This is a genomic window from Paenibacillus taichungensis (genome assembly GCF_013359905.1).
GTDB lineage: Bacteria > Bacillota > Bacilli > Paenibacillales > Paenibacillaceae > Paenibacillus > Paenibacillus taichungensis.
This window is the reverse complement of sequence record NZ_JABMCC010000111.1, coordinates 230,687-288,357: the sequence shown is the minus strand read 5'-3', so window position 1 is coordinate 288,357 and position 57,671 is coordinate 230,687. Positions and strand designations below refer to the sequence as shown.

The following is a 57,671-nucleotide window of genomic DNA, read 5'->3' as shown; positions in this document are numbered from 1 at the left end:
ACAGGCATATGTAATGACCCAAGGGGGTCCAAACTACTCGACCTGGTTCTATGTTTACAACCTGTACACCAGCGCCTTCAAGGAATACAGGGCAGGCTACTCCTCGGCACTCGCTTGGGTGCTGCTGATCGTCGTCATGGCGTTTACGGCGCTCATTATTAAACTCTCGAACCGTTATGTTCACTATGAAGGAGGCGGACGCAAATGAGTACGATTCCGACTGCCGGACCAGGGGCTTCACCTTCTGTGAATAAACGCCGGCGCAAACTCGATGCGGTTAGCATTGCCAGCTTCATTGCCCTGGTGGTCACCACCTTTCTCATGCTCCTCCCTTTGTTTTTCATGGTCTCGACCTCACTGAAATCGAAGAAGGAACTGCTGACGTTTCCTCCGACCTTTCTGCCGGAGTCCTGGCAGTGGAGTAACTACAGAGAAATTTTCGACACGCTTAACTTCGGTCAAATGTATATGAACAGTCTCATTATCGGCATTTTGACCGTTGTGGGCACCCTGTTTTCGTCGGCGCTTGCAGGCTATGGTTTCGCCAGATATCGGGGCAAAGGCAGCAACCTCTGGTTCATGCTCATGCTCAGCACCATGATGCTTCCATATCCGGCGATTATGATCCCACAGTTCATTCTCTTTTCCAAGCTGAACTGGATCGATACTTTCCTGCCGCTGATTGTCCCTGCGTTTTTCGGTTCGGCATACAACATCTTTTTGCTGCGACAGTTCTTCTCCACGCTGCCGGATGAGCTGTTTGACGCCGGACGCATCGATGGCTGCAGCGAGTTCCGGATGTGGCGACAGATCGCTTTGCCTCTATCCGGTCCGGCACTTGCAACCGTTGCGATCTTTGCCTTCATCTACAGCTGGAACGATCTTTTGACACCTGTACTCTATTTAAGCTCATCGGATAAGTTTACGCTTCCGGTCGGTATGTCTTCCTTCACATCTTCGCGTTTCCGAATTCCGCCGTGGCATCTGCTCATGGTTGCCTCCGTGCTCGCCATGCTGCCGATCGTGACTCTGTTTGCGATAGCCCAGAAGCGGTTTGTAGAAGGAATTGTACTTACAGGCATCAAGTAAAGACTCCGTCGCAGGGGCGGCAAAAAAACTTGAATATATGGGGGACTGTAGTTCATGAAAACGATAAGGATCAAAAAGTCTTTTACACTTTTGCTTGCGACCAGCATGCTCGTCGTATTGGCATTGTCCGGCTGTAGCGGCGGCAAATCAGCAGGAGATGTCGTACCTGGTAACGATGGCGATAGCGCTAACTCAGGAGGGCAAGTAACCATAACGCACTACACCATCGATTCCGAGGATCGCACCTTTATCGAAAAGCTCGTTCCGGATTTTGAAGCCCAACATCCAAATATTAAGGTAAAAGTCGAGAAAGCTCCTTACGAGCAATTCGACAGTAAACTCCAAACACTGATTGCCGGGGGCAAATCGCCTGACGTCACAAGCCATTATGGATACGGCGGTTTTGCAGAGTATTACAACAAAGACATGCTGCTCGACATGAACGACATTATTAAGGAAGACGGATTTAAAGCGTCCGACTACAACATCCCGGATGATCTTATGAAAATCTACACCGTCAAAGACCAAGTCTACGGTATTCCGGTCAACATGTACGTCTCTCTGATGCTCTACAACAAAGACATGTTCGATGCTGCCAATGTTCCTTACCCTCCAAGCGATTACGAGGACAAGAGCTGGACGTTTGACAAAATGGTCGAAGACGCGAAGAAAATGACGCATGTATCCAATGATATTGCCAAAACTCAATATGGCGTTGACTTCACATGGTCCGAGCGCGATATGCGCCCGCTCTATTTCGGAGCCGAACCCTACTCCCAGGATACCTGGACCAACGGCGGCGTACCATCTGAGACTCATTTCGATTCGCCTGAAGTCATCGCAGCCTATAACAAGCTGTTCAACCTGATCTTAAAAGATAAAGTGTCTCCGACAACGGAATGGAGTAAAAGCGTAGCGGGCCAAAACGGCGATGCATTCGTAACCGGCAAGGTGGGTATGACCGTCAGCGGCTCATGGAGCCTTGCGGGCTCCAATGACTTCCCTTTCAAGGTTGGCGTAGCCGCAGTGCCTGCCGGCGGCAATGACAAGGTCCGCAGCGTGCTTTTCGTCGATCCACTCTTGATTCTGAAGGGCTCCAAACATCCGAAGGAAGCTTTTGAATGGATCAAGTATCTCGTCAGCGACGAAATTCAGGAAAAATCCATCGACCTGAGCGGTGGTAACCCTCCTGTAAATACGAAGGCAGCCGAAACCTATTACAAGCATTTTGATGGCATTGATGCGGCAGATGTGAAGAAGGTTTACGAGGGCGCTGTGGAATACGGATTTGAATCCTACAACCACCTGATCACCCACTATTCTCAGATCAACGACATGTTCATCAACGAGATGCAGCCGATCGATACCGGACACAGTACCGTTGAAGAAGTAATGCCGACGATTCAGAAAAAGGTCATGGAAATTATCAAACGTTAACGCTAAACATTGTGCCGTCCCGCAAGGGGCGGTGCATCTATCAAATTAGCTTCGCGGCTAAGCCTCCGTACATGTATACTAATGTTAAGTCAATATAAAGTACGGAAAATCTGCCGCAAGGAGAATAAACAATGAAGGTTAGTATATTTGATGTTGCAAAGAAATCAGGGCTCTCCGTCGTAACGGTCTCTCGCGTCTTAAACGGTGCCGAATCCGTACGAGAGAAAAATAGGCAAAAGGTTCTGGAGGCTATCAAGGAGCTCGATTACCATCCCAACGCTGCTGCGCGGAGTTTAGCCCGCGGTAAGACAGGAATCGTCGGCTTGATCATGACCACTCTTCAGGATTCCTTCTTTGATACCGTCGTTAAAGAGCTGAACGAAGTGCTTGCACTTCACGGCTATTTTCTTGCCGTTTCGGTCTCTACCGGCATCGGCTCCGATGAAACCCATTACCTGATCCAGGAGGACCGGGTAGACGGACTTATTCTGCTCTCGCCGATGGAAGAGGATAACTACATCGTGGAACTGAAGCGGCGCAATATTCCTTATGTCCTCATCGACAATCAAAAGCCGGAGAATGATACTTTTTCGGTAACGATCGACAACTACAAAGGTGGCTATGCCGCTACGAAGCATCTGCTTGATCTCGGCCATACCTCCATCGCGCACTTAAGCGGACAAAACATGTTCCGCAGTACGAGAGAGCGTCGCAGCGGTTTCCTGCAGGCACTAAAGGAAAAAAATCTGGCTCCGTTTGAAATGACTACGGGCGATTTCGAAATCGATTTTGGTTATGACATATGCCGCAAATGGCTGCGCGAGGGACGCCTTCCTTCCGCGGTGTTCGCGGGCGATGACCATATCGCGCTTGGGGTCGTGAACGCCCTCATGGAAGAAGGCATCAAGGTGCCTGAACAGGTAGCTATCGTCGGCTATGACGATCAGTATATTTCATCCAAATTGCACCCCCATCTGACAACGGTCCGGCAGCCTGCCGACCGCATTGGGGTTGCCGCTGCGGATATGCTGCTGAAACGCATGGACGGTACGATGAAACGCGGGGCTAATGTAAGGATCGATCCTGAACTCATCGTGCGAGAATCTACTGGATCACCAACAAAAGGTACGACCGGATAAAAAATATAACCTTATATATAGGAGTGACGACCATTGGCTTACTACTTGGGAATCGATGGGGGAGGAACAAAAACATACGCCCTGCTGACCGATGACTTCGGCAATGTGCTTGGCAAAGGCGTGGGCGGCAACGGCAATCACCAGATTGACCACGCCTTGGCCGCACAAAGCATACGGGAAGCTGCAGAAGGAGCTCTGAACGAGGCAGGACTGCGGATTCATGAAATCTCGCACACCTATTTCGGACTTGCAGGAGCAGATCGGGAAGTAGACTACCGAATCCTGCACCCTCTAGTTCAGGGAATCGGATTCACCCAGAATTACTCGATTAACTGTGACACCATGATCAGCCTGCGCGCAGGCACGAACCGACCTTACGGGGTCGCACTGATCTGCGGCACAGGCACCAACTCTGCAGGCCGTAATCCGGCAGGAGAACATGTGCAGGTCGGTGGTTTTGATTATATGTATGGCGATTTCGGCGGTGGCGGTTCCCTCAATATTGAGGTGTTCCGCTCTGTCATCCGTTCTTGGGACGGCCGTGAGCGGCCAACGCTCCTGACTCCCCTGCTGTTGAACTTTCTTGGGTATAACAGTGTCAGCGACATGTTCGATGACTTTCAGGATCATGGCAAGCATGTGCCTGTCCATGCAGCGAAGCTGCTGTTTGAAGCCGCCGCAGAGGACGATGCTGTAGCTCTGGAAATCCTGAACCGTCAAGGTGTAGAGCTTGGCAAATCAGCGGCTGCGGTGATTCACAAACTTGGAATGGAAAAGGACGCCTTTGACGTTATACTAGCAGGAAGTCTGCTAACAAGGGGAGATCGCGGATGGATTCACAGCAAAATTGAACAGACTGTTGCAACCGTCGCTCCGAATGCGACCATTGTAACTTTGGCAACCGAGCCTGTTGTCGGTGCCTTATGGTCTGCTATGGATGCGGCCGGACATGCGGTAAGCCAGGATGTATATGACAAAATGAGGGCCTTCCGTGACTTCGAACATATTAAGCAAACAACAAGATAAACGTCTATAAACACTGTCATCATAATAAATTCTTAAAAGACTGGAGTGTGCAAAATGGCATATGAACAAGGGCTAAAAATAGCGGTAATCGGTGGTGGATCTTCCTATACTCCGGAGCTTGTTGAGGGGTTCATCCTCCATCATGCCGAGCTTCCTGTACGAGAGCTGTGGTTGGTAGATATTGAGCCGGGAGAACGCAAACTGAATATTGTCGGCAACTTGGCCAAACGTATGGTGGAGAAATCGGGTCTGCCGATTGAAGTACATTTGACGTTCGACCGCCGCGAAGCCATCAAGGGTGCGGACTTCGTCAGCACTCAAATGCGTGTCGGCATGCTTGACGCCCGTGGCCGCGATGAATCCATCCCCCTGAAATACGGTGTGATCGGACAGGAAACCACCGGACCCGGAGGCATGATGAAGGCGCTGCGGACGATTCCGGTCCTGCTTGATATCTGTCGTGATATTGAAGAACTCGCTCCTAATGCCTGGCTTCTGAACTTTACGAATCCGGCGGGTATGGTCACGGAAGCCATTCTGAAGTACTCCAACGTTAAAAGCATTGGTCTCTGTAATGCACCAATCGGCCTAATCAAGCAAACCTCAGCCAAATACGGCGTAGAAGCGGACCGCATCTATGCCGAGTTTGTTGGCCTGAACCATCTCCACTGGATTACGCGTATTGATGTGAACGGAGAAGACAAACTGGATGACATGCTGGCTGATACAGCCGGTTACAGCGCGAAGAACGTACCTGCACGGGAGTGGAATCCGGAATTCTTGCAATCCCTGCATGCCCTACCTTCCTACTATTTAAAATACTTCTATATGACCGATGCCATGCTCGAAGAGCAGTTGGAATCTTTACAAACAGGCGGCAACCGTGCGGAAGTGGTTAAACGCGTCGAAGAAGAACTGTTCGAGCTTTACAATGACCCGGACCTGAAAGATAAACCGAAACAGTTGGAACAGCGGGGTGGCGCCTTCTATTCCGAAGCAGCCGTAAACCTGATGCGCTCACTGTACAGCGGAACGAATGACATTCAGACGTTGAACGTAGCCAACCAAGGTATCATTGATTTCCTGCCAGACGATGCCAGTATTGAAGTCAACTGCGTGGTCACCAAAACCGGCCCCCTGCCCCTGCCGCTAACCAAGGTTCCTCCAATGGCAGTTGGACTGATCCATGCGGTTAAAACCTATGAGCGCCTCGCCATCGATGCTGCAGTGACCGGCGATCGTGGATTGGCCATACAGGCATTGGCCCATCATCCTTTGGTCCCTTCGGTCGAAGTGGCGATTCAGATGCTGGATGAAATGCTCGAAGCCAACAAGGAATATTTACCGCAGTTCTTTACTGAATCTGCAGCTAATGCATAATTCGGCTATCATCCATTCGTCCTGATACCATTAGAAAAACGCCTATCGACGTAATTTCACATTAAACGAAACCGCCATATCCCAGGATTTCCTGAGGTATGGCGGTTTGTCGTTTCTAGGCATTTGCCCATCTACAACGCTTGCTCAAATCAATCATTAAATCATTCTCCTAGCTAGCTCCATCCATATTAAAAAGCAGGCAGGGAGCTAATTTCCCTGCCTACTTGCATATGAGCAACCAACGGATGATGAGTTGCTTAGTATGTCCACCAGTTGCCGGACATCACGATCATGGAGAACAGCTTGATGCTGTCTTCATAATAGCCTTCATTCGAGCTGCTGACCGTTTTGGTCCAGACGGAATTCAGCCAGTTTTGATTCACGGACGAGGTCATAGCGCTGACACCAAACGGTGCATAGAACGCCCCGCTGCCGCCAGAACCTGTAACCGTGCCGTTGAGTTTATAACCATCCTTTACGTTGCTAGGGTTACCGCTTACTTTGGCTGAGATCCAGCTATTCATTTGATTGAGCTGATTGAGTGCCCGGCTGTCACCAGTCATCAGGTAATCCGTTGCAATCCGCCAAGGCGTACGACATGAGTTGTAATCGTAGCTGCCATCGTTCGCCCCTTCTAGAAAATTGGCTGAAGCAGGCTTGTATGTCGAGCCAGACAGAACGACGAAGTCTGGAAGCAATCCGGTTGATGAGCTGTACCCGTTGTATAAGGAGTTGATAATGGTATAGGTTTTGTCGATCACGTTCGCCCATTTGGCATCACCCGTTGCTGCCTGGAACGCCTTCAAGTGATTCAGCATAAAGTCCGATGGACGGGTAGCATTTTTGAAGGTGTTGTCCGTTGCCCAATCGCCAAGACGCAGCGTCCATTGGGACTGATTCACGTCACTTTGCATGATGGCATTGATGATGTCCTTGCCGGCCTGAAGATAGTTGATACTGCCGCTGCTACCCCACTGCTTGTCCGCAAGCAGGAGCGAATAAGCAATGTCCATGTCTCCATCCGTGGCCGAGTCAGCACCTTCAATGTTCTGGAAGCTGCTGTTTTGTTTCCAAGCCATCAGTTTCGAATTGTTGGCGCTCGGATGAGCTTTATAATATTGATAAAGTCCGTCGAAATAGGCCTGTGCATTGCCGTCATAACCGGCCATTAGAACCGTTGCCAGCATTCCGTACCCATGTGCCTCAGATACAGTATCCCCGTTGGACTGATATTTCACATAATATTTGCCCGTGCCCGCCGTTTTCAGATAAGCTGATTTCCAGCTGTCCCATTTCGCTTTCACGGAGCTGTCCATCGCACTTTGCGTAACATGATTAGGCTTGATCGAGCCGCTGGTATATGCCGTGTGCTGCGGGAACGGCTTGTTTGGAGCTGCGAAAGCAAAGCCCGCTGGAATCAGAAGAAAAGCGAGACAACACATCATAACAGCCTTGCTGCTAACCGAAAATCCCCTGTTTTTTCTCATAAATTTACGCTCCTTTTAGATCCAAATGGGTCTTGATCCATGACATAACCTTTAAGCCGAAAATTCAGTTTAGCATCTTGATGGAGAAACCATGATTCATTATTGGACTTGTGAGACACAATCACCTCCACCTAAAAGTTAAAGCGCTTTAACTTTTAAAACGCTTACATTTATTTTAATTGTTCTTCTAATATTTGTAAATAGATATCTCTGAGATTGAATCTAAAGTCCTGATTCGACATTTGCCAGTAAAAAAAAACGGAAATCAATGCACGGGGATTTCTTACCCTAATTAATATCAAGCCTTCATTCACTCACGTATGGATGACTACTTGCTTCTTCGCAGGCATACAAAAATCCCCTCAAGCTTCCAGTGCTTGAGGGGATTTTTATACGATCTCTTTTTTCACTATTGTCTACCATGTGGGAAGAATACCAGGCTCCCATAAAAGGGCTTTGATTCTTTTATTTTCGTATCACCGTATATCCTTTATCTTTCAGCAACTTCACGATCCCATGATCGCCCAAGTAGTGCGCTGCACCAACCACGATGAAGTACTCTTCACCCTTGCCGTTTTTCAGGTAACCATCGATCTTATCAGCCATTCCAACATTACGGTCGATCAGCATTGCTTTGTTGTATTCTTCATCATCAGAGAAGCTGTTCGTCAGCTCCAGCAGTTGTTCGTCATTCCCTGTCTTCCACATTTCGGCCATTTGATTCACGCTGTCATCCAACACATCGAAATTGTCCAAAGTCGCTTTCAATGTTTTCTCTTGCAGCTCCTTAGAGAAGTCATTGAACATTCCCAATTGAGATTCATAGGACTCCAACTCGATCACCGGAAGTTTGCGCTCGATTGCCTTCTGTATGAAGTACAGATCAACCCCCGCAGAAGCTTCATAGCCCGCTTTCATAGACTTCAGACTGGCTAACGTGCTCTCTACTACCCAAGGCTTAAAGGTATCCAGTGCATTCGGCTCCAATCCACTTTGCTTCAAAATATTGCCCAGTTGAGTATACGTCTCGCTGGAAATGTGATCTTTCAGTGTTGTGCCATCCTGATACGAGCCCAGATCCAGAACAATCTTCTGCTGCGCTTCTTCAGCCGCTTTGCTGATATCGATCTCTACGCCTAGGTAATCCGCCTCGGCAAAGGCTTCTTCAAACTCCTTACGCAATGGATAAAAGCTTTCATCTGCAATATGCATAGAACCTACCAGGTACACAGTGTTACCGTTGCTTTCGACTTCCCACATGAAGCCACGTCCACCGGTTTGAACAGTTTCTGTTTCGCCACCTTTGGAAACCAGCAGCACTGTGCGTGTAGCAGCATCCCAGCGAACTTCATAACCAGCGGCATCCCCGACAATGCGAATCGGCGCATAGGTTATGCCATGAATTCGAGTAAGCTTACTTTTCAAAGTAATCGTTTTGCCGTTAACGACGGCTGTAATTGTATCATCTGTTGCTGTCGTCAGCTTCACGTCCATCGCGTCCAGCGTGGAGCGCAGCGGCACAAGTGTTGTTCCTTTATTGTTAATCGGTGCACCCACCGTGTATTCAACCGTTTCGTCATTCACCTTTACCGATGTCTCTTGCGGAGAGGCCATAGCCGGTACTGCGGATGCGAGCAAACCAACCGAAATAGTTAGAGACAAGAGCATGCGTTTCCAGTTTTTCATATTATGTATTCTCCTTTAAGAATGAAATAATGAAAAGATATGTTCACTAGAAGAGAAGTTAGAGATGGGTGCCACACCGACTTTCTTGAGTGCAGCACCTGCCTATTCAATTGGATCAGATCTTATAAGCCTTCATCGCTTTGAACAATTCCTTAAACGTTGGGCGTTTACCATACATCAGCACACCTGTACGATAGATTTTCGCTGCCAGCCAGCCGAAGATCATAATCGATACAACGAGAATGGCCAGGGACGTCCAGATCTGCCAGGTTGGTGCAACGCCTGCCCCAATCCGTACCAGAATTGCCGTTGGCGATGTGAACGGAATGAAGCTTGCTACTTTCAACAACAAGATGTTCGGTGTAGCAATACTGAAGATCGCAATATAGAAGGAAACCAGGGACAACATCGTAATCGGCAGCACGGCCTGACCCAGTTCTTCTGTCCGACTCACCATGGAACCAATGGCCGCGAACATCACCGCATACAGGAAGTAACCCAGAATGTAGAAGATGAGTCCATATACAATGACTGCGACGTTCACATCACTCAGATTCATATTGAAATCGCTCAATACATCGCGGTTATGCGGTAACAGCATATTACCAGCAACTACTGCACCAAAGATACCGATTTGCAATAGACCTACCATGAAAATACCGATAATTTTACCAAACATCTGACTGAGCGGAGATACACTCGTAATCAAAATCTCCATGATACGAGAGCTCTTCTCGGCCGTAATCTCGGAAGCAATCATATTACCTGTCATCATCGTTGATGTGAACAACAGGATAATCAGCAGGTATACCACAATGTAGTTGATGCCACTCATGGTACCTTCCGACTCCGCAGCAGCTCCGCTTTGGCCAGAATCCAGGCTTTGCTCTGTCAGTTTTACTGGCGTACTGATGAGCTGTTTTTGTTCCGTCGTGAGTGTATCCTTCACCACCACATCCAGCTTCACAATTTGCAGCGCAGCTTCAATTGGTGCTATAACCTGCGGGGAGATATCATCGCTTGAATATAAGACCGGCTGTGGGAAATCTTGCCCAGCAACAGGTTCAAACTTCAAGTACCCATCCAAAACCTCCGACTCCACATCGGCTTTGAGGGCCGCTTCATCTTTACTCGCGTCGTTAACAAAACGATACGTCTGGCTGCCTTGTGCGGAGGAGTATGTCTCCAGCTTCTCGGCTACCTCCGTTTGTCCCGTACTCAGCAGACCGATATTCACCGGATTCGTGCTCGAGCCTCCACCGATGGGACCACCATTAAATAAGGTAATGAAATATGGAATATTGAGTCCAATCGTAATTAAAAGTGCAAGTACAATAGTCGTTACCATGAAAGACTTCGTTTTTACTTTGTTTTTGAACGTAAATCCGATAATTGTCCCCATTTTATTCATTCGACTCACCTACCTCACGAATAAAGATTTGGTTAAGCGTTGGTTCCTTGATTTCAAAATGTTCAACGGTCGTCTGAGCCATGGCTGCTCTCAGAATTTCCTGAGCTGCTTCCATCTGACCAATATGGATCAGGTATCCACGCTCATTTTGCTCTACCTTTTTCACACCCGGCAACTGTTCCAGACCGCCCACATTACCTGTGGTGCTCAGGAATACATGCTCACGTGGATAACGGCTCTTGATCTCTTTAATCTCTCCTTGCACAACGGTATTGGAGCGATGCAGAATTGTTATCTGACGACATAATTCTTCAACGTGCTCCATACGGTGTGTCGAGAACAAAATGGCTGTGCCTTCGTCACGCAACTCCTTCACCGTGGATTTCAGCAATTCCACGTTGACCGGATCGAGTCCGCTAAAGGCTTCATCCAAAATGAGAATTTGCGGTCTGTGCACCACTGCGGCAATAAAGCCCATCTTTTGCTGATTCCCTTTGGATAGTTCCTCAATCTTTTTGTCGTAATACTCCGGCACTTCGAATCGGTCCAACCAATACTTCAGGCTCTGATCCGCATCCTTTCCATTCATGCCGCGCAGACGGGCCAGATAGTTGATCTGTTCACTAACCTTTACCTTTGGGTACAAACCGCGCTCTTCCGGAAGATATCCCATAATCTGCTGCAATTCTGTGCTATAAGGTTTGCCGTTGTACTGGATATTTCCGCCATCCGGGTGGATCAGCCCAAGCACCATACGCATCGTTGTTGTTTTACCAGCACCGTTGGCTCCGAGCAGACCGTAAATCTCCCCTTCTTTCACATTAAGCGTCACACCATTAACTGCCGTTTTGTCTGCGTATTGCTTAACTACCTGCTTCAATTCCAATCGGTTCATCATTTATCGTCTCCCTTCGGTTATTTCCACTGTACGGGTGCGTACCCAGCAATCCAGAATGCCAAGACTTCATCCAATTCCAAGTTACGGATCTTCAATACCCGGTTATTTGCCAGCTCCAGCCTTTCCTGCGCTTCGCTGACCCGGGTTGTTATGATGCGAACCAGTCCTCTCTCTTCAGAAGAAGATTCCACAACCCCAGGGATACTCTCTGGTCGTAAATCTCCTTCGTACCAGATTTCTTTCCACTGATCGAGCACCATATCTTTCTCGGCCATCCCCAGGGACTGACCACGGTGCATCAATACGATGTAATCTGCGAGCCTTTTGACTTCATCCGCAATATGTGTGGCAATCAGAATCGTGGTGTCGCCCTCAGTCATGAAAGTACGGAACTGCTCGACCATCACTTTCCAGGCAAAGGGGTCCAGTCCTGATGAAGGCTCATCCAAAAGCAATAGTCTTGGGCGAGCTGCGATTGCAGCAGCGATTTCGAATTTCCGTCGTTCTCCCTTGGACATCTTGTTCAGCTTCACATCAACAGGTACTTCCATATCGTGAATCAGTTGGTTGAACAACTTCATATCCCAACGCGGGTACCAGTAGGCCCGAAAATCAGCTGCTTCCTGTGCAGTAATCCGGTTCTCTTCGAGCCCAGCGTTGTCAGCGACAAAACCGATCTGTTGTCTCAGTTCAATGGGAAGAGGCCCCTCATGTTCCTTCCCAAACCATATAATCTGCCCTGCATCAGGCAGTACCACTTGTTGTAACATGTTAAGAAGTGTGCTTTTACCTGAACCGTTATGACCGAGAATAGCAACTACATACCCTTCCGGGATGGTCAGATCGATCGGGCCAATAACTCTGCGTTTTCGCATTTTGGATACGCCGCTCAACTGAACTGCGATGGGTTCCATGTATGAATCACTCCCTCAATTCGAGTAAACAGCCCTCAGGACTTCCCGGAACAGACTCTCCAGTTCTTCTTCCGTACATCCTACCGATTTTCCGGACTGCACCGCTGCCTGCATTGCTTCCTGCGCGGCCTTCAATCGATAATTTTCTCTGTCGCCAGCTTCTACCTGGGCCACAAATGTACCTGTCCCCTGCTTCGTACGAAGCAGACCTTCATTCTCCAGATCCTGATAGACCCGTCTAACCGTTATAACACTGCAATTCAGTGATCCGGCGAATTCGCGAATGGACGGCAAATGTGTTCCCTCCCCCAACTGACCCGTAACAATTAACGATCTTAACTGATTTTCAATTTGGTGGTATAAAGGTTCAGCGCTATTTTCATTAATTTGAATGGGTATTTTCACAACTTGCACCTCGCCCTCCGGTACACTCCAGTCTGTTACCTGTTCGTGCCGGTTTCATCCTATATTCATTTTTGCGTTCATCCCTCATACCGTTAACTCAAATCCCGAGTGGAAAGTTTCTTCAGCGTCAACCGACTGAAAAGCCATAATCCTGCTATGCCAGCCACCAAAGCCACCCACATAATCGGGGAGAGCAGCCCCCATGATTTACTCATATCAATTACAATCGAAAAACCGTAACGGCCCGACGTTCGAATCAGCAAGGATATGATGATTGTAAGCGGCAAGAACAGCGAACTGAGAAGCAAATATTTTTTACCACTGTGCAAAAACTCTCCGTAAATATATAAACCTGTCATGAGAAGTCCGTAACCTGTACAAGTTATACCAAAGGCCAGGTACTGATCCCACCGGAACCCTTCCTCTTGCAGCCCGACAACGTACAGTGATCCATAGAAAAAGATACCATTATACGTAAACGCCATCAGAGACTGCTGAAGTCTCGACCACATCACTGTCTCGTTTGGAATAGGAAGTCTGCGATAGTAGGCCAACATCTGTGTATAGGAATCCTCCTGTATGTAACGGAAAGATCGTCTGCTGAACACGAATCCCTGAAATGGCACCATGATCAAAAAGAAAGTATCTACAACAGGATTAATGAAATCGGTCTTCTGTTGTCCTAATAACATCACACCACTCATGCCACCCGTGTATATCATAAAAATTGCAGTCCACAGCCATTGGAGCTTATCCTTTTTCATCTCACTGCGGGTCAACCACCACGCCTGCTTCCATGCGCTCATATCATTGCCTGCCTTTCCATCTGTCATTGGAACTCCTTGCTCACTGTATCCACTGTATATATCATTATACACAGTATATAGACCACTTCCTATTCCCGTCAACCCCTTATTTTCCTGAATCAGGAAGAATGGATGGGATTCAGGTCAGTGTTACGATAAAATAAAACTTGATTCTGAACATACAATGATTCATTGTAAAATCATTCGTTCCACTTATAGAGATACTGCAGAGATAGATAGAAAGGATTGATTCACCTATGGATTGGCTAGTTGAGATCGGGTTTGTGCTCCTCTTCCTTATCGTGGTCATCTGGCTCATTGTTCGCGACGAACCCAAACGACATTCTGCCAAAAAAGGCAGACATCGTGTGCGGCGTAACAACGGTTACACCGACTCATCTCCGGCGTACCCGGTCATTACCACCAATGATGACTCCAATACTCAACATTCCAAACACACACACGATCATAAGCATCATGATGGTGATTCTTTTTCGGAATCTAATCATCATCACAGCAATGATAGCGGAAGCAGCAACGACAGTGGTGGAGATAGTGGTGGTGGCGACAGCGGCGGCGGTGGAGATTAAGATGACTCCTCAAATCAAAAAAAGAGCTGTATCCGATATTGTGCGAACACAATTCGAAACAGCTCTTTCTTTTTTCCGGCACCTGAATACTGAAGAGGTTTAATCCTTAAACGAGGTTGTAGCCACTTGGCAGGCTGCGATTACTGCGAATCGCACGAATTTCGGCCAAAGTAAGCCGTTGATTGGTGGAAATCAAAGATTCCACATCATTGCCACGAATCAGATCATCCAAATCTCTCAAGTTGGTGTTCCCGCGAAAGACGCGGAATCCGCCTTGAAAGTTAGGTCTCGTAAACACAACCAGCGTTGCATTCGAACTTGTCGAGAAGAAACGCAGGCTCTCTACCCCACCCAGAATGTTATCCAGATTACGGAGACCCGTGTTACCACGATATACTCTGCTTCTTTCGCGATAATCCTCTTCTGAATACACCGTGAGACGTGGATACGTTTGACTGACATGGACTGTTTTTTTCATTTGTTTTCCCCCTCTCGATCTCATTCTATGAATGAATGCGAGAGGAAGCTTGGACGAATCCACGGGTGGATACATCCATTTTCATATTTTCAAAGAATTCAATTCATCACATTAAACACCCAGGATGACCTCCCATACCGGGCGTGTGTGCCCACCAGGATACAGCAGGTACAACAGAACGTATACAATAACGCCTGTGATAGCACTACTAAACCAGATCATGGACGTAAATCTTCCCCAGCGGCGATGTGTCTTGAATTTCTTTTTGAACCCAAGCACCAAAGTGGAAATGCCGAAGACCGCTGCCACCGTGGCAAGGATAATATGAAAGATCAGAAATATTCGATAGAAAATCTCCATCTCCGGGTCCCCACCCCAAGCCGTATTCCCGACAAAGATGGTACGAGACATATAAATGACAAAGAACAGAAGGGCAGCAATGGCCCCTGCAATCATCGCGGTTTGGTGCGCCTCCCGTTTGCCACGGATAATTAGCACCCAGCCAATTCCAACCAGCACCGCGCTAATCACAATGAAAGAAGTACTGATCGTGGGTAGCAGAAAATACATATCCATCGTGTGTTTCCCCCTCTTGTCCATACAAAACTTGTGTTATTTCGCTGCAGGATTAAGCGGTCCTCCCGTTTTCTCTACAGGGTAAGGATCATCATCATCTTCCCGTTTTTCCTTGCGGTACCATTGGAAAAAGACATACGCGAGCATGGAAACAAAGATGCCTTCCTGTATGAATTTCATCAAAATACCGCCCACCTGCTGATCCTCCTTGGCAGAAGATAGGAAGTTGAAGAACGCCGGTCCACCGAACGAACGCAGCAATGCCGTAGAATCGCCAGATACACAATACCGCATTGCCTCAGCCCATACGGCAGGATTGCTGTAGGTCGCATACAACGGTTCGGAGGCAAAAATAATCAGTCCACAAGCTGGTGTCAGAAGCACCATGTTCAGAAAAATAAATCCAATCTTGGACAATCCCGAAGCTTGTCTACCTTCCGGCAACGGATTGAGCAGCGTCCACCACATCAGCATGGAAGTAATAAAAAGTACAATGTAATACAAACGATGAACCGTAAAATTTAACATCACGTAATCATGTACCACGGGTAGATGATATAACGAGAACAATCCGTTAAACAGCACAGCCGCCACGATTGGATGCGCCAAAAAAGATAACTGCCGTGTCGGCAGCCACCGGATGATCCCACGCCATACCCAAAGGGGCAATCCCTTCATCAGTAACGGTGGCGCTACCAGATAGGACAGAGCCATACTCACCATATGGAAGCTGAACATCACATGCCCCAGCAGATTGAATGGCCCCGCTTGTGCAAGATACAACACCGTAAGCCCTGTGATAAACATCATTTTCTGTGCAGCCGTGGCCTGATCTGCCCCCTTGATCCGCTCACTGAAAGGACCAACGAGCACCAGGTAAGCTGCGGCAATGAGCAGGAACAACGCCAGAATAAGTGGACTCCATAAATCGTTGAAACTAAAATATTGCAACCCGAGCATACGGGAGACCTCCCCGTGACCTGATTTGGTTGTTGCCTGAATCCATTGACGGATTGGTTCGCCTAAAAGGGGAAAAGACGGCGACACTGCGCCGCCGCCATCTCTTTTACCACCAAACCCAATAGAGTGCCATAATGATGCACGTAAAAGCTACGAAAAATCCGAAGCACATGAACAGAATCGGCATCAAATGCCCTTTATCCTTCAAGTGCATCCAGTAACCGAGCTGTACAAACACCTGCAGGATCGCCATAACCACCAATATAATAATGGTAAAGGTCGTATTAACTCCTCCCGCGGCAGCAGCCGCGAACGCAATTAGCGTCAGGACGATCGAGAAGATAAAAACAACGACGTGTTTCTGTGGACCTTCCGCCCGGTGACGATGCTTCACAGGCTGCTGATCACTCTTATCCTGTACCGACATGTGTTACCCCACCTTTCCGAGCAGGTACACGACCGTAAAGATAAACACCCAGACCACGTCAATAAAGTGCCAGTACATTGCGGAGACGTATACTTTAGGTGCAGTTACGACCGTTAATCCTTTTCTGAACAGTTGCCCAATAATGAGCCCGATCCACATAATACCAAATGCAACGTGCGCTCCGTGGAACCCAACCAGTGTATAGAACGCTGAGCTGAATGCACTTGTGGTCATCCCGAATTCTTTATGCACCACATATTCATAGAACTCATAAATTTCAATACAGAGAAATCCGAGACCCAGCAGAACGGTTATTCCCAACCATAATGCAAGAGCGTTACGTTTCCCACGGTGCATAGCCTGAATAGCGAATACACTTGTCAAACTGCTGACCAAGAGAATAAAGGTTGCGGCAGCCACGAGTGGCAGATGAAACAATTCATTCGCCGTCGGTCCGTCATTCGTTTGGCCGCGGAGGGCCAAAAAGGTTGCGAAGAGGGTTCCGAACAATACGGTCTCGCCGCCAAGGAACAACCAGAAGCCAATAAGCTTGTTGCGTCCTTCCAACGTTGCTTTCTCCGGCTCATGCGGCAATTTGCCGTTTGCCGGTTCGGCATGTGAAGTTGTCATGTTCTAACCCCCTTCTCATCCTGATCCTCCGGTTCAATATGCCAGCCATGGTCATCGTAGAGTGACCGCAGTGCCATCGCACCAAATGTAATCAGAAGGCCAATAATGACCACAATATAATTGTTGAACAATCCGTTCATAAACGCATTGCCAAAATCATCTTTGCTGAACATGAGACCAAGTCCGGCAATGAATATACCGACAGACATAACAAACGGTAGCGGCGTCGCTGACGGCATATGGATCGAACCTACAGGTTCAGCCGGTGTCATCTCCGTATGTCCTGCCATCTTTTCCTTCCAATATGCATCGATTCCACGTACCAGAGGCGTCTGCTTAAAGTTGTATTCCGGCGGCGGAGAAGGAATCGACCATTCCAACGTACGGCCATCTTCCCACGGATCATTCGGTGCGTCTGCTGGTTTTCTCGTTGTGATCACGATGTTCACGAGGAACATGATAACCCCAACACCCATCAGGAATGCACCAACGGAGCTGACCAGGTTGAGCAGGTCGAAATCCTGATTCGGCAAATATGTAACGATCCGGCGCTGCATCCCCATCAAACCAAGGAAATGCTGTACGAAGAACGTTAGTTGGAAACCGATCATGAACGTCCAGAACGTCCACTTCCCGAGCGTTTCGCTCAGGACACGACCGAACATCTTCGGCCACCAGTAATGTAGCCCCGAGAACAAACCTAGCACCAATCCACCAACGATAACGTAATGGAAGTGAGCCACAACAAAGTACGTATCATGGAACTGGAAATCCGCAGGCGCAGAGGCCAGCATGACACCCGTTACCCCGCCCATAACGAAGGTTGGAACGAATCCAACAGCAAACAGGTTTGCCGCTGTAAAACGGATCTGTCCGCCCCACATCGTGAAGAGCCAGTTAAATATTTTGATCCCTGTTGGTACAGCAATCAGCATGGTTGAGATCGAGAACAATGCATTGGCGACTGTCCCCAGACCTGTCGTAAACATGTGATGCGCCCATACCATGAATCCCAGAAAGGCAATCAGGATAGTTGCAAATACCATGGAGCTGTATCCGAACAATCTTTTACGTGCAAAGGTTGGAATAACCTCTGAGATAATACCAAATGCCGGCAAAATGAGAATGTATACTTCAGGGTGCCCGAAGATCCAGAAGATATGCTGCCAGAGTACCGGGTTACCGCCACCTGCAACATCGAAGAAATTCGCCCCCAGTATACGGTCAAACGTTAACAGTACAAGTCCTACCGTAATGGCAGGGAATGCAAAAAGAATGATGGCTGATGTAATAAATGTGGTCCAGGTAAACATCGGCATCCGCATATAGGACATTCCCGGCGCACGCATCGTAATGATGGTGGCGAGAAAGTTAATGCCCCCGATGAGTGTCCCTAGACCGGCGATCTGGAGACCTATCGTGTAGAAGTCCACACCGTGCGTGCCACTGTACTCGCTGCCAGATAGTGGCGTATACGAAGTCCAGCCGGCATCCGGTGCCCCTCCCATCAACCAGCTCAGGTTCAAGAGCAGTCCGCCAAACAGGAACGTCCAGAAACCAAGCGCGTTAACAAAAGGGAAAGCAACGTCCCGTGCCCCAATCTGCAAAGGCACAACGGCATTCATAACGGCAAAAATAATAGGCATGACACCAAGGAATATCATTGTTGTTCCGTGCATCGTAATCAATTCGTTGAAGACCTGCGCCGACACAAAATCATTCATCGGTTTCATGAGCTGAATCCGAATCAAAATGGCTTCAATGCCGCCGATTCCAAAGAAAAATCCACCTGCAATTAAGTAGAGCACGGCGATTTTTTTGTGATCGACGGTGGTAATCCAATCCATCAAGCCCCTATACCGCTTGACGCTATGAGCATGAGCCAAGGTTGTGTACCCCCTTCTTCGTCCTTGCTGTTCTATTCATAGTCCAATTTGTAGTTGGCCAAATATTCGGCAATTCCGTCGATTTCTTCATCTGTGAGTCCAAGGTCTTTCGGATTAGGCATCGTATTGCCTGGCTTCACGGATTGTGGATCATGGAGCCATTCTTTCATGTTGTCCAGCACCGGATTACCGTCTTCCTGGCCTTCGCCCTGGTTCAGCAGAATACCTGCTACGGATTGCTTGCCACCGATACCTGTAAGGTTAGGCGCAACTGGTCCGCCCTGATCCCCAACTGCATGGCAAGAAAGGCAGTTCGTTTTGAACTTCTCAGCCAATTGGGTATCTTCCGGAAGTACCGCCGGAGCTTTCATTTCATTGACCCATTTGTCAAAGGATTCCTGGCTGACCGCTTTTACCTTGAATTCCATGAAGGCATGTGACCTGCCGCATAATTCAGCACATTTCCCTCGGTAAACGCCTTCATTTGGCGCCGAGAAGCTGAACTTGTTAAGCGTTCCATCCGGGTTTGTGTCCATTTTACCCGCAAGTGACGGCACCCAGAAGGAGTGAAGCACGTCAGCGGTTTTCAATTCGAATGCGATTTTCTTTCCGGTCGGGATGATGAGATCTTGAGCGGTGGTTACGTCATATTGAGGATAAGTGAATTCCCACCAGTACTGATGCGAGGTGACTTTGACCTGAATTGCATTTTTGTCGTTGGACAGATCTTCGCCTTGGGCAAAAATCGTTTTTACCGTCGGTACTGCCAGAACGATAACAAGCAACAACGGAATGGCTGTCCATATTACTTCCAGCTTGAAATTACCTTCAACCTGTTCGGGCACTTCATTCTGCCCGGCTCGTCTGCGAAACCGGATCAACACATACGCAGCAATAGCAAATACAATGATGAGCACCACGATCATAATCGTAATGGACAGCTTCATCAGATCATATTGGCCTTGCGCCACAGGACCCTGAGGTTTCATTACCGACAAGTCTTCCCGCCCGCATGCGGATAGCAGCAAAGAGAACACCGCCAGCAAGGGGAGAATTCGCTTTGCAACCTGCCACTGTTTCATCATTGATCTACCCCACTTTTTTAACATTTTCGTAGATTGCCGTTGTCGCCCGAATAAAACTCAAATCAGTTCATTTCAGCACGATACACGTAATCCTGTCCGACATACAGAATGCTTACAAAAATAACGCTTCCACCACTCCCGTCATTTCCTGCTAAGGGCATGTCTGCGCATTCTTCCAATTCATTCTATATGGTTCAATCACTTATTAAATATAAGTTGAGGGTATGATTTTGTCAATCTTTGGACACATGTTCACAAATTGTTCACTATATGTAAAAAACCGCACCACAACTTGATTTGTAACCGATTTCAGTTAAAAATATTACTCTCTACTTTTGAAAATTTTTGCCAAATTTCGGTGATGAAATTGATTTTTTTGCCGATATTTCTCACATTGAAAACATGCAGTATTATGCAAAAAAGAAAAGCATGCAGCAGGTTGTCTCTTTTACAACTACTGGAAGCCGTAGTAAAGCCCCATACCGCTCCCTTTTAGAACCAAACGGCATGGAGCCTGACCTATTGAACATCCCGGCCACCATTAACCAACTTTCTTACCAGCTTTCCATAGATACAGCGTCTAAGTACCGTCAGTTAGTATAAGAGGACCATCACTTGTGATGGCAATCGTATGCTCATACTGGACGCCCCAGCTTCCATCCACTGTTCTCACCGTCCAGCCATCCTCATCCCATACAACCGCCCCTGAACTGCCTTTTGTAAATATGGGTTCAATGGTGATGACCATCCCTTCTGTCAGCATCATGCCCGTCCTGCGTTTCCCGTAAGGGAGGACGTTCGGGGGTTCATGGATGTATTGACCGATCCCATGGCCAATCAGAGGCTTCACAATCCCGTAGCGATACAGCCTTGCTGTCCGTTCAATCGCGTTACCGATATCCCCCAGCGTATTTCCTGGCACAGCCTGTGCTATCGCCTTATGAAGCGCCCTTTCGGTTCGATTCATTAGTTTGCGTATGGACCTGCGTTGTTCACCGATCCCATACGTCCATGCAGAATCGGCAAGCCAGCCGTCTTTGTTTACCACCATATCAATAGTCACCACATCCCCTTCGGCCAGTTTCCGGTCATTAGGGAAGCCGTGGCAAACCACCTCATTAACTGAAGCGCATGTAGCGTAAGGATAACCTTTGTACCCTTTTTGCTCAGGTGTAGCTCCTCTTTCAGCTAGAAGAGCCTCCACCCGTTCATCAATATCTCCTGTTGTTACACCGGGGGCCAGCCACTTTTCAATATGCTCGTGACAGCTTCGCAGGATTCGCCCCGCTTCCCGCATGTAGCCAATCTCTTCTTTTGTTTTTAAAATAGGGTCCACTTGCATTCATCCTTCCTGCCATATCTGTACTTCCATGTATATGCAGTAGGATCGAAACAAAGCCCCCAAAAGTAGAGGGAAAGCTTAACAGCTTATTGAGTTTATTTTTTGGACGAGCTGGTTCATCTTTGTAAAAATATATATACATACGATTTTCTACACAAAAAAAACCGTCTGCCGGAGCGTGATGCCCGGGAGACGGTTCTATTCATATCGGAACAGTATAATCAGAGTTGTGTGTGTTTCAGGACACGGAAGAATCCATCTTGACAAGCTCATGCTCAACCACAGAAGTCAATTCTTCCTCGTATCCACCCGTAATCCGGTATTTTCTCACGTACTCCTTCACGAATTTTTTTGGATCTTTAGGACGGAAAATCCGAGTCATTTCCCTCAAACTTTCTTTGACCTCATTGTGACCTTTCGTTGCCATTGTAATTCCCTCCCAAAACGTTGAAAGTGAATGCTCCGTTTAGAGAATGCCGAATAAGTCTTAAATGCCATCCATGAAGTTGTGTGCGCGGCTCAAAGCAAGCTTTAGGTCGGGAACCCTTGCTTAAGCAAGTACCTGACACTATAAATACCCGATATGATTCGGAATGAATCATAATCTTATTGTAGCATATTCGGAAGTATCTTACGACTTGACGATTTTACCTAATATTTATAACGGTTTTTATGCCCAAAAAGTTTAATTCCGAATCATATGTTATAAATACGTTGCTTCTATACGGAATTAATATATCCAGCATAACACTGTACTATTCGGGGGATATTATCACGGACAACCCATACAGTTAAATTACTGGGATCTAAGGAGGCGTTGTTTCATGGCTGAGAAAGATAAAGAAATGCTGCCCCTTTCACATGAAAAGGTGGAAGTGGACGGAATATACACCAATGAGGCTGGACAAGAAGAACATCTGCACCGGGGACAACACTTCCCGGCCGATCCCGTTCTGGGCAAGACAGAATGGGAACTGACAGAATTCGCTTTTGACAACCATCACGAAGGTCGTACTGACGAGCGCTTGGTTCCTAAAGAGAATGACACCGATAAAATCGGCAAGATCACCCACCCACGAAAACACTTTCAGCGTGGCGATCGTTAAGTTCTATAATGAGGCAAGGAAAGGGGCATGTTCCAAGGCAGTATTAGGAACATGTCCCTTTTAAGCTAGCAAAGATACATTTCGTCCCATCCGGTTCAGTTCTGTCCACCTCTCTCATAACCTAGTTAAAAAGGACAAAGGAGGCTGGACCGAATGTCCCCCATGAAATCATCAAGCGGTCTGGATGAAAATATTGCCGGCATGCTCTGTTATCTGTTCACTTTTGTAGGTGGAATCGTCTTTCTGGCTGTAGAAAAACGAAGCCGATTCGTTCTGTTTCATGCCCTTCAATCCGTTACGGTATTTGGCCTCATTATGGTCGGTCATGTGTTGTGTGCATTTCTCCCACTGTTTGGGCCATTGCTGGCATCACTGTTGTCCCTGCTTGGTGTGGTGGTCTGGCTTCTCATGGTGGTGACCAGTCTGCAAGGCAAATGGCTTAAGCTGCCGTGGGTCGGAAACTTTGCAGAGAAACAGATGCGGCATCTGTAAGATGTAACGTGACTATCGGCTTCATCTCAAAGTAATTCATCTCGTGAGTCTACATAATAATCCATCTTGTTTTAGGCAAAAAAAACACCGGATCTTCTGCTCTCTAACGAGCAAGGTCTCCGGTGTTTCGTTTATTATGCCTTCAATACCGATTCACAGGATAGATGATTTATCCCCTGAATAGTTCAGGCCGTTTAACTTTTTTATTCACAACATTTATTATTCAATCGATGAGGAATTTAAAGTTAACATAATATACATGTTGAAGGCGTCGGGTAATAACAACGACGATTTCATTTCTTTACTTTTTACGCCGACTTGCCGTTATCTCCAAGGATCACATCCGCTTGACGTTCAGCCATTTTGGCAGCCGTTGCTTCAGTACCCAGACCATTAAAGAGTAAATTCATGAAAATGGCCGTAAAGCTACCTGCAATAATTCCGTTACCGAGCATAATCTGTGCCCAGTCCGGCGCACCTGCAAACAATTGAGGCACAACCGTTACTCCCAGCCCCATGCCTACAGAGCAGGCGATGATGAACAGGTTCTCATGACGGTTCAGATCAACCTGGCTGCCCAGAATACGAATACCAGACGATACTACCATACCGAACAAAGCAACCATGGCCCCGCCAAGAACAGAACCTGGAACAAGCTGTGCCAATGCAGCAATCTTCGGTACAAAGCCGATGACCACAAGTAGTCCACCCGCTACAACGATAACATCACGCGTTTTGACACGAGTCATCTGTACAAGCCCTACGTTTTGTGAATAGGTCGTGTAAGGGAATGAGTTGAAGATACCACCCAGCACAATCGCCAAACCTTCTGCACGATAGCCACGGGCCAGATCTTTGGAAGACAGGTCTTTATCCAAAATTTTGCCAAGAGCCATAAATACACCAGTGGATTCAGCTACGCTGACAATCGCCACCAGAATCATGGTCAGAATCGGTACAATCTCAAATGTCGGCGTACCAAAGTAGAACGGCTGCACGACATGGAACCAGCTTGCTTCACGAATTGGCGCAAAGTTCACTTCACCCATAAGCCCTGCTGCCACTGTGCCCACGAGAAGGCCGATCAGCACCGAGATGGAACGAACGAATCCTGTCGTGAACCGTGTCATCAGAATGATGAACACCAATACGCCGAATCCGAGCAGAAGATGAACCCCACTGCCAAAGTCCTCTGCACCCTGACCGCCGCCGAGATCGTTGAACGCAACCGGAATCAGGGTCAGACCAATAATGGTTACTACTGATCCAGTGACGACTGGCGGAAAGAGTCGTATCAATTTGCCAAAAATGCCCGAGAACAATACAACGAATATCCCTGAAGCAATGATCGCACCATAAATGGCAGAAACACCGCTCTTCATCCCAATTAAAATCATCGGTGATACAGCCTGGAATGCACAGCCAAGCATGACGGGCAGCCCCACTCCGAAGAAACGATTGCCCCATACCTGAAGCAGTGTTGCCACACCACAGGCGAGCAAGTCAATCGCAATCAGATAGGTCAACTGCTCCGTTGTAAAACCAAGGGCCTTGCTGACAATAATTGGTACAACGACAGCTCCTGCATACATCGCCAGCACGTGCTGGAGACCTAGCGAGAACGTTTTGATCGGATGCCGATGCCGCTGAAAAATACGTTCGCGTGCCATATTAGATCGTGACCTCCTCGTCCGCAAACGTAACTTTCCCGTCTGACAACGCCCCAATGCGAACCAGTGATTCCACACGGTATCCTGCTTCTTTCAGCAAGCGGCCTCCTGGTTGGAACGCCTTTTCAATCACGATGCCAATACCAACCACTTCAGCACCTACTTGCTCCACAATGCGGGCCAGACCAAATGCTGCCTCGCCATTGGCCAGAAAATCATCAATGATCAGTACACGGTCACCAGGCTGCATGAACTTCTTCGCAACTGTAATTTCATTGGTCTCCTGCTTCGTAAAGGAGTACACTTTCTCAACCAGAATGTCTTCCGTGAGTGTAAGTGACTTCTGCTTCCGTGCAAAAATAAGTGGAACGTTGAGTTCCAGCGCAGTCATGATGCCTGGTGCGATCCCTGAGGATTCAATCGTCAGTACACGTGTAATGTTCTCCCCTTCAAAACGGCGGATGAACTCCTTACCGACTTCCTTCATCAGAACCGGGTCCATCTGGTGGTTCAGGAATGAATCCACTTTGAGTACCTGCTCGGACAGGACAATGCCTTCCTGTATTACCTTGTCTTTTAACAATTGCATCGTAATTCTTCCCCCTGTGCGCCCTCCCGTACAGAAGCCTGCATGACCTCGATCCCCGCTGTAAAAAACAAAAAGCCCGCCTTTTTACACGCTGCGGAAGAACCGGAGACGGGAAAAGACGGACTTGTACATATGTGGACAAGCCGCATGGATACTGCAAGTATAATGTAATGGAAGAGCATGATAACAGGATAACTAGAGCAAACCTCAAACTCCCTATTCAAGAAGGGATATGAAGCTACCTGAACATCCTTTTTCAGACACACTGCCCGAGAATCATCTCTCTCCATACCTTAACAACGTTGCAGGATCTTTCCCGTAGTCCGATCATTCCGGTGATCGGGTAGAAACATGCAGGCCTATTCCTGCACATATACGAGTCGGCATATTAAATTTTTAGAGCTCCATGATTCGTTACAATGTATGATCGCGAACCTGAATGTAAAAGTATGAGCGAACTGATAATGTTAGAAGTATACCGAATCGGCGGCGTGAAATAAAGAAGTATTTTCATGGAAGTTGCGGAAACTTGTCTTAATTTGCATTAAAGGGATGATTGCTGCGGTTTTTTTATGTACAATATGAGAACGGAAGCGCGTGTCCGAACGGAGAATCGATGGAAACGCCGCCTGTATTATGAATTTATTGGGTAAAGGAGATTTGCAGACATGAAAGGCGTATTAAAGGAATTTAAAGAATTTGCTGTACGTGGCAACGTCATCGATCTGGCGGTCGGTGTCATTATCGGGGCTGCTTTTGGTAAAATTGTCACTTCCCTCGTCAATGACATTATCATGCCACCGGTAGGTAAGTTGCTTGGAGGGGTTGATTTCAGTCAGAAAATTTTCAATCTGGATTGGGATATGCGAACTGCCAGTGGACAGGAAATCACAACACTCGCTCAAGCCAATGAGGCTGGTGCTACGGTGATTGCATATGGGCAGTTCATCAACGTGATGATTGATTTTCTCATCGTCGCTTTCTGTATTTTCATGCTGGTGAAGGGTATCAATTACATCAAAAGCAAAGAACACAAAAAGCCCGAGCCGCAAAAAACGACCAAGGCTTGCAAATACTGTCTGTCCGAAATCCCGGCTGCGGCTACTCGCTGTTCACACTGTACTTCAGAGCTGGAAGCAGAAGGTAACGGCGCAACAGCTTAATCGATTCCATGCTTCAGTTCATCAGAATTTAAAGTGTACCCAAACTCTATATAGAGGTCAGTAGAGGAACATTTTTATTAAAGCTTTATGTAAAAAAAACTCCTGCTTGATCTGTCAGCAATACTTCTTCATCCGTGTTGTTGCAATCCCGCACGGGGCGGGTGGAATCAAATCGGCTCCCACATGAAAGGTCTCACCGTAAAGGTGGGGCCTTTCTTTATCTCACAAGCAGGTATGTTGCTCTACTGTCATTATTATCTTACGCTCACTATGCTTACAAACTAGAATCGACGCGGCAACAAGTGCTCCAAAATCGACTTCAAATCCCGATCTTCCTTATAAACCTCTTCCCCGGTATCGAGCTCTGTTACCCGGATATAATCAAAATTCATCGAAGCATCCACAGGTTTAAACAACAATTGGCTCTCGTCTTCCAGACGTACGTTGAATCCCATATCCTTAAACATCGTTGTTAGCTGGCTATTCGCCGGTTCCTGACCCTGTCCAACAAATATAAGACCTCTAAGACTTTTACGTTCCTGAGGTTGCGGATAAATGACCTGAAAGTGTACAATGCATTCCATAAGATGGTTCCCCTTTCGTTTAAAACACACTTTGTGAAATTTTGAACTTTAAAACTTGCTATATAAGGAGATACGTATCATGACCCCAGAACGTTTCGACATTTACGACGATCAGCAAAATTGGATAGGTACAGAGCTGCGCAGCGTGGTCCATGCCGAGGGATTCTGGCACCGTTCATTCCACTGCTGGATCGTGCGGGACGAAGGTTCACAGCGGTTGGTTCTATTTCAGCGAAGACGGGATATCAAGGATACCTTCCCCGGATGTTACGACATTACCGCAGCAGGGCATCTCACAGCCGGAGAACAGCTGCATGAAGCCAGTCGTGAGCTTGAGGAAGAACTGGGCGTTCTAGCGCCTTTTGAAACGCTGACCTACCTGTTGACGGCAAGACAGCAACTTGAAGGGCAGGTTCACGGTGTACCTTTTATCGATCGGGAATTCAGCTCTGTCTTTGGACTGTGCTTGAACCAGTCTCTCGAAGCCTATACCTTGCAGGCAAGCGAAGTCGACAGCCTATACGAAGTACCCTTGGATGACCTGATTGCCTTGTTCCGTGGCGAAACCCATGTGATTCAAGCCGCAGGAGTTCAAGCCGTGCAGTCAGCGTCCGATCAGGTGGATCAGGCAAATAGTAACTCTGTTCCTCTTCCCGTTCAAACACGTCATTTGCGTGAGATTAGAGCAGCCGAGTTCGTGCCACACGGTACGGAATATTATATCGATGTACTTGAAGCGTTAGTTCACTTGCCCAAAAACTAACCAATTTTGCCTATGATAAAGTTACGTTCATAGCTTCATTTTCTCAAAAATAGCATGAATTCATACCCTATTACATTAGCTCAACAGGGAACATTTGCTGTGATGAACATCACTGCTTCTGTTAACTAGCATGAAGAGGCGTCTGCCTCATGGCAACGCCTGCTTCCTTTAAGCATGTATTTTGGAGTTCATACTCACTCTGAAGGTACTGACCAATAACGTGCCGAGAGGTTTTGGTATCGAGGTCCGTATCGTGACTCCAGTTCCTCTCCCATGTCCTGCTCCAGTTCATACAACACCAATTCCTGAGCAAAATGATTCAGCAGCAGTCCGGTCATGACCGGATGTTCTGTTACCATCGCTTGAGTGGCGCAAGACTCCCCGCGCATCCCTAACATACACCAACGACGATCGACCACTAAAGAGAACTTCCGGCCATTACCTGCTCCGTATGGAGGCAAACCAGGCCAAGGAGCGGGCTGATCCATAATACCCTCTCCACCATCACATGACCATAACAGGCGCACGCCTCGGTCTTCGGCACGCTGCAAGTCGGCACGCAACAACTCCGCTTCCTCACGCCATACGTCCACCACAATCTCATGTTTGGCCTCAGCCAGTTCACGGCTTAGATTCTCAAATACATTTTTGTCGCCTTCAATGTTGTAAAAGACCGGCTTCTCTGGCTCATGCTGCGGCATGCTGCTCTGCACATATTCAAGAGATGCACGCATCTGACCGGAGATCATGCTTGTCATTTCCTCAGGCTTCAAGACACTGTATTTCGCAGGCTCGCCTGCGCTGCAACGCAGGAATCCCCGCTGTTCCAGCCGTTGCAGGGTGGCATATACATTGGAACGGGACACACCCAGCCTTTTCGCAACCTCATATCCCGAGGCCGAGCCTTGACGAGCGAGTTCCACCATTATTTTAGATTCCATCTCGGTAAACCCCAGATGACGCAAATGATGCAGCAGTTGGTCCATATTCCCGTCCCCCCATGCTGTAAGCAACCAGCGCTGCCACACAATGATTCGGCAGCGCGTCTACTGCATCAGATCTGTTCTGCTCCGCAGCGTGGGCACCATTTCGAACCTTTAGGCAGCTCTGCTGCACAAATCTGACAATTCACCATTTCGCGTGGCACTTCGGTCTGTACGTCCACCGTGTTTACGATCGGATTATTTTCTTTCCAGTATCGAATGCGCTCATCCAGCTCCTGCTGGCGCTCACGCTCCCGTTGCATTTCTTCATCCCGACGGCGTTCCCACTCGGCATCGAAGGCTTCCTTTTCCTCTTGGGTAAATTCCGTACTGTTATACTCGGATTCGGTCTCCAGATCCGCAATGGACGGAATTACCGTGTGATACGGCTCAGCTTCCTCCAGTTCCTCTTCAACTGGTGCATCATAGATTGGTCGCTCCGGGCTTTGGGCCACGGCTGCTTCCTGTCTCGCAGGGTTTGTCGCCCCTACAGATGCTGCTGCGGGTTTGAATTCACCCAACTTGCGTCCGCATTTCGGACAGAAGTTGGCATCCAGTGAAGCGACGTGTCCACACTCGCATAAGCGCTCATTTTTGAGTTGTGCAATCTTGTTGCGCAGTCCATCGATCTCATCCTGCAATTCATCGCACAGCCCTGATAGATCCACCATCTCTTTTTCGGCACGCGTCATGTCCTCTGCGCGATAACCTTCATAGAAGATACGACCCATATCTGTAAAATGGACTTCCTGTTCCTGCTGCAAGCCCACAATCTGATTATTTATTTTTCCGATTTCAACGGCGTGCTGGGCACGCTCTGTTGCTTTGTTTGCTCCGTTCTTAATCCGCTGAAGCAGTTTCATGACATCTCCTCCTCTGTCCCGTCAGAAGTTGAACCTTTTGATTCAACATCCATTTGTTCCAAAACTCATTTTCATTTGATTTTTTTATAGTATATAACTTATACGATATCATGCCAAAAAGTTGCGAAATCTCGCGTGAATGCCCGTTTTCTGCCGATGCTGGATGAATTCGGGGGCTTTCGTCAGGACCATACGTTCGGGTATAATGAAGCTTTGGCCCTGCTGATCCGCCTACTTGGGCGGTTATCCCTATCATACCAATTTACAATGCGATTGTGAAAAGGGCAAATGAATTACTTTTAAGCCGGGATAGTCCTATCCCTGAATGCATATAGAGGTGGATGAATGATGTTAAGTCCGAACTCAACGTTTTACCCCCGTCCGCTTGGGGTTACCCCGGCAGCATCCCTGCCCCAGTCCCCTTCAGCTCCGCTGGAGACCAGTAGGCAGCTCGTGGCCAGCGATGAACGGGATGCGCCTTATTTTCGTTCTCTGGAAGAGGTGGGCATCCGTCTGAACGGACCCCAAATCTCAGCGGTTCGCCACGGCAAAGGACCCCTGCTGACTCTCGCAGGAGCTGGCTGCGGCAAAACAACCGTACTGGCTGCACGAGCCGGCTACCTGATGGAGGTTAGTGGTGCTCACGCGGGAAGCATCCTGCTGGTGACGTTCACGAACAAAGCTGCCACTGAGATGAAAGACCGCATCGCATCGCTGCCTGGCATTCGTCCCGCAGCCGCACGAGCGGTGCAGGCCCGTACATTCCACTCGTTCGCGTTGACGCTGCTGCGTCATTACGGCGTGCAGGAGGAGATTTTTGGTGAGTCCCGTGCGCAGCATACCGTGCTCAAGATGCTCCTGCGTCAGAATGGCATGAGTGAGGCTTTTCAGCCTGAGAGTCTGTTGGCTATGTTGTCCGCTTGGAAAATGCAAGGCTCAGAGACGAGCGATCTTCCCGAAAAATCACAGGAGGAACGAGATGCCAAACGTGTTCTCCTTGGTTATGAAGCCTGGAAGCGGGATCGCAACAAAATGGATTTTGATGATATTTTGCTGCGAGCTGCCGCTCTGCTTCGTGATCCTGCTGTACTGGGTCCGCTTCAGCAGCGTTTTCAGTACATCATGGTCGATGAGTTCCAGGATACGAACAGTCTGCAATATGAAATTGTACAAAAACTGGCTGCCGCCCACCGCAACCTGATGGTTGTGGGAGACGATGACCAGACGATCTATACGTTTAATGGGGCACGGCAGGAATCCATTTTGGAATTCGATAAAGTTTACCCCGGTGCACGCATCGTGACGCTGGATATCAACTACCGTAGCGATGCGCGTATCCTGGGACTGGGCAGTGAATTGGTCGCCCGGAACAAACGAAGACGTGACAAGCGGCTGCGCGCAGCCGGACATCGTGGAGATGCGCCCCGGTTCGCAACCCCCTCCAATGCCGAGGAAGAAGCAGCTTGGGTTGTTAATCAGTTGTGTCAGCAAGTCGAGGAAGGTCTTCATACGTATCGGGATATTGCGATCCTGCATCGGACAGCCAGTAGCAGTCGGGCTATATTTGAGCAGCTTGTGTTGAAAGATGTGCCGTTTGTACAACATGGTGCTTCCCCGGTCTTCTACGACCAGTCATTGATTCGACCTTTAATGGATCATATGCGGTTGTCCCTAAATCCACGTGCTGTAGATGCTCTGCCGAGTGCGCTTGGGCCTCTCTATGTTTCCCGCGATGCCGGACTGGAGTGGATTCAATGCTGTGAAGAGCAGCAAGCGAAGAAATATCCGCTCATTCATCTGGCCAAATGGGACAAGCTAAAGCCTTTTCAACAGGAGCAGGTCAAGGAACGCATCAAGCTGATCAAATCACTGACGAAGCTGAAACCGGTGATCGCGATCCAGGAGATGCGCCGCCAGTTTTACGACAAATATATGGAAAGCGGTGATCCAAGCATCTTTACCCATTATAAGGAAACGATGCTGGAGACACTGGACGAATTCGAAGCTGCCGCCAAAAAATTCGAAACCGTTGAAGAGTTCATCCAATTCGCCGATGAACTCTCCCGCAGACACCGCGAGATGGAATCACTGCGCCGTTCACAGGACAGCGATGCAGTCCAACTGATGACGATACACCGGGCCAAGGGACTTGAATTCCCATGTGTATACTGGATCGGCGCCAGCGAAGGAATTGTACCTCACAGCACGGCACTGCGGCAGGATATCCCTGAAGACCAGAAGGCTGCTCTTACCGTGCAGCAGACGGATGCCGAACTGGACATGGCTCTGGAAGAAGAGCGACGACTTGCCTATGTCGCAATCACACGAGCCAAACAGTACTTATACGTCACTTCTCCCGCCAGTCATCACGGTAAGCCAGCAGACGTCTCCCGTTTTCTACTGGAGGCCTTCGGCATGGAGGTACCAGATAAACGCAAAAAACGCGAGGATGGACCGACTGGTAATCATGCGTCATATGGCAGCGGTAGCAGCAACTGGAAGGGTAACGGGAACACGAATGGTAAAGCTAACGGCAATGAGAGTAGAAATGGAAATGCAGCATACGCCCGTTCAGGTTCACGGCCGCAGGGACGGGATGCAGTGAGTCCAGTTCAGCGTGGTGCAGATCAGCGCAGCGCAATCCGTCAAAGTGATCGGCGTGATTTTGAAGTACTCGATGAACGAGACGAGGATCGTCTCAGTGAACGGCGCGGCAGCGGGGTAATTCGCAATCACACGGCGTTCAGCACCACGGGTATAAGTCAGACCGCTTCGTCCTCCAGCAGTTCGGGGTCGCACTCTTCAGGTGCAGAACGTACAGAGACCGTAGCGATCTGGAAGTGCAGTTCTTCCACCTGCAAAGCATGGCTGCGCCAGAAACCGGATGGTGCTTCTGCCAAGTCATCCAAAAAGGCGACCTCTGGTCCTCCGCCCTGTCCGCTTTGTTCAGGCACCATGGAGGCCAGCACCCGGAAGGTTCCAGTAACTGGGCGGTTCGGAAGGTAACAAGCAAGTATACCAATGCACATTATATGACGTTCAGAGGAAGAGCTGTCCCGTAAGTCATGAGTGTAGGCAGGTTGGCAGCTCTTGTTTTTTGCCTAACAAAACTAGCACACGCTACTTGCTTCCATTTGCTTAGAGCTGAGGTGTAACGAATCACTGAGACCTTATTTCATCTATTTTGGCCAGTTCTAGTTCCTAAAGCCTTTTGATGCATAAATAAGGTCACTGGAGTTCGTTAAAATATTTAATCTTTGAGAATTAGCCTTTTAGTATGCGGTAGGTTCGTTAACGCTTGGAGCGAGAGGAGAATCCCTTTCGAGATAACTCCTTTGCTCAAATTAGAAGAGGTGAGTTATGGAACTGGAAGCTGTAATTAAAGAGCGGATACAAGAAAGATTCGACATATTACAAGAACTGTATACGATATGGTTTACTGAAAATCCAGCTTGTATCGTCCCCAAAAAAAGATTCTATCCGGATGCACATATAGAGTTTGATTTTTTTGAGCAAGGTCGTTTAGATGGAAGAGGCAATGGATGGTCGGTTGTAACCGAGCACCTTGATGAGTAAGACGAAGATGAACGATTGCCATTCGTTTCAGGACGCTTCCTGCTGTTTATTAACAGTAGAAGCGTCTTTTTTCCATTTTAGAATGGAGGTTGAATTATGCAGGACGGCAAAAAGCATTACTATGTATCGGTAACCCATAATCTCATTGAACAGACCAAGAACGAATCAACGCCCTTTGAAGTCATGGTGGACGAAGAACAGCTAAATCGGCTAAAAGACCTGATGAAAGTGCTGGAGGATGAAGATGCCTATACATTGCAACGAGCTCCGGTACCCTACAAATCGGCGGATCATGACGAGGCCACAGAACAATTCTCCGATGGCATGACATTGCTGTACACGTTTCTTTACGACCATGGCACTTCGGATACCCGGCAGGCGATTGAGAGCATGAATGTACTTTCACGCCTGCAAGATACGGATTATGATGATCCGGGGTATGAGAACTCACCGCTGAATAAATGAACCCTTATCATAAAGACTTCCTCTCCGATGAATTCAGGCCAATGACCTGCTTCAGGAGTAACGGAAGTCTTTATTTTTTTACAATTTGGCCCTATTAGTATCATTATTGATACTATAAACCAAAAATAATACTACTGTTTATTTTTTATACTATACTATATATTTTATATATAACTTATTTCTGCGAGGAGGATAACTATAGCGATGGGAAATCCAATCATGATGAAAGCGTTCGGATATTACGAACCTGGGCTAGAGACCGACATACCACCATTTCAGGAGGTAGAAGTTGAGAAACCCCAACCTACAGGAAAGGATTTACTCGTTGCGGTGAAGGCGGTATCTGTTAATCCGACGGATTGGAGATCTCATCTTTCCAAACATCCGGACGATTTATCCCTGACCGTGCCTGGTCGTGATGTAGCGGGAATAGTAGTGGACATCGGCTCCGATTGCAATTTGTTCAACGTTGGTGACGAAGTGTATTATGCGGGGAGCAATATGCGCCCAGGCGGACACAGTGAGTTTCATTTAGTAGATGAACGAATGGTCGGCAGGAAGCCGAAAAATCTGGATTTCGCCCAGGCGGCGGCTTTACCTCTGACAAGCCTTACGGCAGGAGAAGCTTTTTATGAACGCTTGGGCATTTCCAGGAATGCATCGGATAACGAGGGTAAAAACATGCTTATTATCGGGGCAGCGGGAGGCGTCGGATCGATTGCTACTCAATTAGCCAAGCTCGCTGGACTTAAAGTTATAGCAACTGCCTCTCGTCCCGAATCAGTCTCTTGGGTAAAATCAAACGGAGCAGACCATGTGATCAACCATCGTCAACCATTTGGACCACAACTTAAAGGTCTCGGACTCGCTGGTGTACATTATATTTTCGTGCTAAATCATATAGATGAGCATATGGATGAGATGGCAGAAGTTATTTTGCCTCAGGGGAAAATTTGCTCCATTTTGCCCTTCGAAAAACCACCCGAACTTCAAAAGTTATTCTCAAAAAGCGTAACGCTCGTTTGGGAAATGATGTTCACCCGTCCAATGTTCCAGACAGATGATATGATTGAACAACATCTTCTACTTAATGAAATCGCAGATCTAGTGGATGCGGGCAAGATTCATACAACGATGGCAGAGCGGATTGAACCAATTAATGCGGCTAATCTGCTGGAAGCCTACCGAAAGAGCAAATCAGGCACTGCAATTGGCAAAATCGTGTTAGAAGGGTTTGAAAAGTAAATGTACATCCGTTTCGTCTGATCATGATCAATAAATTACCAAAGGGTGTTGTCTCTCCATTGATAAGACGGAGAGACAACACCCTTTAATACCACGTTAGATTCAATCTCTATATCAGTCCAGACGAATCTCCTGACCCTTTTCGGCTGACTCGTAAATTCCGCTCAGCATCCGAGTCGAAGCCACACCATCCGCAATGGGACTGATGGGCTCTGTACCATTTATACAACAATCTACAAAGTGATCAATCTGATTTTGGAAGGCACCGTGAATATCGAGGCCTTTATAGTCTGTCTGAGGTTCAATGTTCAAGATCGTATTGTGTTTCTCAGTGACGATTAGTGTTTGCGGCTCCAGCTCAATTCCACCACGCTCACCGTACAATCTGACTGAAGATTCTTCCCCACGTGCATGCAGGGTAAAGCTCACATCTACCGCCAAAGAAGCCCCATTCTCGAAGCGGATCAGCGCATTCGCCATATCCTCCACATTGTTGACAGCAGAACTGTAATCTGCGGCTTTGTAAAAAGAAAGATGCTCGATATGGGCACGATTGCCCAGTTTACGATACGTATTTCCACTCACCGAAACAGGTTTCGGTTTGCCCATCAGATACCAGCATTGGTCGATAATATGTACGCCAAGATCAATGAGCGGGCCACCGCCAGAACGGTTTTTGTCCGCAAACCAGCCTCCCGGATTTCCCAAGCGACGCAGGATAGAAGCTTTGGCATAATACAATTCACCAAACTCACCCGCATCAATGAAACTGCGCATCATCTGCATATTGTTGTCATACCGACGCACAAAGCCCACGACAAAAGTACATCCGCTTTTCTTCACAGCCTCTTCAATCCGCAGCGCATCTTCCACATTGGTTGCTACCGGTTTTTCCAGCAGCACATGTTTACCTGCCTCAAGGGCAGCGATAGCAAACTCGGCATGCGTATTATTCCACGTACAGATACTAACGGCATCCACATGCGGATCCTTCAGCATCTCGCGATAATCGGTGTACACGGATTGTGCATCATACTTCTCTGCAGCCGCGGCTGCACGCTGTTCGTTCAAGTCACAGATGGCGTAAATAACGGCATTCTCGTTCTTGGCATAACACCTCATATGAAGATCCGAAATGGAGCCTGTGCCAATCATGCCGATATGCAGCATTTTGCTTGTGGTCACCTTCTTCCTCCCTTCCTTTTCCAGAACATGAATATCGTCTAGTCTGCCCGGAGCATGCCTTTGTAAATCCCTGGTGTTGAATTTTCGATCTTCACGGCCCCCAGGGTCTGAGCATAGAAATCCACAGGTCCCGCCGATCCAATAATCGCGTAAGCGTAACCATCTGTCTTCATGGCATGCATACAGGCCAACAACAGCGCTGTGCCGACACCTTTGCCCCGTGCCTCCTGACCAACACCCGTTGGACCAAAGAAATTACGACACGTTGCTTCATAACAAGCGAAACCAATCATTTTCCCATGCTCAAGCGCAATATAACAAGTCACAGGTTGACGTGCAAAAGCTACATCACACTCATCCACCCAGGGCTGGCTAAAATGGGATCTCACCCAATCCAGCACAACCTGCTTCTCTGGTGCGATGGCTCTTCGGATAACAATGGAGGACTCCTCTAACTTTTTCAGTCCACTCTCTTGCTCTGGCAAATGGTAAAGCGCAACCAACATATCACTCATATGATTGCCCCCCTCCTCATATTTGGACGTACCACACCCCCATGTAATCCAGGGTTAATTCAAAGTCTGAATCACACGTTCTCCACTCATTGATCCTTAACCGCATCCTGCTTCTTATAACCGGCAATGTGGTCTGTTTTTCAAATAATAGACTAACATGCTTCTCACATTATTTACCTCAAAGTGCAACACTGGACGAAGTTGTCCCGTCTATAAGTTTGGAACGTGGCCTTAATAGGAGTTTACCGCGTCATAACCAAGATGAGAAGGGATGAAATCAACGATGAACAACAACATGAAAAAAGTTAGCGCCCTAATGGTCCTGTCCTTGGCCCTGGGCGGGGGAGCCGCATACGCAGCAAACCTGGACAGCATTCAGCCCGTCAATTCAACTTCCGTATCAGCCGATAGCAAAGGAACTGAAGCCGTAAAAGTATCTGTGAACGGTGCACCGATGACTGACGGTTATTGGAACAAGGATGGTCAAGAACCCATGATCGCACTGCGTGATCTCACAGAAGCTCTTGGCATTGAACTGAAATGGAACAAGGAAAACAAATCTGCTGAGCTGACAAAGGGTACCCTCTGGACAATTGTTACCACAGGCAAAGACCAGTATTCAGTTAATAAAATGCTGCTTAAGCTGGGAACAGCGCCTGAAATCACAAATGGCACACTGTTTGTACCCGCTTCTTTTGCAGATAAAGTACTGCACGCACAAGTGAATACAACAGGTAACCAAGTAACCATCTCCAGTGAAGAGGAAGTGAAAACCGTTACTGAGCGTGGGGTCATTACGGGAATTAACAGTGAAGGCAAGTATCAATCCATCCATATCGGCGGTGCAGGTACAGATGGTATCGTTCTTAATGTTGGTGAAGATACCGTGTTCAAATCCGCGGATGGCAAAGATATCAAGCTTACTGATCTGACCATTGGCATGAACGTGGAAGCTGAGCACTCAGAGATTGCAACCCTCAGTTTACCGCCTCAAACACCGACTTATAAAGTCACTGTACTGGATACTGCTGCTTCGGAATCCGAAGCACAACCTAAAGAAGTTTTGGGTACAGCAGGCACGATTGAAAATGTAAAAACAACAGAAAATAATGGTACTCAGATCGAGATCTCCGGCTCCCGCCTGACAGAGACAGCACCTGACCATGTTATCCTTAACATTAGCAAAGATACAGAACTGGTGAATCATCAAGGGGAAACGATCAAACCAGAGGAACTGACCAAAGGGGCCAAAGTGATTGGTTTCTATAGCCCTGTCCTGACCCGCAGCTTGCCGCCAATCGGAACGGCTTGGAAAGTAGTAATCGAAACACCAGCCGATCAACCTGAAGCGAAATAAGCTGCCATCTGCCAGAAAAGAAGGCTAGCCTAATGTATGCGTAGAGGTCAATAGAGCTAGATCTCACTATATTAATGCAGAAATAACCTTATCCCACGCTTCCTCCTTCATGGAGGTTGGGGTAAGGTTATTTCTCGATACTGCATTTTGTATATATGTATATATAACAGCTCTATTCCGTTATTTCGGCATCAACCTCAGCTTGTGCTTCAACAATTGCTTCTGCCTCAATCTCCACCATCAGCAAAGGATCAATGAGTGCACTAACCTCTACCATCGTGGCGACAGGCTGGATCTGACCAAAAAATTCACCATGAGCCTTTCCCACTTCTTCCCACCGGGAAATGTCGGTAACAAACATGCGGGTTCTCACGATATGAGACATGTCTGCTCCTAATTCTTTCAGTGCATTTTCGATGGTCTGCAAAATAAATCTCGTCTGTGCATATGGATCACCTGCTCCAACCACAACACCGTCCTGCATGGCCGTAGTACCCGCAACCTCAATTCGGTTGCCAACACGAATGGCACGGCAATATCCTACAAGCGGCTCCCATGGAGAACCGGTAAACACCTGCTGTCTGTTCATTCTGCTTTCCCTCGCTTTAAATGTGATTTGAACTCCTGATTAAACATGAATTATATCAGCCTGCCGACCTGCTGAACAAGCAAACAAAATAGGATATAACTGAATTTAGCTCAAACCAAAAAGCCCCTGAAGTGATCTCCCGTGCCTTGGACACGGGTGAATCATTCAGGGGCTCTATGAAATTGAGATCCTAGTCCTCAATCAAAAGATGAAGAACCAGGCTTACAGCTTGATATTAGCCTCATCAAAGTATTCTTCAAGTGTCAGTCCACTTTTCACAACATCAGGAGCCAGATCAGTGCCGACATAACGAATATGCCATGGCTCGTACACATAGCCGGTTATCGCTTCCTCACCTTGTGGATAACGGATGATGAACCCATATTCTGCTGCATGCTCAGCCAACCACTGGCCTTCTTTCGATGTGCCAAATACCTCTTCTATGGCATTGCCTACACTTGGACTGGAAACGTCAATCGCTAGTCCGGTCTGATGTTCGCTGTGGCCTGGCACAGAGCTTACACGATCCGTGTATTCTTTACCTTTGGTTTTGACATTGTTGTTATAGATCGAAACCTGACGCTGATAAGAACGATATCCAGATACCGCACGAAGCTCAATGTCGTCCGCTTTGGCACCGGCAAACAGCTTCTCCAACGCCTCGGCAGCTTCCTTCCGCATATGGCGCTTTTCATGCGGCCCGTCGAAGGAAAACGGTACGTTAGGCTCCACCAGATCATCCGGCTCGTATCCTTCTGGCAAGCTGCGCTGTTTGTTAACGATCACGGTCATCGCTTCTGAATTGGTCACTACCGCTTGTGCATCAATCGTCGTTTGCAGCGCGCTAATGCTGCGTTTCTCCATCAGGGGATCCTCTGATGTGGCTCCATTGCCTGCGTCAGAAGAACCCTCTCCCCCAGTTGAAGCATTGCCGGAACCACTGTCCGTACCTTCATTGTTATTGTCCGAAGATGAGCTGTTATCCCCATCTGTGTTGCTGCCATCCTTGCCAGTATCCTCAGTCAAATGAACCGTGGTACCGTCCGACTCTTGTTGTGCGCTTCCTGCTGCGTTCAGATTCTGGTTCTCCTCTGAGCCCGAACCGTCCTGGCAAGCGGATAACAAAGCTCCGCATATCATAAGTGAGGACAGCATAACCGCAACTTGGCGCTGTCGTCCTGTACGTAATTTCATGTAAAAACTCCTATCGCATATTGTAATAATGATTGCAGTATTCGTGCATGTGGGCTTGTCTTCCCCTGCGACAGTATACCTTAAATTGCAGCGAAGCTCCACCGGTAAAGACCTCCTTGAGAGGATGTCACCCTAAAGATATGCCGGGTGTAAAGCTTGTACGGTCGTTTTTTGGACTTTTAGAGCCCTATCCCAAGGTTCAACACCAAAGAAGCGAGTTGGAAATGTGTATATCCATATTGGATAAAAGAAATTCGCCGAGGCACATCACAAACAAGCGGGGGATGATCTAAGATCTCCCCCGCTCCGAATGGTGCATCATTTGGTCGCCGGGCTGTCCTTCTTCTTCTTTTGGACAGCCTCCCACATCCGCGCAGCTACGCGCTCGCGGATCAATGCCAGCCCTGCGGTGGCAGGCACGCCTGGCAGCAGCGCCGCCAGTTCCGGCGTTGCCGGGGGTTTCCCCGGCTGCGCCAGCCGCACCTTCACGGCGCCAAAACCAGGCCCCGGCTGATGCATGGCGCCGTCCGCGGCTGCCTGGGCGATCCACTCGCCGACGGCTGCGCCGCCTTCGCCGCCCCGCGCCTGCGGGCGGCCGGCCGTTTCGGCTGCGCGGCCGGGGCCGCTGGGATCATGGGCGAGTTCCTCCGCCCATGATCCCAGCACGCCGGCGAGCAGCGCTTCGCGCGGCAGGCCGGCGTGCGCCAGCTGCAGCAGCGGCTCGGCCGCGAAGCGCGCAGCAACGGCGCGCTCAGCGGCCGAGGCATGCGCGCAGCCCGGGCGGCCGCAGGTGCACGTCGCTGCGCCGCCCGCGCTCAGCGAGCTGCCAACGGCTGTGCCCGGCACGGCCTCGCTTGGCGCATGCTGCGGCAGCAGCCCGTCGAGCTCCGCCGGGGCAGGGCCGCCGCGCAGCAGCGCGTACAGCGCCAGCGGACGCTTGCGCAGCTGTGCCAGCACAGCCTCGCGTTCAGCTTCACTGAGCTGATGCAGCGTGCCTGTTACCGTGAACAAGCCTTCGGCTGATTCGGTCTTGCCTGCGGCGGCTAATGCCTCTTTGTCTGCATCAGCAGCCGCACTTACTTCTGCTGTCCATCCACCGGGGGACATATGCAGCTCTACATTCCATTTTTCGCTCACAACAATCCCCCTTCCTGTCACTATATTTTGCATGTACTATTTATCTCGCAACCTACAGCCATGTCTCGCCCTGAAGCGAGATCAGACCGCGCAGCTCATCATCCGACATCTCGGTCAACCAGTTCTCACCGGAACCGACCACCTGCTCAGAAAGTGCCTTTTTACTCTCAATCAGCTCATCAATCCGTTCCTCCAGGGTACCCTGACAGATCAGCTTATGCACCTGTACGTTTCGATTCTGCCCAATTCGGAATACCCGGTCTGTTGCCTGATTCTCCACCGCAGGATTCCACCACCGATCGTAGTGAACAACATGACTGGCACGCGTCAGATTCAGGCCTACACCCCCGGCACGAAGAGACAGGACGAACAAGGATGGGCCCTCCCCTTTTTGGAAGGTTTCCACCATATCATCCCTTTGTGACTTCGAAACACCACCATGCAGGAAATACGGTTCTTCCTCATACCGCTGTGTAAGCCTGGATACGAGCAGTTCCCCCATCGCCACATACTGAGTGAAAATCAGCGCAGACTCCCCATTGTCACGGATCGCATCCACCAATTCCAGCAAACGTTCCATTTTGCCGGACGCCTCAGCCTTACCATGTTCCTTCCGGCTGCTGTCCGCCAGCACCGGATGATCACAGATTTGCTTCAGCTTGGTCAGTGATGACAACACAATTCCTTTACGAGCGATACCGTTACGTCCATCCAATCCGCCCATCAGATCATCTACCACCCGCTGATACAGAACGGTCTGCTCTGGTGTCAGGGAACAATAGGATTTCAGTTCCAGCTTCTCCGGCAGATCCTTGCGGATATCCGGATCACTTTTCAGCCTGCGCAGCATAAAGGGCGATACAAGCCGATGAAGCTCGCGCAAAGAAGCTGCATTTTCTTCGGATGGGCCCAGTCCGGTATAGCGCTGGCGGAATGAAGAAGCCGTACCCAGATACCCCGGATTAAGGAATTGGAAAATGGACCACAGCTCGCTTAGTCGATTCTCCACTGGCGTACCCGTCATCGCAATGCGATGCGGCGTAGACAGACGCATGACGCTTTGCGCTTGCTTTGTGCGGTAATTTTTAATATATTGCGCCTCATCCAGCACAACGGTAGACCAGTGCAACGAAGCCAGATCCGGGCCATCCCTGCCAGCCAGATGATAGGTCGTCAGCACAATATCATGGGACTGTGCTTCTGACTGGAAGGCATTGCCGTGCAACCGTTGTCCGCCATGATGAATATATAACGACAGATTCGGGGCAAACCGCTTCAGCTCACGCTGCCAGTTCCCAAGCAGCGAGGTAGGGCACACAATAAGTGCAGGCAGATGCGCATCATGCACGTGCGGCTGTTCACCGTTCGCAGACTCTTCTTCCATCCTCATAAACGCTTCGTGCTCACGTGCTTCCTCCGCGGCAGCTTGCTGTTCCTCATGTTTCAAGTCCAGCAGGCAGGTAATAACCTGTATCGTTTTCCCCAGCCCCATATCATCGGCAAGACATACTCCGAAACCAAGCTCACGCATGGCGGATAACCATTGGTACCCCCGCTCTTGATAGGGTCTCAACTCACCATGCAGCTCTCCCGGAACCTGCCGAGGCTCAATACTGCGGAGCACCTGTCCGTCGAGCAAAAAGGACAGCAGCCCCTCGGATTCCGCACCAAAGACGGAAAGCCCCTTCCAAGCGGTATCTTCGCCTTCTTCAGCTGCCAGATGCAGCCATTCGGAGAGTGGCATATATTGTTCTTCTTCTTTTTTCATATAACGCAGTACCTGACGAATCTCTTTTGTATCCACTTCAATCCATTCGCCACGGAACATCACATAAGGTACCGTTGCTTCTGCAAGCGCAGCCAGCTCCTCCGCCGTAACCGGTTTGCCGTCCAGCATCGGTTCTGCCTTAAAGGCAACCAGCTGCTCCATACCCAGTGAAGACGGGGCCCCAACCGGTCTTTCTATTCCCCGATTGAGCATCTGCAGACGTAGTCCAGCGCGGCGTTTCCCTGCACGGCTCCAGCGGGAAGGCATTAACACGGTTACGCCCGCCTTCTGCAGACGAGGCACAGCGTAGGTCAAAAATTCAAAAAAGGCTTGCTGTTCCAGTTTCATTCCTTCCGGTCGTGCATGAAGAAGCGCCGTTTCCAGCTCCGGTGCCAGTTCTGATGCATGCCCCAGCGCCATCAGGAGCTGTTCTGCAGCTGAAATATAACGTACTTTGCCTCGGTCCAGATCTCGTTCCGGATGAGCCCAGATCGTGCGTGCAGGCAATCTCAGGCCAGATTCCTGCACACTGTCTGCCCAGAAGGTAATCCCCCACAATGATTCATGATCACCAAGGGGCGGTTCCAGCCGCAGTACCAGTTTCAACTCACCTTCCGTGGGAGCCGTTTCTTCACTGCCTACCACGGGTTTCGCAGTACCGCCAGCTTCTTGCAGTGTTCCAATGAGTTCTGCCATTTCCTCTGTAGGTCCCTGCACCGTCACCGGGCGAAACATCGAGATCAGACTATTCCACCACAGCTCTGCTACCGGAGAAGACCCACGCCGAAATGGCGTGCGGTAACGAGACAGCTCACTGTCCATGCTTTCCATCTCACCCGTAACAACCGCATGGATCATTCCGCTCATAAATGAAAATAATACGGCCGCTCCCGCTTCCTCCCGTGATTCCGGTTCAGAAGATGCGTATGCTCCGGGAGCAGACAATCCGATCGGCGGCATAGATTCCGCCAACTCCCGGAATCGTTCTACATCTGCTTCCTGCAACAGACGTGGACGCCATACGCCTGTCAACGTTTCCTGTCCGGTGCGACGACGCGCCCCCGTCTTGGCCGCAAACTCAGCGGACGGAGCAAATTCTCCGCGCAGCAGCAGTTCCTGTGTAAACTGTGCTGCTTTTACCCAGTATCGAATCTCTTCTCCGGCCTGAATTCCTGCCGCATTCAATATACTGTCGTCCCAATGGAGCAGCAGCTTGAATGTATCTTTTGGCGAGATTGCGAGCCCTTCCAACGTCCGTCCGAGCAATTGACGTCGCTTCGTACCCTTCGCTTCCGCGGCATTACGCATCGGATTGGGCCAACGAAGCTCCGCAAGACGCAGAGCGGCAGGCTGAAACAGACGACCCCCGTCGCCAAAATTCAGCTTCCGTACCACGTGGCTCCACGCATCCACACGTGGTTCCGATGTTTCACCGGAAAAACAAAAAAATACGTCACCAAGCCATACTCCATACAGCGATTGCATCATTACAGTCTCCCGTCATCCCTTCGCATTGTTACTCTCCATCATATACGAAAATGCTCGGATTTAAAAACTTTTACGGATAAAAAGTGCTACATTACTTCGAAAAACCATCTTCAAACCACTTCATACTATATTATGTATGCCTGTTAAAAGGTGAAACACACCGCTTCATTGCATTCAAGGATAGGGTGATCACAATAAAAAATGCCCCTAACCCCCACAAAGGGGTAAGGAGCATTATCATAAGCAAGCGGATATGTGCTTTGTATATAACATTTCAGCGTGCGTTTACTGCGATTTGGTTAAATTACCGAGCAATACATCCAAATTAAGAATGCCAGCTTCATGATCGTCATTGTGTGCGATTTCCTTGAATATTCCCGTTGTGTAACGACGATATTCTTCCGTAGGCTCTTCAAACCGATCATACATCACCACGGAATCCACGGAATCGACGACGAGCGGTACATAATCGTCGTGATAAGGCACAACAATGATACGCGTGGAAGGTGTAGTCTCCTCGTCAGGCAAGCCGAGCAGGACGCGTACACTCACAACAGAGACCACTTTGCCGTACAAAGGCGTGAAACCCTTAATCTCAGGACTGCCAAAAGGAACGGTGGTTACCGGGAGCATTTTAATAATTTCATGAACTTCATCAATACGAAGCGCACAAATCTGATTTCCGACCGAGAAATTAATGTATTGAATTTGAACTTCCTCATCCATAGATGTTTTCATACCCTTCTTGTTTTCAATTTCAATAGAAGCTTTTTATAGTCATCTTGATCATGAATAATTACATTTCATGTTGCATTCTCTGTGTTTATATCGGTTGACGGGAGAAAAATTTTTACCCATTTCTTAATATGGAGATACTATCGTCAGAAATAATGGCAGAAGAGAAGATAAAAAAAGAAAAACGCAAACAGAACCCCAGTAAACTGGAGGTTTGTTTGCATTTTCCGAACGTATTTTTCAGCTCAAATGATCACTTCTAATACAAATGGCATGCCACCTGGCGTCCTGGTGAAATCTCCCGCAGCTCCGGAATAACAGAGCGGCATTCGTCCTTCACATACGGACAACGGGTATGAAACGTGCAGCCGGACGGTGGATTTTCCGGATTTGGCACATCGCCGCCCAGGACGATTCGTTCCTTTTGCACATTCGGATCAGGAACCGGAACAGAGGACATCAATGCTTTGGTATATGGATGCAGTGCTTCGGTAAACAGTTCGGAAGTGGGCGCAAGCTCGACCACTTTGCCCAGATACATGACAGCCACACGATCACTGATGAACTTAACGACAGACAGGTCATGAGAGATGAACATATACGTCAGTCCGAATTGTTCCTGCAGATCCTGCATCAAGTTCAGCACCTGAGCCTGAATGGACACATCCAGCGCTGACACGGGCTCGTCACACACAATGAATTTGGGATTCAAAGCGAGAGCACGGGCAATCCCGATCCGTTGCCGTTGTCCACCCGAGAACTCGTGCGGAAAGCGATGTGCCTGATAGGGGGATAATCCGACCACTTCCATCAGTTCTTCGATTCGGCTTTTCAACTCATTTTTTTTCAGATTATGGTGGGTGAGCAGCGGCTCCTCCAGTGTACGCTGTACCGTCCAGCGCGGATCCAGTGAGGCGTATGGGTCCTGGAACACCATCTGCATATCCGTACGGAAACGGCGCAGCTCTTCTGGCGGAAGCTTCCGTACATCCTTTCCTTCGAAGAACACCTCGCCATCCGTCGGCTCAATCAGACGCAGGATGGCACGCCCCGTGGTGGATTTTCCGCAACCGGACTCTCCAACCACGGCGAGTGTTTCCCCGCGCTCCACAGACAGCGTTACACCATCGACGGCTTTGACGGCACCGACCTGTTTGGAAAACAGGCCCTTGCGGATAGGATAATGCTTCTTGAGGTTTCTGACTTCCAATATCGCACTCATATGATCCCCTCCTGTTGCAGCAGACAGCGACAGCTATGACTTGGTGCTGTCTCCAGTAATTCGGGTTGTATCGTCTCGCACCGTGCTTCCTTCACCGGGCAACGAGGAGCAAAGCGACAGCCGGACGGCATATGGGCGGGGTTCGGTACCTGACCTGGAATAGATTGAAGACGATCCTGATCACCCGCAAGCTGCGGCAGCGAAGCCAAAAGACCGCGAGTATATGGATGCTTGGGATCGGCAAAAAGGGTTTTGACATCCGTCTCTTCCACCACTTGCCCGGCATACATCACCATGACGCGATCACACATCTCAGCTACAACGCCAAGATCATGAGTGATCATCATGATTGCCATATTCTCCGTCCGCTGGAGGTCACGCATCAAGTCCAGAATCTGTGCCTGGATGGTCACATCCAGGGCTGTTGTTGGTTCATCTGCAATGAGCAGCTGCGGACTGCATACCATCGCCATGGCGATCATCACCCGCTGGCGCATGCCACCTGAGAGCTGGTGCGGGTATTGTTCTGCAATTTTGTCAGGACGGGGAATGCCGACTTTGCGAAGCATATCAACCGACCGTGTCCAAGCCTCTTTTTTGCCCAGCTTCAGATGGTATCGTGCCGCTTCCGAGATTTGTTTGCCGATTTTGAATACCGGATTGAGTGAGGTCATCGGCTCCTGAAAAATCATGGCCATTCGGTTACCCCGAATTCGGCGAATTTCACGCCCGGACAACTTAAGCATGTCTTTCCCCTGGAAACGGACTTCCCCTGACGCCACACGGCCGATCTTTTTGGGGAGCAACTGCATGATTGATAACGATGTAATACTTTTCCCGCATCCCGATTCTCCGACAATACCCAGCGTTTCACCCTGCCGTATGGAAAGGCTGATCCCGTCCACGGCGCGTATCACACCTGCATCCGTAATGAACTCTGTCCGCAAATCCGAAACTTCGAGCAGTTCAGTCATGTTGTTCCCCTCCCATGCCTTTACGTTCTGAACCTTTAGCTTTGCTCCTTCTAAAAAAATTAACGCTTGGACGTCGTGGCTTCTTCGGAAGCCGCACCATTCGAATTCTTTAATGACGTCTCATCTTCCATACCTTCCACGCCCAAATATTTAAGCGCGCTCAACGCGTACACTTTGGCACACTGGATAATCTGCCATACGGGTGCTTTTTCGTTAAAATTGTGAATCGTGGACAGCTCTGCCGGACCATATTGCAATACCGGAATCTGATGATTACGGAAGTGGCGGGCATCGCTGGATGCCCATTGCAGCACACCGTACGCCTCTTCACCACTGACTTCGCTGATACTCTCCACCAATTGGCTCACGATTGGTTCATGCGCTGGAGTCCAGTTGGCATTGCCCTGGAAGCCAAACGGCTTCAGCTCTGATTCTATTCCTGCTTCAAGCAGAAGCGAGCGAGCACGGTCCAATACATCCCGGTAATCCACACCAAATGGAACGCGGGAGTCCACCTGAACAGTGCAGCGATCCGCTACCACATTCACCTTGGTTCCACCCTGAATTGAACCGATATTCACTGTTACATGGTCGAACACCTGATAGGCCAGACCTGCCTTCTCCCGATCACGCGCATATTCCTGCGAGATGCGGATAATATCCTTCACCTCTTCCGGGATGTCCGGCTTGATGTCCCATAGACGCTGCAATGCTTCAATGCCTTTGGCTGCCTTCACAATCGCATTATCGCCTACAATGGGTTGAAGACTGCCATGACCCGGTGTACCTTCCACCGTAAACTCAAACCAGCAGCTCCCCTTTTGTCCAATGGTTGGATGCTGCGGGCTGGATGGCTCTGCAATTACCGCGGCAGTTCCGGTTGCAAGTCCACGCTCCAGAACCCATGGTACCCCCAGGTCACCACCTGTTTCTTCATCCGGAACAATCATCAGCGACAGATCTCCACGCAAAGGCACATTCAACTTTGCCAGAATAACCGTTGCAAAGATCAGGCCCGCAAGCCCACCTTTCATGTCAGATGCCCCGCGTCCAAGCATATATCCGTCCTTGATTTCACCGCAGAACGGATCAAAATCCCAACGGGAAAGATCACCGGCTGGCACAACGTCGGTATGACCACAGAAAATCAGATGTTTGTCTGACTTGTCCGTCCCTTCTCCATTCAACGTGGAGATCACGTTAAACATCGTTTCCGTTGCCGCATGTACTTTGGTGTCGATTCCGGCCTGATGAAGATATTCGATAATAAAAGCACTAATCTCACGCGAATCCCCTGGAGGGTTCTCCGTCGGAAAACGAATCAGTTGTGAACAGAGCTCCAGTAATTCATTCTGGCCTTCCTCGATTGCATCAAGTACCTTCCTTTTCCAATCCATCCTGTTCAGGCTCCTCTCAATATGGGCTGTATTGTGGTCAGTACGAATTGTCAGAAGACAGGCATGACTGCCTGTCCCCCAAATCGTCCGTTTTTACTGCTCCTTGCTAAGTGGGTAGAAACGCAGAACTTCATCCGGGTAATACACGTATCCGCTGACCTTGTTATTCATGCCGACAACCCGGTTGTATTCGTATAGATACGCCCACGGCGCTTCTGTCGTAATAATCTCCTGCGCCTTCATGTATAGCTCGTTGCGTTTCGACTGATCCGGTTCGGCGCCTGCTTCTTCCCACAGTTTGTTAACTTCCGCATTGTTGTAATGAATGTAGTTGGAAGAGCCTTCACCATAGAGCAGGAAGCCCAGATGGTATCCAGGATCGTTAACAAAAGAAGTCCATTTGGAAATGTAAGAGACTAAATTCCCGTCTTTTTGCTGTTCCAGGAACTGCGCACGAGCAACTTTGTTAATGTTCATTTTGACACCGATCTTGGCCAGTTCTGCTTGAATCAGAACCGCATCATATTCCCAATCGTCAAAGCCCGAACCGAGGGTAAAGTCAAAGCTGAACCCTTCCGCATACCCTGCTTCTTTCAACAATTCCTTGGCTTTGTCCAGATTGTACTCGTACACATAGCCTGCATCCGTAAAACCTGGTGTGTTGCTCGCTACAGCACTCTTCATCTCTTTGGCCTGACCATACATGACATCGTTGATCAATTGGTCATAAGGAATCGCATAGTTGATGGCCTGACGCACTTTTTCATTATCAAACGGTTTGACATTGTTGTTCATCGCGAAGAACAAAATGCGGTTACTCGCATTCGACTTGATGGTCAAATTACTGTTCTCCTGCAAAGCTGCAACATCTTTTGGAGGAATCTCGATCGCCATGTCCACGTCACTCTTGTTCAGCAGCAGCACACGGTTGGAGGCTTCCTTCGTGAATTTCAGCGTGACTTTGCTAAGTTTCGGTGCTCCCTGCCAGTAGTCGTTGTTGGCCTGGAAGACCGCTTCACTGGCCGGGTCCCATTTTTCGAGTGTAAACGGGCCTGATCCCGCGGCATTTGCTTTCAGATAATCGTCACCTTTTTCCTCGACGAGCTTCTGGTCCACAATGGAGAAGGTATACATGGCAATGATCTGGGTGAACATGTGGTTTGCTTTATTCAGTACGATCTCAACGGTGGAGTCGTCCTTGGCGGTCACGCTCTTGATGTCGGCCATTCCGTATAGAAAGCTGCCAGAGCTGGATTTCGCCACACGGTCAAAAGAGTACACAACCGCATCCGCATTGACCGGATTTCCACTTTGGAATTTCAGACCGCTTTTGATTTTGAATGTATACGTTGTATTGTCAGCAGACACTTCCCAGCTCTCGGCGAGCATCGGCTGAATATCCTCCGTGTTGGCTACATCAGCACCATCTACCGTTTTGACACCATAGGTTACCAACTGGTCATAGGTTGCCAGTACCAATGTATCCGAGGTCAGGTCATTCGCCTCCGCCGGGTCCATCGTAGTTCCACCCTCAGAGTAAGCAACCGTCAGTGTTGGCGCAGGTTTTGTTTCCCCTCCTGAGCCGGATGCCGCAGGCTGCTGATTGGCATTGCTGGCACAGCCACCGAGAACAACGGTAAGAGCAATCATTGCAGAAAACCATTTGAGCTTTTTCATTATTAGTTTCCTCCCCTTTTTGAACCAGTCTTGTGATGCGATACTGTAAAACGTTGCAGCTTTTATTAGACAAAGTGAATGTGTGGGCCAATACCCCGGAATGTAACTAACTCATATTCCTGATACCAACCGCAGCAGCTTTCAATCTGCCTACTGACGGTGATGGAACCTTGCATGCCATTATTCCAAGGCATTCCCCGCAAATCGGTTCCCCCAGCCAGCTATCTATGAATCGGTTCTGTAGAGGCAGATGGTAACCCACCCCTATTTTCCCGAACGCAACCTTGGGTCCAGTACATCACGGAAACCATCTCCGAGCAGGTTAAAGCCAAGAATGGATGTGGCTATAGCCAGTCCAGGGAATGTCACGAGCCACCATTGTCCGGAAATGATATACTCCCGACCTTCAGAGATCATGGCTCCCCACTCGGCTGTAGGCGGTTTGACGCCAAGACCGAGAAAGCTCAAACTGGATGCCGTCAGGATGGCAAAGCCCATACCAAGCGTGGCTTGTACCAACAGCGGTGCCAAAGCATTCGGCAAAATGTGGCGAAACAGAATAACCCTGTCCCTCACACCAATGGCTCTGCTGGCCTCCACGTACTCCTTTTCGCGCAGGGATACGGTCTGTCCATACATCAATCTGGCAAATTCGGGAATACCCACAATCCCTACAGCAATCATGGCACTTGTCAGTCCGTTGCCGATGGAAGCCGCGATTGCCATGGAGAGTACCAGCGAGGGAAATGCAAGCAATACATCCATCACCCGCATGATGATATTGCCAGTACGTCCGCCGTAGTAAGCAGCGATTCCGCCCAGCGGAACCCCGATGACAAACGAGATACTGACGGCAATCAAGCCTGTCCAGATGCTGATTCTTGCTCCATACAGAACACGACTCAGAATGTCACGACCATAGTTATCGGTACCGAACCAGTGACCACCTGATGGGGATTCCAGCTTCACAGCCGTATTCGTCACGTACGGATCATAAGGGGCAATCCAGGGGGCAATAGCTGCGATGACAGTCCACATCACGATAAAGGCTAGACCAATTGCAGCGAGCCGATTGCGCAGCAACAGTCTCAGAAAGGTTTTGGGTTTGGGAACAACCGCTGGTGCAGGTTTGGTTCCCATGGAAGTCGGTGCGGCAGTACTCACAGCGGTACTCCTCCTTTCGCGGCGACCCTATTCATAACGGATTCGTGGATCAATCAATCCATAGACCAGATCCACCGCCAGATTTATAAAGCTGAACAGAATGGCACTTACCAGTGTGAATGCCTGAATTGGTGCATAATCGGCAGCCAGAATCGAATCTGTCACATAACCGCCGACGCCAGGCCAGGAAAAGATAGTTTCCGTGATTACCGCACCACCGAGTAATCCGCCAAACTGCAGGCCAAGAACGGTCAACGTGGGAATCAGAGCATTGATCAGGGAGTGTTTGCCGACGACCGCGGTTTCGCTCAAGCCCTTGGCTCGTGCGGTACGTACATAATCCTGTCCGATGACTTCCAGCATGCTGGACCTGGTCATACGCGCTACAATCGCCATTGTCCCTGTGCTCAGGCAGATGGCCGGAAGCAGTAAATGAGCAAGACTGCTTTTGAGTGCAACCATATCTCCGGTCATAAGACTGTCTACCACGTACAATCCGGTAATATGAGTCGGTGGATTGAGGTCTCCGCTGATGCGTCCCATTGGAGCTGGTGCCCAGCCAAGGATGGAATAAAAGATGTAAATAAATAGCAGTCCCAACCAGAAAATCGGTACACATGCTCCAATCAGTGAGAACACCCTGGAGATGTGGTCGATAAAGGACTCTTTTCGAGTTGCAGCGATAATGCCTACCGGAATTGCAACACAGATGGCTATAATCACACTGGCCAATGTCAGCTCGATGGTTGCCGGAAAGCGGGTAGCGAAGTCACTTAGCACCGTATGACCGGTATGGTAGGCAAATCCCAGATTCCCTTGGAGCAACTGTCCCACGTAACTAAAAAACTGTACAAATAATGGCTTGTCCAATCCCATGTCCATTCGGATTTTGGCAATGACATCATCCGTGGCCTGTTCGCCAGCCATGACAATGGCGGGATCTCCCGGAAGAACGCGGGACAGGATGAAGGTAATCACCACAATGCCGATCAGCGCCGGAATCATCTGCAGCAGCCTTCGGAGCGTGTAAGCAAACAATCGATCAACCCCTTTAACTCTGATGTCTCACTTGCTGTTTTACGGTTCTCTGTGGACGGCTCAGTCTTGAAAACTTGTCTGTTTATCCGTCTCTTCTTTGTAATTGTGCTTATTTTACCTAGAATCCGAGCGTCGAACTACGTCCCTTTTAGCTAAAAAAAAGCACAACCGTTTGTCGATTGTGCACTAATGTCTCCTATTAATGTCATGTTAAATTACACCCTAAGACATAGTTCGCTATTTTTCGACCTATATCTACCATAAAGTTCATCGTTGGTATTGCTGTAAAAACAATTGTCCGATTGGCAGGTCCTACACCTCTTGTTTATCCTGCTTCATGTAGTAATACACAAGACACAGATGACAGACAAATTGTTCACGCGGATGATTCAGGTCGAATCCCGTAATGTCCCGTATTCGCTCCAGTCGGTATTTCACGGAATTCCGGTGAATATAGAGGCGGTTTGCTGTCTCGATCAGGCTGCCTCTGCTCTCCAGATAATAAAAAAACGTACGCAGCAGATCCCCACTGTGTTCATCATCATAAGCACGCAATTTCCCCAGTTTCCGCTCAAACAATGCCGCAAAACCCGGATCATCCGCCGTTTCGCTAAGCAAATGATATACCTCCACATCCTCAAACCGGGTTGTACGCCCACCCGACAAGCGGGAGGATACCAGCAGGGCATTTCTGGCCTCACCATAGCTTTGATGCATATTCCAAAGTGGAACCTGAGTGCCCACGCCTGTCCTGAATTGTCCAAGCTTGTTGGCCGGATCTTCGAGCCATAGTCCAATGGTATCAGACCAGGATTGAACGTCATCCATCCATGCCGCATCCCGAGACTCCGGGGTTGGCAAAAAGAGCACCGCCCTGTTTGTCCGAAACTCAATATGAGGCGCTACCCTCCGTTTTCTGGCCTCCTGACCAAGCAATTCAGTCAATAGATCTTCATCAGGAGCAGTCTCCCCTTCCATCACAGCTACTTCCCATAAATGCTCTGGGTTCATGCCAAGCTTGCGGCCTCTCGATTCGGCTTCATGTGGCAACAGCAGAGGCGGTGTCAGCAGTTCGTCAATGAAATTGCCCCGAAGACGCAATTCGGTATCTTCCGCCACCTTGTTTCTCATCAATTCCAGGGATAATACTAATCTGGCTTGCTCAATGCCGACTTGTTCCATTTCATCCAGGGAGTCCTTGTCCACCAGCAATCGGGCAACCTTCCGCCGATCCAGATTTATCTCCCATACGAGTGGGTCCACAGCTTCTTTCCAGTCATAATCCGGCGGTGAGGACACAATCATCTGACCAGCATTGTCGATAACACCCACAGGTGCCTGAAGCAGCTCGGCCACATTGTCCCCCACCGCCTGAATTCCACTGTTTTCAAGTACCATTGTCATCAGTGTCCGATATACTTCCTCTGACCTGCGGAGAAGTGCGGCCTGTCGATCCAGCACCAGTTCCATAACAGGTTGCGTAATATCCATGTAGGGTATTTCCGGAGGAATTTCAATGATGGGCAGACCGCAGTTATTACTGGCTGCAACGGCTTCCTTCGGGATTTCTTTGAGAAAACGCGCAGGCTTGATAGCCAGAGCAGCCGCCCCCGCTTCATTAAGGGTATAGATTAGTTCTCCGAGCAAGCCGGGATTATCACGAATCGAATAGGCTGTCGTCAGCATAAGCATGCCTTCTCGCAACCATCCTTGCAGATCCGGCACCTCCATAATATCCACGAACCGTACAACCCGATCCAATCCTTGGTGCCCACTAATGACTTTGGCCTTGCTGAGTATAGGAATATTCAACAGTTCTTTCAATGTTATACCTGTCGTTTTCAAGCCTATCGACCACCCTGAGCCAGATTTGCAAATCATTTTTGCATACTGTATCTAATTTTTTTGGATAGTTTACCAGACTATCTGATCAAAAAAAACGGGAATTTCTGTGATATCCGTAAGTTATAATTTAATTTCATAAAATAAAGTAATAATAATACGTTGTTAGTAGCAGTTATTACTACAAAAAATATATTTATTACTTTATCGCTTCACATTAGAAAACAAGAAAAGTTATCCCCACACTCCTTGCAGATCAACCCCATTTATTCCAAGAGCCCGATAACCTTATCCAACGCAAATAACGCCGATACAGTTATACACACTGCATCGGCGTCAAAATCAAATTAACCCAAATATAAAATCATCCAATACCCACATCCTGCATTCCGTAAATCAGACATTCAACGCAGACACAGCTGCCCCTAATGAATAGATCGGGTCAAGCGCCCGGATATGCAGTTCTTTTTCCACTTCCATAGCGAAACCCATCGTTGCAAAACCGGTACACGCAAGAACGATGGACTCGGCGCCCTCCGCCTTCAGTCTTCTGGCGGCTTCCATAGCCGCGATTCGCCCCTGTGGTGTGTTGAGATCCAGCGTAGTTACCACACCTTCTGGACGCTCCATCCCAATATAGGCATCACCTAGTATTCCTCGAATCAGATGAGGCACCTCCTCTAGGATGGTCAATACACCTACACGCGCCGCTGATGTGAGTGCAAGATGAGCAGCACATGATCCTGCTCCATAGACTGGGATGTGAACTGCGGCACGCATTTCTGCAAGAGCCGGATCGGCTGCACAACTGATACCAATAGAGGTACAGCCTTCCTGTTCGAGTTTTCGTGCCAGATCTACAATTTTGGGAATCGATTCAAGCTCTGTGGCCTGATCATATACCCCCAGCGGTTGATCGGGAATGCAGCGACTCCGAACCTGAATGCCATAACGTCCTTCAATCAGTGCCCCGTGTCTGTGGATATCTTCTTCATGATGAAGCGTAATCACTCTGATAAGACCCAACATCAGCATTCCTCCCCAGGCTGTGGATATCTTGTGCATATGTTACCCACAAACTGTTGATAGTTACCCCCAGTTATGTGGATATCTCTTTATATATTGTGAATATGTTGTGTATTTGTCCCTAAAACTACCGCGTAATTTACGCATTGGTCCCCACTGTGGATATGTTGTGCATACGCTCTCATTCACTTTTTTTTTGATCCACAAGGTTATCCCTGAATCTCCTGCTCATTATTGATCGAGCAATTCTCCCTGACGCATAATCAACACATCATCAATGTACACATCCGGCTTCTGCACAACGGCATCAATATGAACACCTGCTGCAACTGTGCCACCAAAGGTATTATTACTTCCAAAAGCAACATGAATGGTACCGTAGACTTTCTCGTCCTCCAGAACAACACCTGTAATTCGAGCCTTGTCATTGGTACCAATGCCGAACTCGCCAAGAATTCGACCATCACCTTCGCCCAGCATGGATAACAGCTTGTCTCCTTCAGCGCCAGTTGCCGTAACAAGGCGGCCCTCTCTAACCGTCAATAGAACAGGTTCACCGATCGCACCTATTCCTGCAATTGAGCCATCCACCAGGATTTCACCTTCTCCAATACCTTCAACGGGGGCGATGTAAGCTTCACCGGAAGGCAAATTGCCGGACTCACCTGGATTGAGGTACATACCTGTGCTCGGCACGCCGTTACGTCCCTGAATCGAGAATGACAGCTGGTGTCCATCTTTCACGATACGGACATTTCTCCCTGCACTCAGCATGGCTGTAACCTTATCTGTCAAAGCCTTCACTTTGGGATATTCTGCGGTAATCGCACCATTCATGAACATATCATCCGTCATGCCAGGCATCGTGGCTACCCTGGTTCCAGCAGCTGCAGCTTGTTTACGAGCCTGCGTATGGGTTAGTGAATAACGCGTTACGCATACCGCGACATCTGCACACTTCATCGCTTCGGCAATCGGTGCAGGCGGCTCCTCACCGGATTTGCTTCGTTCCTTCATCACCATTAGTACCGCATCTGCTCCCAATGCCTTGCCTGCCTCATATATGGATTCGGCCAGTTCTCTCTTGGCATCATCCGCTACGACAGCCAGTGTCTCACCACTGCGAAGTCCAAGGCATTCCACCAAAACATTTTTACTGACGTCAATTCGTTGCTGATTCATTTGCTCGTCTCCTCCTGTGTCAGACCATTTCCGCTACTAGTTTACCCATTAGAGCATTCGACAAAATGACCGGGATTCCTGCGCTGGCATTGGCAACCCATTGACGGTGGCGCTCATCATACCCCATGCAATCCAGTAAAATGAGTTCAACACGCCCCTTTAATGATTCCGTCGCCTGCCGGAACTCAGACTCGCCGGATGTATAAGGAGAAGCAGCGGCAAACGCAGGTTGGACCAGGGAGGAAAACTTCAAATCAAGCTGTCCCGCTTGCTCTGGCAATGGTCCGATAAGCCCCAGACGGCGGCCATCGGCCATCGCCTGTACGGCTGGCGGAATAATGCGATCAGGCTCAATAAGGTGCACCTTGGCTGAACGCAGACCCGGAAAGGAACCTGTGCACAGCAGCAGAATATTGGGAACACCTATGGCTTCGAATTCACGAATCTTTTGATTCAGCAGCGGTCTGATTTTTTCACGGGATACGATAGCGGCACTGCCATCCTGCAGACGGGAAGTCAACACATATTCACCCGGTTCCGGGGCCAGCGCAGCGATCTGAGTTGCCGACAGTTCGTCCAACACCCCGACCTGAAGGAGTTCCGCTCGTCCCTCTAGATACTTCTCTATGACAGGCGCAACATCGGTTCGCGGAGCTTGTCCAATCGTAATCATGCCAAGCTGCTTGGTCATCTTATTGCCTCCTACATATCAGATCGGCTGTAGAAGCCACGTATGTGCACAGTAGTGTTTCCATCTGCCGCTTCATCCGTGACCTTCTCGACTAAACTATGCAGACGGAGCTGCCTGGATTCCTGGGGTTTGAAGCACTTTCATTGATCCATACAGACGAGTAATCAGGTTATATTCCTCCACATTGTAGAAAGAACAGGTGCCATTCGTGAATTCCTTGGCTGTCTCCACGACCAAACGAACTGCGCTTGCAATATCAACCTCATGGCTCGCTCCTGTGCCGCATCCCGGAACTGCGGATTGAGCAGTTACTGCTACGCCTACAACAGGTGCATGTGT

At 48.8% G+C, this 57,671-nt stretch carries 56 protein-coding genes and 1 riboswitch (2 of these 57 running past the window's edge); of the genes, 17 read left to right on the top strand and 39 right to left on the bottom strand.

Annotated elements, in window-relative coordinates:
- The 6 genes from HP548_RS15575 to HP548_RS15550 all read left to right on the top strand — a co-directional run.
- A protein-coding gene (locus HP548_RS15575) for a carbohydrate ABC transporter permease (protein ID WP_053779693.1) crosses the window boundary here: on the top strand, window positions 1-208 show its end. It extends 650 nt beyond the left edge of the window; 208 of the gene's 858 nt are visible here — the last part of the coding sequence; the start codon falls outside the window, past its left edge; the stop codon is at window positions 206-208.
- Window positions 205-1,089 (top strand): carbohydrate ABC transporter permease, encoded by an 885-nt coding sequence (locus HP548_RS15570; protein WP_076290524.1) that lies wholly within the window; start codon window positions 205-207, stop codon window positions 1,087-1,089. The genes HP548_RS15575 and HP548_RS15570 overlap by 4 nt, the downstream gene beginning before the upstream one ends.
- Before the next feature lie 54 nt (window positions 1,090-1,143).
- Entirely contained in the window at window positions 1,144-2,526 is a 1,383-nt protein-coding gene (locus HP548_RS15565; RefSeq protein WP_076290525.1) for an ABC transporter substrate-binding protein, read from the top strand.
- Window positions 2,527-2,657: 131 nt separating this feature from the next.
- Window positions 2,658-3,665: a LacI family DNA-binding transcriptional regulator gene (locus HP548_RS15560; protein WP_099858779.1), complete on the top strand. Its 1,008-nt coding sequence runs from the start codon at window positions 2,658-2,660 to the stop codon at window positions 3,663-3,665.
- Between the two features lie 33 nt (window positions 3,666-3,698).
- Window positions 3,699-4,691, top strand: coding sequence for an N-acetylglucosamine kinase (locus tag HP548_RS15555; protein ID WP_175382162.1), 993 nt, complete (start codon window positions 3,699-3,701; stop codon window positions 4,689-4,691).
- 54 nt (window positions 4,692-4,745) lie between these two features.
- Entirely contained in the window at window positions 4,746-6,071 is a 1,326-nt protein-coding gene (locus HP548_RS15550) for a 6-phospho-beta-glucosidase (protein WP_175382161.1), read from the top strand.
- Between the two features lie 257 nt (window positions 6,072-6,328).
- Here HP548_RS15550 and HP548_RS15545 read toward each other — a convergent pair whose 3' ends face one another.
- The 7 genes from HP548_RS15545 to HP548_RS15515 form a co-directional block, all read right to left on the bottom strand.
- Window positions 6,329-7,558: a glycosyl hydrolase family 8 gene (locus HP548_RS15545; protein ID WP_175382160.1), complete on the bottom strand. Its 1,230-nt coding sequence runs from the start codon at window positions 7,556-7,558 to the stop codon at window positions 6,329-6,331.
- 465 nt (window positions 7,559-8,023) lie between these two features.
- Window positions 8,024-9,244: a TraB/GumN family protein gene (locus HP548_RS15540; RefSeq protein WP_175382159.1), complete on the bottom strand. Its 1,221-nt coding sequence runs from the start codon at window positions 9,242-9,244 to the stop codon at window positions 8,024-8,026.
- 115 nt (window positions 9,245-9,359) lie between these two features.
- Complete coding sequence (locus tag HP548_RS15535; RefSeq protein WP_175382158.1) at window positions 9,360-10,655, bottom strand: ABC transporter permease; 1,296 nt, start codon at window positions 10,653-10,655, stop codon at window positions 9,360-9,362.
- Window positions 10,648-11,550 carry an ABC transporter ATP-binding protein gene (locus HP548_RS15530; RefSeq protein ID WP_024632126.1) on the bottom strand — a complete coding sequence of 301 codons (903 nt, stop codon included), beginning with the start codon at window positions 11,548-11,550 and terminating at the stop codon, window positions 10,648-10,650. The genes HP548_RS15535 and HP548_RS15530 overlap by 8 nt, the downstream gene beginning before the upstream one ends.
- 20 nt (window positions 11,551-11,570) lie before the next feature.
- Window positions 11,571-12,467: an ATP-binding cassette domain-containing protein gene (locus HP548_RS15525; RefSeq protein WP_175382157.1), complete on the bottom strand. Its 897-nt coding sequence runs from the start codon at window positions 12,465-12,467 to the stop codon at window positions 11,571-11,573.
- Between the two features lie 15 nt (window positions 12,468-12,482).
- Entirely contained in the window at window positions 12,483-12,872 is a 390-nt protein-coding gene (locus HP548_RS15520) for a GntR family transcriptional regulator (RefSeq protein WP_072735004.1), read from the bottom strand.
- A gap of 92 nt (window positions 12,873-12,964) precedes the next feature.
- Window positions 12,965-13,705: a hypothetical protein gene (locus tag HP548_RS15515; protein WP_099858786.1), complete on the bottom strand. Its 741-nt coding sequence runs from the start codon at window positions 13,703-13,705 to the stop codon at window positions 12,965-12,967.
- A gap of 230 nt (window positions 13,706-13,935) precedes the next feature.
- On the opposite strand from HP548_RS15515, the gene HP548_RS15510 reads away from it, so the two are divergent.
- Window positions 13,936-14,268: a hypothetical protein gene (locus HP548_RS15510; protein WP_175382156.1), complete on the top strand. Its 333-nt coding sequence runs from the start codon at window positions 13,936-13,938 to the stop codon at window positions 14,266-14,268.
- Window positions 14,269-14,374: 106 nt separating this feature from the next.
- On the opposite strand, the gene HP548_RS15505 is transcribed toward HP548_RS15510, so the two are convergent.
- The 7 genes from HP548_RS15505 to coxB form a co-directional block, all read right to left on the bottom strand.
- Complete coding sequence (locus HP548_RS15505) at window positions 14,375-14,746, bottom strand: hypothetical protein (protein WP_099858788.1); 372 nt, start codon at window positions 14,744-14,746, stop codon at window positions 14,375-14,377.
- A 111-nt stretch (window positions 14,747-14,857) separates the two neighbouring features.
- Window positions 14,858-15,322: a DUF420 domain-containing protein gene (locus HP548_RS15500; RefSeq protein WP_024632131.1), complete on the bottom strand. Its 465-nt coding sequence runs from the start codon at window positions 15,320-15,322 to the stop codon at window positions 14,858-14,860.
- A 36-nt stretch (window positions 15,323-15,358) separates the two neighbouring features.
- Window positions 15,359-16,282: a cytochrome c oxidase assembly factor CtaG gene (gene ctaG, locus HP548_RS15495; RefSeq protein WP_163758915.1), complete on the bottom strand. Its 924-nt coding sequence runs from the start codon at window positions 16,280-16,282 to the stop codon at window positions 15,359-15,361.
- A gap of 106 nt (window positions 16,283-16,388) precedes the next feature.
- The gene (locus HP548_RS15490; RefSeq protein ID WP_076290536.1) at window positions 16,389-16,709 is read right to left on the bottom strand and encodes a cytochrome C oxidase subunit IV family protein; all 321 of its coding nucleotides are present in this window, start codon (window positions 16,707-16,709) and stop codon (window positions 16,389-16,391) included.
- 3 nt (window positions 16,710-16,712) lie between these two features.
- Window positions 16,713-17,339, bottom strand: coding sequence for a cytochrome (ubi)quinol oxidase subunit III (locus HP548_RS15485; protein ID WP_175382155.1), 627 nt, complete (start codon window positions 17,337-17,339; stop codon window positions 16,713-16,715).
- Window positions 17,336-19,186 (bottom strand): cytochrome c oxidase subunit I, encoded by a 1,851-nt coding sequence (gene ctaD, locus HP548_RS15480; RefSeq protein ID WP_373561767.1) that lies wholly within the window; start codon window positions 19,184-19,186, stop codon window positions 17,336-17,338. The genes HP548_RS15485 and ctaD overlap by 4 nt, the downstream gene beginning before the upstream one ends.
- Before the next feature lie 71 nt (window positions 19,187-19,257).
- Complete coding sequence (coxB, locus tag HP548_RS15475) at window positions 19,258-20,310, bottom strand: cytochrome c oxidase subunit II (RefSeq protein ID WP_076290539.1); 1,053 nt, start codon at window positions 20,308-20,310, stop codon at window positions 19,258-19,260.
- A gap of 345 nt (window positions 20,311-20,655) precedes the next feature.
- On the opposite strand from coxB, the gene HP548_RS33095 reads away from it, so the two are divergent.
- The gene (locus HP548_RS33095; protein ID WP_217504724.1) at window positions 20,656-20,913 is read left to right on the top strand and encodes a hypothetical protein; all 258 of its coding nucleotides are present in this window, start codon (window positions 20,656-20,658) and stop codon (window positions 20,911-20,913) included.
- On the opposite strand, the gene map is transcribed toward HP548_RS33095, so the two are convergent.
- Window positions 20,891-21,652 carry a type I methionyl aminopeptidase gene (map, locus tag HP548_RS15470; protein ID WP_099858791.1) on the bottom strand — a complete coding sequence of 254 codons (762 nt, stop codon included), beginning with the start codon at window positions 21,650-21,652 and terminating at the stop codon, window positions 20,891-20,893. The genes HP548_RS33095 and map overlap by 23 nt on opposite strands.
- Window positions 21,653-21,890: 238 nt before the next feature.
- The gene (locus HP548_RS15465) at window positions 21,891-22,079 is read right to left on the bottom strand and encodes a hypothetical protein (RefSeq protein WP_017690840.1); all 189 of its coding nucleotides are present in this window, start codon (window positions 22,077-22,079) and stop codon (window positions 21,891-21,893) included.
- A 397-nt stretch (window positions 22,080-22,476) separates the two neighbouring features.
- On the opposite strand from HP548_RS15465, the gene HP548_RS15460 reads away from it, so the two are divergent.
- Window positions 22,477-22,758, top strand: a complete 282-nt coding sequence (locus HP548_RS15460; RefSeq protein ID WP_175382154.1) for a transposase — start codon at window positions 22,477-22,479, stop codon at window positions 22,756-22,758.
- 153 nt (window positions 22,759-22,911) lie between these two features.
- On the top strand, window positions 22,912-23,250 hold the full coding sequence (locus HP548_RS15455) for a DUF4870 domain-containing protein (RefSeq protein ID WP_175382153.1): 339 nt from the start codon (window positions 22,912-22,914) through the stop codon (window positions 23,248-23,250).
- 308 nt (window positions 23,251-23,558) lie between these two features.
- Here the strand turns inward: HP548_RS15455 and HP548_RS15450 are convergent, their stop codons facing one another.
- Both HP548_RS15450 and HP548_RS15445 read right to left on the bottom strand, forming a co-directional pair.
- Window positions 23,559-24,920 (bottom strand): nucleobase:cation symporter-2 family protein, encoded by a 1,362-nt coding sequence (locus tag HP548_RS15450; protein ID WP_076290553.1) that lies wholly within the window; start codon window positions 24,918-24,920, stop codon window positions 23,559-23,561.
- 1 nt (window position 24,921) lies between these two features.
- Window positions 24,922-25,509, bottom strand: a complete 588-nt coding sequence (locus HP548_RS15445; protein ID WP_063567892.1) for a xanthine phosphoribosyltransferase — start codon at window positions 25,507-25,509, stop codon at window positions 24,922-24,924.
- A 299-nt stretch (window positions 25,510-25,808) separates the two neighbouring features.
- A riboswitch (purine riboswitch) is annotated at window positions 25,809-25,908 on the bottom strand.
- A 269-nt stretch (window positions 25,909-26,177) separates the two neighbouring features.
- Here HP548_RS15445 and mscL point away from each other — a divergent pair.
- Window positions 26,178-26,672 (top strand): large conductance mechanosensitive channel protein MscL, encoded by a 495-nt coding sequence (mscL, locus tag HP548_RS15440; protein ID WP_111620196.1) that lies wholly within the window; start codon window positions 26,178-26,180, stop codon window positions 26,670-26,672.
- 281 nt (window positions 26,673-26,953) lie between these two features.
- Here mscL and HP548_RS15435 read toward each other — a convergent pair whose 3' ends face one another.
- The gene (locus tag HP548_RS15435; RefSeq protein ID WP_076290555.1) at window positions 26,954-27,256 is read right to left on the bottom strand and encodes a hypothetical protein; all 303 of its coding nucleotides are present in this window, start codon (window positions 27,254-27,256) and stop codon (window positions 26,954-26,956) included.
- Window positions 27,257-27,335: 79 nt separating this feature from the next.
- On the opposite strand from HP548_RS15435, the gene HP548_RS15430 reads away from it, so the two are divergent.
- Window positions 27,336-28,019, top strand: a complete 684-nt coding sequence (locus HP548_RS15430; protein WP_175382152.1) for an NUDIX hydrolase — start codon at window positions 27,336-27,338, stop codon at window positions 28,017-28,019.
- Window positions 28,020-28,213: 194 nt separating this feature from the next.
- On the opposite strand, the gene HP548_RS15425 is transcribed toward HP548_RS15430, so the two are convergent.
- Together HP548_RS15425 and HP548_RS15420 are read right to left on the bottom strand one after the other, a co-directional pair.
- On the bottom strand, window positions 28,214-29,005 hold the full coding sequence (locus tag HP548_RS15425; RefSeq protein ID WP_175382151.1) for a TrmB family transcriptional regulator: 792 nt from the start codon (window positions 29,003-29,005) through the stop codon (window positions 28,214-28,216).
- Window positions 29,006-29,073: 68 nt separating this feature from the next.
- A complete protein-coding gene (locus HP548_RS15420) occupies window positions 29,074-29,865 on the bottom strand; it encodes a zinc ribbon domain-containing protein (RefSeq protein ID WP_175382150.1) in 792 nt (263 codons plus the stop codon).
- Window positions 29,866-30,213: 348 nt separating this feature from the next.
- On the opposite strand from HP548_RS15420, the gene HP548_RS15410 reads away from it, so the two are divergent.
- The 4 genes from HP548_RS15410 (at window position 30,214) to HP548_RS15395 (ending at window position 35,151) form a co-directional block, all read left to right on the top strand.
- Window positions 30,214-32,871 (top strand): UvrD-helicase domain-containing protein, encoded by a 2,658-nt coding sequence (locus HP548_RS15410; RefSeq protein ID WP_175382148.1) that lies wholly within the window; start codon window positions 30,214-30,216, stop codon window positions 32,869-32,871.
- Window positions 32,872-33,225: 354 nt separating this feature from the next.
- Window positions 33,226-33,441 (top strand): hypothetical protein, encoded by a 216-nt coding sequence (locus tag HP548_RS15405; RefSeq protein ID WP_175382147.1) that lies wholly within the window; start codon window positions 33,226-33,228, stop codon window positions 33,439-33,441.
- A 96-nt stretch (window positions 33,442-33,537) separates the two neighbouring features.
- Window positions 33,538-33,906, top strand: a complete 369-nt coding sequence (locus HP548_RS15400) for a hypothetical protein (RefSeq protein WP_099858799.1) — start codon at window positions 33,538-33,540, stop codon at window positions 33,904-33,906.
- Window positions 33,907-34,110: 204 nt separating this feature from the next.
- Window positions 34,111-35,151, top strand: coding sequence for a zinc-binding alcohol dehydrogenase family protein (locus tag HP548_RS15395; protein ID WP_409347658.1), 1,041 nt, complete (start codon window positions 34,111-34,113; stop codon window positions 35,149-35,151).
- A 114-nt stretch (window positions 35,152-35,265) separates the two neighbouring features.
- Here the strand turns inward: HP548_RS15395 and HP548_RS15390 are convergent, their stop codons facing one another.
- Window positions 35,266-36,321: a Gfo/Idh/MocA family protein gene (locus tag HP548_RS15390; RefSeq protein ID WP_175382212.1), complete on the bottom strand. Its 1,056-nt coding sequence runs from the start codon at window positions 36,319-36,321 to the stop codon at window positions 35,266-35,268.
- Window positions 36,322-36,374: 53 nt separating this feature from the next.
- Window positions 36,375-36,851 carry a GNAT family N-acetyltransferase gene (locus HP548_RS15385; protein WP_072734885.1) on the bottom strand — a complete coding sequence of 159 codons (477 nt, stop codon included), beginning with the start codon at window positions 36,849-36,851 and terminating at the stop codon, window positions 36,375-36,377.
- 295 nt (window positions 36,852-37,146) lie between these two features.
- On the opposite strand from HP548_RS15385, the gene HP548_RS15380 reads away from it, so the two are divergent.
- Entirely contained in the window at window positions 37,147-38,208 is a 1,062-nt protein-coding gene (locus tag HP548_RS15380) for a copper amine oxidase N-terminal domain-containing protein (protein ID WP_181393250.1), read from the top strand.
- A gap of 172 nt (window positions 38,209-38,380) precedes the next feature.
- Here the strand turns inward: HP548_RS15380 and HP548_RS15375 are convergent, their stop codons facing one another.
- From HP548_RS15375 to HP548_RS15300, 16 genes are all read right to left on the bottom strand, one after another.
- The gene (locus tag HP548_RS15375; RefSeq protein ID WP_099858801.1) at window positions 38,381-38,797 is read right to left on the bottom strand and encodes a RidA family protein; all 417 of its coding nucleotides are present in this window, start codon (window positions 38,795-38,797) and stop codon (window positions 38,381-38,383) included.
- Window positions 38,798-39,019: 222 nt separating this feature from the next.
- Window positions 39,020-39,991: a M15 family metallopeptidase gene (locus HP548_RS15370; protein ID WP_175382146.1), complete on the bottom strand. Its 972-nt coding sequence runs from the start codon at window positions 39,989-39,991 to the stop codon at window positions 39,020-39,022.
- A gap of 318 nt (window positions 39,992-40,309) precedes the next feature.
- On the bottom strand, window positions 40,310-41,128 hold the full coding sequence (locus tag HP548_RS15365) for a hypothetical protein (protein ID WP_175382145.1): 819 nt from the start codon (window positions 41,126-41,128) through the stop codon (window positions 40,310-40,312).
- 52 nt (window positions 41,129-41,180) lie between these two features.
- Complete coding sequence (locus HP548_RS15360) at window positions 41,181-44,384, bottom strand: DEAD/DEAH box helicase (protein ID WP_175382144.1); 3,204 nt, start codon at window positions 44,382-44,384, stop codon at window positions 41,181-41,183.
- Between the two features lie 285 nt (window positions 44,385-44,669).
- Window positions 44,670-45,110, bottom strand: coding sequence for a chemotaxis protein CheW (locus tag HP548_RS15355; protein ID WP_176854689.1), 441 nt, complete (start codon window positions 45,108-45,110; stop codon window positions 44,670-44,672).
- Between the two features lie 268 nt (window positions 45,111-45,378).
- Complete coding sequence (locus HP548_RS15350) at window positions 45,379-46,341, bottom strand: ABC transporter ATP-binding protein (RefSeq protein ID WP_175382143.1); 963 nt, start codon at window positions 46,339-46,341, stop codon at window positions 45,379-45,381.
- Window positions 46,338-47,315, bottom strand: a complete 978-nt coding sequence (locus tag HP548_RS15345) for an ABC transporter ATP-binding protein (RefSeq protein WP_095206254.1) — start codon at window positions 47,313-47,315, stop codon at window positions 46,338-46,340. Before HP548_RS15345 ends, HP548_RS15350 begins: the two co-directional genes overlap by 4 nt.
- 59 nt (window positions 47,316-47,374) lie before the next feature.
- Window positions 47,375-48,712, bottom strand: a complete 1,338-nt coding sequence (locus tag HP548_RS15340; RefSeq protein WP_175382142.1) for a M20 family metallopeptidase — start codon at window positions 48,710-48,712, stop codon at window positions 47,375-47,377.
- A gap of 93 nt (window positions 48,713-48,805) precedes the next feature.
- Entirely contained in the window at window positions 48,806-50,389 is a 1,584-nt protein-coding gene (locus HP548_RS15335; protein ID WP_175382141.1) for an ABC transporter substrate-binding protein, read from the bottom strand.
- A gap of 264 nt (window positions 50,390-50,653) precedes the next feature.
- Window positions 50,654-51,529, bottom strand: a complete 876-nt coding sequence (locus HP548_RS15330; protein ID WP_063568004.1) for an ABC transporter permease — start codon at window positions 51,527-51,529, stop codon at window positions 50,654-50,656.
- Between the two features lie 51 nt (window positions 51,530-51,580).
- Window positions 51,581-52,591 (bottom strand): ABC transporter permease, encoded by a 1,011-nt coding sequence (locus HP548_RS15325; protein WP_170867904.1) that lies wholly within the window; start codon window positions 52,589-52,591, stop codon window positions 51,581-51,583.
- Window positions 52,592-52,903: 312 nt separating this feature from the next.
- Complete coding sequence (locus tag HP548_RS15320) at window positions 52,904-54,436, bottom strand: PucR family transcriptional regulator (protein ID WP_083679014.1); 1,533 nt, start codon at window positions 54,434-54,436, stop codon at window positions 52,904-52,906.
- Between the two features lie 393 nt (window positions 54,437-54,829).
- Window positions 54,830-55,462 carry an aspartate/glutamate racemase family protein gene (locus tag HP548_RS15315; RefSeq protein WP_175382140.1) on the bottom strand — a complete coding sequence of 211 codons (633 nt, stop codon included), beginning with the start codon at window positions 55,460-55,462 and terminating at the stop codon, window positions 54,830-54,832.
- A 228-nt stretch (window positions 55,463-55,690) separates the two neighbouring features.
- Window positions 55,691-56,641 (bottom strand): aminopeptidase, encoded by a 951-nt coding sequence (locus HP548_RS15310; protein ID WP_175382139.1) that lies wholly within the window; start codon window positions 56,639-56,641, stop codon window positions 55,691-55,693.
- A gap of 19 nt (window positions 56,642-56,660) precedes the next feature.
- Entirely contained in the window at window positions 56,661-57,332 is a 672-nt protein-coding gene (locus HP548_RS15305) for an AroM family protein (protein ID WP_175382138.1), read from the bottom strand.
- A gap of 96 nt (window positions 57,333-57,428) precedes the next feature.
- Window positions 57,429-57,671, bottom strand: the end of a protein-coding gene (locus tag HP548_RS15300; RefSeq protein WP_072734897.1) for a DUF1177 domain-containing protein. It continues 708 nt past the right edge of the window; the window shows 243 of its 951 coding nt (coding positions 709-951); the start codon falls outside the window, past its right edge — the gene reads right to left on this strand; its stop codon occupies window positions 57,429-57,431.

What these genes read in the sequence shown, in the direction of transcription:
- HP548_RS15570 (WP_076290524.1), top strand. Translation starts at nt 205, where the DNA reads ATGAGTACGATTCCGACTGCCGGACCAGGGGCTTCACCTTCTGTGAAT.
- HP548_RS15565 (WP_076290525.1), top strand. Translation starts at nt 1,144, where the DNA reads ATGAAAACGATAAGGATCAAAAAGTCTTTTACACTTTTGCTTGCGACC.
- HP548_RS15560 (WP_099858779.1), top strand. Translation starts at nt 2,658, where the DNA reads ATGAAGGTTAGTATATTTGATGTTGCAAAGAAATCAGGGCTCTCCGTC.
- HP548_RS15550 (WP_175382161.1), top strand. Translation starts at nt 4,746, where the DNA reads ATGGCATATGAACAAGGGCTAAAAATAGCGGTAATCGGTGGTGGATCT.
- HP548_RS15545 (WP_175382160.1), bottom strand. Translation starts at nt 7,558, where the DNA reads ATGAGAAAAAACAGGGGATTTTCGGTTAGCAGCAAGGCTGTTATGATG.
- HP548_RS15540 (WP_175382159.1), bottom strand. Translation starts at nt 9,244, where the DNA reads ATGAAAAACTGGAAACGCATGCTCTTGTCTCTAACTATTTCGGTTGGT.
- HP548_RS15535 (WP_175382158.1), bottom strand. Translation starts at nt 10,655, where the DNA reads ATGAATAAAATGGGGACAATTATCGGATTTACGTTCAAAAACAAAGTA.
- HP548_RS15530 (WP_024632126.1), bottom strand. Translation starts at nt 11,550, where the DNA reads ATGAACCGATTGGAATTGAAGCAGGTAGTTAAGCAATACGCAGACAAA.
- HP548_RS15525 (WP_175382157.1), bottom strand. Translation starts at nt 12,467, where the DNA reads ATGGAACCCATCGCAGTTCAGTTGAGCGGCGTATCCAAAATGCGAAAA.
- HP548_RS15515 (WP_099858786.1), bottom strand. Translation starts at nt 13,705, where the DNA reads ATGACAGATGGAAAGGCAGGCAATGATATGAGCGCATGGAAGCAGGCG.
- HP548_RS15510 (WP_175382156.1), top strand. Translation starts at nt 13,936, where the DNA reads ATGGATTGGCTAGTTGAGATCGGGTTTGTGCTCCTCTTCCTTATCGTG.
- HP548_RS15505 (WP_099858788.1), bottom strand. Translation starts at nt 14,746, where the DNA reads ATGAAAAAAACAGTCCATGTCAGTCAAACGTATCCACGTCTCACGGTG.
- HP548_RS15500 (WP_024632131.1), bottom strand. Translation starts at nt 15,322, where the DNA reads ATGGATATGTATTTTCTGCTACCCACGATCAGTACTTCTTTCATTGTG.
- ctaG (WP_163758915.1), bottom strand. Translation starts at nt 16,282, where the DNA reads ATGCTCGGGTTGCAATATTTTAGTTTCAACGATTTATGGAGTCCACTT.
- HP548_RS15490 (WP_076290536.1), bottom strand. Translation starts at nt 16,709, where the DNA reads ATGTCGGTACAGGATAAGAGTGATCAGCAGCCTGTGAAGCATCGTCAC.
- HP548_RS15485 (WP_175382155.1), bottom strand. Translation starts at nt 17,339, where the DNA reads ATGACAACTTCACATGCCGAACCGGCAAACGGCAAATTGCCGCATGAG.
- ctaD (WP_373561767.1), bottom strand. Translation starts at nt 19,186, where the DNA reads ATGGATTGGATTACCACCGTCGATCACAAAAAAATCGCCGTGCTCTAC.
- coxB (WP_076290539.1), bottom strand. Translation starts at nt 20,310, where the DNA reads ATGATGAAACAGTGGCAGGTTGCAAAGCGAATTCTCCCCTTGCTGGCG.
- map (WP_099858791.1), bottom strand. Translation starts at nt 21,652, where the DNA reads ATGCAAGTGGACCCTATTTTAAAAACAAAAGAAGAGATTGGCTACATG.
- HP548_RS15465 (WP_017690840.1), bottom strand. Translation starts at nt 22,079, where the DNA reads ATGGCAACGAAAGGTCACAATGAGGTCAAAGAAAGTTTGAGGGAAATG.
- HP548_RS15460 (WP_175382154.1), top strand. Translation starts at nt 22,477, where the DNA reads ATGGCTGAGAAAGATAAAGAAATGCTGCCCCTTTCACATGAAAAGGTG.
- HP548_RS15455 (WP_175382153.1), top strand. Translation starts at nt 22,912, where the DNA reads ATGTCCCCCATGAAATCATCAAGCGGTCTGGATGAAAATATTGCCGGC.
- HP548_RS15450 (WP_076290553.1), bottom strand. Translation starts at nt 24,920, where the DNA reads ATGGCACGCGAACGTATTTTTCAGCGGCATCGGCATCCGATCAAAACG.
- HP548_RS15445 (WP_063567892.1), bottom strand. Translation starts at nt 25,509, where the DNA reads ATGCAATTGTTAAAAGACAAGGTAATACAGGAAGGCATTGTCCTGTCC.
- mscL (WP_111620196.1), top strand. Translation starts at nt 26,178, where the DNA reads ATGAAAGGCGTATTAAAGGAATTTAAAGAATTTGCTGTACGTGGCAAC.
- HP548_RS15435 (WP_076290555.1), bottom strand. Translation starts at nt 27,256, where the DNA reads ATGGAATGCATTGTACACTTTCAGGTCATTTATCCGCAACCTCAGGAA.
- HP548_RS15430 (WP_175382152.1), top strand. Translation starts at nt 27,336, where the DNA reads ATGACCCCAGAACGTTTCGACATTTACGACGATCAGCAAAATTGGATA.
- HP548_RS15425 (WP_175382151.1), bottom strand. Translation starts at nt 29,005, where the DNA reads ATGGACCAACTGCTGCATCATTTGCGTCATCTGGGGTTTACCGAGATG.
- HP548_RS15420 (WP_175382150.1), bottom strand. Translation starts at nt 29,865, where the DNA reads ATGAAACTGCTTCAGCGGATTAAGAACGGAGCAAACAAAGCAACAGAG.
- HP548_RS15410 (WP_175382148.1), top strand. Translation starts at nt 30,214, where the DNA reads ATGTTAAGTCCGAACTCAACGTTTTACCCCCGTCCGCTTGGGGTTACC.
- HP548_RS15405 (WP_175382147.1), top strand. Translation starts at nt 33,226, where the DNA reads ATGGAACTGGAAGCTGTAATTAAAGAGCGGATACAAGAAAGATTCGAC.
- HP548_RS15400 (WP_099858799.1), top strand. Translation starts at nt 33,538, where the DNA reads ATGCAGGACGGCAAAAAGCATTACTATGTATCGGTAACCCATAATCTC.
- HP548_RS15395 (WP_409347658.1), top strand. Translation starts at nt 34,111, where the DNA reads ATGGGAAATCCAATCATGATGAAAGCGTTCGGATATTACGAACCTGGG.
- HP548_RS15390 (WP_175382212.1), bottom strand. Translation starts at nt 36,321, where the DNA reads ATGCTGCATATCGGCATGATTGGCACAGGCTCCATTTCGGATCTTCAT.
- HP548_RS15385 (WP_072734885.1), bottom strand. Translation starts at nt 36,851, where the DNA reads ATGAGTGATATGTTGGTTGCGCTTTACCATTTGCCAGAGCAAGAGAGT.
- HP548_RS15380 (WP_181393250.1), top strand. Translation starts at nt 37,147, where the DNA reads ATGAAAAAAGTTAGCGCCCTAATGGTCCTGTCCTTGGCCCTGGGCGGG.
- HP548_RS15375 (WP_099858801.1), bottom strand. Translation starts at nt 38,797, where the DNA reads ATGAACAGACAGCAGGTGTTTACCGGTTCTCCATGGGAGCCGCTTGTA.
- HP548_RS15370 (WP_175382146.1), bottom strand. Translation starts at nt 39,991, where the DNA reads ATGAAATTACGTACAGGACGACAGCGCCAAGTTGCGGTTATGCTGTCC.
- HP548_RS15360 (WP_175382144.1), bottom strand. Translation starts at nt 44,384, where the DNA reads ATGATGCAATCGCTGTATGGAGTATGGCTTGGTGACGTATTTTTTTGT.
- HP548_RS15355 (WP_176854689.1), bottom strand. Translation starts at nt 45,110, where the DNA reads ATGGATGAGGAAGTTCAAATTCAATACATTAATTTCTCGGTCGGAAAT.
- HP548_RS15350 (WP_175382143.1), bottom strand. Translation starts at nt 46,341, where the DNA reads ATGAGTGCGATATTGGAAGTCAGAAACCTCAAGAAGCATTATCCTATC.
- HP548_RS15345 (WP_095206254.1), bottom strand. Translation starts at nt 47,315, where the DNA reads ATGACTGAACTGCTCGAAGTTTCGGATTTGCGGACAGAGTTCATTACG.
- HP548_RS15340 (WP_175382142.1), bottom strand. Translation starts at nt 48,712, where the DNA reads ATGGATTGGAAAAGGAAGGTACTTGATGCAATCGAGGAAGGCCAGAAT.
- HP548_RS15335 (WP_175382141.1), bottom strand. Translation starts at nt 50,389, where the DNA reads ATGAAAAAGCTCAAATGGTTTTCTGCAATGATTGCTCTTACCGTTGTT.
- HP548_RS15330 (WP_063568004.1), bottom strand. Translation starts at nt 51,529, where the DNA reads ATGGGAACCAAACCTGCACCAGCGGTTGTTCCCAAACCCAAAACCTTT.
- HP548_RS15315 (WP_175382140.1), bottom strand. Translation starts at nt 55,462, where the DNA reads ATGTTGGGTCTTATCAGAGTGATTACGCTTCATCATGAAGAAGATATC.
- HP548_RS15310 (WP_175382139.1), bottom strand. Translation starts at nt 56,641, where the DNA reads ATGAATCAGCAACGAATTGACGTCAGTAAAAATGTTTTGGTGGAATGC.
- HP548_RS15305 (WP_175382138.1), bottom strand. Translation starts at nt 57,332, where the DNA reads ATGACCAAGCAGCTTGGCATGATTACGATTGGACAAGCTCCGCGAACC.